Raw genomic sequence first — 47,458 nt, 5'->3', positions numbered from 1 at the left:
CCGTGGGGACCGTGTGACCGCCCATGCCGTTGCCCGCGTCGACGACGACCTTCAGCGGACGGATCGACGCCAGGTCCACCAGACCCTTCAGATGGGCGGCATAGCCGGGAAGACTGTCCTGCTCCGAGCCCCGACCGGCGCCACCTGATCGCCCACTTCCGGACCCGCTGCCGCGGCGTCGTCGTCCTGCCCCGCCGCGCCAGGGCCCGGGCGGCGGCGGTCCTCGAACTGGCCGCCCTCACCGGCGACGCGATGGCCGACCGCCGGAATTGACCAGGCCGCCCCGGGATTGACCTGCCCGGCCGCCGGATGATCGGCTCGGGCCATGACCGGCGAGCCCGTACCCGACGAAGCGGTGCACCTCCTGAAGGCCCTCCTCGGCGACGCCTACCCGGAGCTGTCCGCGCAGATCCCCCATCTGCGCGTCGCCGGCCACTGCCGCTGCCCGTGCCCGAGCATCGACTTCGCCCTGGACCGGTCGGCGGTGCCCGCGGCGCCCGCCGTGGACAGTCCGTTCGCCGAGGCCACCGTGCTCGACGAGACCGGCGAACCGGTGGGCGGCGTCATGCTGTTCGCGTCCGAGGGCTACCTGTCCTTGCTGGAGGTCTACTCCTGGTCCGACGACCCGGTCACCCGGCTCCCGTCCCCGGACCGGCTCGCCTGAGCGGACCTCGGGCGAACCGGCCCCGGGCCCGGGCCGGTGCTCAGCCGAACCAGCGGGCCAGGGCCGTGTCGAGCGGCGTGCCGTCGGTGTCGGTCCAGGCGAGGTAGCCGTCGGGGCGGATCAGGAGGGCCCCGGCCCCGTCGACGTCCTCCTCGGTCTTCGCCAGGACGTGCTCGACCCGGTCGGCCCGGTCGCCGACCGACCGCCGCCGGCCGTCGAGGGACAGCAGCAGGCCGCGGCCGGAGCGCATCAGCGAGCTCGCCCTGGCCGGACCGTCCTCGGTGGTCAGCTCCAGGTCGATCAGCCGGGGGCCGACGCCCGGGTAGTGGAGGTCCAGGCCGGACATCATGCCCGAGACGTACCGGTGGGCGTCGGGCAGCCGCAGCAGGTCGGTGACGATCTCGCGGACCGTGGCGATCTCCTCGTCCCGCCCCGGGTTCATGATCACGCCCTGCGCGCGGGTGTGGCGCAGCACCCGGGCCGCGACCGGGTACCGCTCCTCGTGGTAGCTGTCGAGCAGGCCGGCGGGCGCCCAGCCGTCGATCGTGCCGGCGAGCTTCCAGCCCAGGTTGACGGCGTCCTGGACGCCCAGGTTGACGCCCTGGCCGCCGATCGGCATGTGGATGTGCGCCGCGTCCCCGGCGAAGAGCACCCGGCCCTCGCGGTAGCGCTCGACCTGGCGCACGGCGTCGCCGAACCGGGAGGCCGCGCGCAGTTCGCCCAGCACCGTCTCCGGCCCGTACACGGCGTGCAGGGCCTCCCGGACCTCGTCGGCGGAGACCGGCGACGCGTGGTCCGGGCCGTCCCCGGAGAGCTTGCCGAACAGCATCCGGTACAGGTCCGGGCCGATCGGGTGCAGGATCGTGTGGAAGCCGTTGGCCGACCGCGCGTACTCGCTGAAGTGTCCGGGCTCGGTGCGGACCCTGTCCGAGCGCGAGACGAGCGTGAGGTCCGCGGCCACGGCGGACATCCGGCGCTCCCGGCCGGGGAACGCGACGCCCAGCAGTCGGCGGACCGTGCTGTGCCCGCCGTCGCACGCGACGAGGTAGCGGCCCCGGATCTCGCCCCGGATCTCGCCGCTGCCGCCGTCTTCCGCTCGCCACTCGGCGGTGACCCCGTCCGCGTCCTGCGCGACCGCCGTCACCTCGCGGCCGCGGAGCACGGGCACGCCCCGCTCGGCGAGGAGTCCTTCTAGGTGCGCCTCCAGCGCGGCCTGCGGGACGCCGACCGGGTGCGGGTACCGGGTGCGCCACGGCGTGCAGTCCAGCTCGACCGGCAGGCCGGCGAAGTGCCCGCCCGAGCTCTCCCCCGCCGGCAGCTCCGCGAGCAGCGGCTCCAACAGCCCCCGCAGGTCCAGCACTTCGGCGGTGCGCGGCTGGAGACTGCCGGCCCGGGACTGGGTGCTCCGGGTGAGCAGCTTCTCCGTGACGACGACCGGGATCCCGGCCAGCGTCAGCTCGTGCGCCAGCATCAGCCCGGTCGGGCCCGCCCCCACGACGATGACTTCGGTCTGCACAGCAACCTCCGAAAGAAGAAACCAGGTGCAATTCTGCACTCAGTCTACCACAGGGTAGACTGAGTGCATGAATCAGCACATGGGCCTGCGGGAACGCAAGAAGGAACGCACCCGGGAGACGATCGCGGCGACCGCGATCCGCCTCTTCCTCGACAAGGGCTTCGATCAGGTGTCGATCACCGAGATCGCCGAGGTGGCGGACGTCTCCCGGCGCACCCTCTTCGCCTACTTCCCGACGAAGGAGGACCTCGTCCTCCAGCGCTTCGCCGACCACGAGAGCGAAGCGGCCCGAATCGTCCGCGCCCGCCCGGACGGCCAACCCCCGCTGGAGGCGCTGCGGACGGCCCGCCTCGACGCCCTGGCCCGGCGCGACCCGAACACCGGCCTCTGCGACGACCCCGAGGTCATGGCCTTCCTCCGCCTGATCGCCGGCACCGAGAGCCTGGCATCACGGCTGATCCGCTACTCCGAACGCGGCGCCGAAGCCCTGTGCGCGGCCCTGCAGGAGGCCGACGTCGACCCGCTCACCGCCCGCCTCGTGGCCGCCCAGGTGATCGTGGTGCAGCGCGAGCTCGCGATCATGCACCAGGAACACCTGGCCGCCGGCACCTCCGCCGACGACCACTACCCGGCCGCCGTCCACGCCACCGAGCGCGCCTTCGACCTGCTGAGCAACGGATTGGGCTAGGGCGGGCCTTTCGGCTCGGGGTCGTTCAGCAGCGCCTCGACGAGGCCCGGTGGTCCGGCGACCTTGGTGCCCCAGAGGTCGTAGTCGGTGCACAGGAGCCACGACCGGTCCGCGGCCCAGACGTTGGACGGACTGAAGTCGGCCTCGGGGTTGTCGTACAGAGCCACGGCATCCCCGAGACCGACGGGATCCCCCGTCCGCCGGGCTCGGGGTGGTGCTACGACGCGTCGTCGGCCTTTGCCGGTTGCCAGCGGCGGGCGCGGCCTCGGGGGGCTATGGCTCCGGCGACGGCTACCAGGCCGATCGTGCCCAGTGCGGTCAGGGCCACCGCTGTGGCCTGGGCGGGGGCTTCGGATGTGGGGCGGCCGGGTGGCATCGCCAGGGCGGCCGTGGTCGGGGTGGCGGGGTGCGGGCTCGGGGACGTCTCGTGGTCGAGCGTGCTCGTCACGGCCGCGACCAAGTCCACCGTTCCGTAGCCGAGTTGCGGGTCGGGCACCGGGCCGCCCGGGCGGTACGCGGTGGCTTCGAGGCGGGCCGTCAGCTGGTCGGCGGTGAGGGTCGGGCGGTAGCCGAGGACCAGGGCCGCCGTGCCGGCGACGAAGGCCGTCGCGAAGCTCGGGCCCGCGCCCGTGTAGTAGCCGCCCGCCGCCGGGCCGGGGCCGGTCACGGCGTCGCCCGGGGCGGCCAGGTCCACCCGGCCGCCGACCGCCGCGTTCTCCGGCAGCGCCCCGGCCGGGCCGAGGTCGCGGACGGCCAGCACCTCGGGGTAGGCGGAGGGGTAGACGGGGGTCGGTTTGGTCTGCGCGGTGGGTGCGGTGTCGGGCCCGGCCGGGGCGACGATCAGCGCGCCCTTGGCCCGGGCCCGGCGCACGGCCCCGGCCAGTGCGTCGTTGGCCTCGGGGACGGTGACACCGACGGCGATGATGCGCGCGCCCCGGTCGGCCGCCGCCGTGATGCCCTGGGCGAGCCGGTCCGCGGTGGTCGTACCGGTGTCGTCGGTGACGCCCACGGCCAGGACCCGTGCGTGCGGCGCCAGGCCGGAGAAGCCGGTGCCGTCGCGGCGGTCGGCGGCGATCAGCCCGGCCAGGAAGCTGCCGTGGCCGACGCAGTCGTGCGCCGGGTCGGCGGCGCCGTCGAGCCTGGGCGCGAAGTCGGTACGGCCGGCGAGCAGTCCGGAGCCGTCGCCCAGCCCCGAGCCGAGCACCGCGACCGTCACTCCGTCGCCACGGCTCAGCTGCCACACCCGGTCGGGCCGCAGGAACGTCTGCGGCCAGGGCGTGAGCTGGGTGCCCTTCGCCGACGCGGGCAGGCAGCCCGCAGGCTTCCCGGACACGTCCCGCCGCACCTGGCTGACGCCCGGCAAGGCGTCCCCGGGCGAGGAGGACGGCGAGGGCGCGGTCGCGGGCGCAGGTGTGTCGGCCCATGCGGCTCCCGCCGGAAGCAGCAGCGCAGCGGCCAGTACCGTCGCCGACGCCCGCGCTGCGAAGAGCCGTCGGCCGGCGGTGGTCGAGGCGGCGGACGGTACGGACGCCGACAACGCCCGCCGCGCCCGAGGCCGGCCGGCCGACGGCTTGCGCCCGCCCGCCTGGCCCGGTTCCTCGTCGGGCGAAGGCCGTCGGCCGGCGGTGGCCGGGGAGGGGGTCGGCAGCGCGGGCTCATCCCCACACGCGTCCCCCACGGACGCCGACGCCCCGGCTGCCAGTCCCCTCCCCTCCCTGATCCGCCGGCCGACGGCTGTCATAGGGGCGGCCGGGACCACGGCCGCCGGGACCACCTCGTCCACCGGGACCACGTCGTCCACCGGGACCACGTCGTCCGCCTGGCGCCTCACGAGAAGCCGCCGATCCGGCCTGCCGCAGCCCCGCGCGGCACCGGTCGGCGGGCCCGTGGGGCCCGGTCGGCCGGACGGACCGCCGCCGCTCCTGCCACCGCCCCCGTCACCCGGCTCACGCGAAGCTGCCGATGCGCTCGGCCGGGATGTCCTGGGGCAGCAGGAGGCTGAGTTCGTCCAGGTCCCCGATGTCCAGGCGGGACAGGCGGCCCGCCTGGCGCGTGATCATCGCCTCCAGCACCTGCCGCGCGAAGCGGCCGTTGCCGAAGGAGTTGTCGCGCGGGACGGCGCGGAAGAGGGTGCTCAGGGCCGTCAGGGTGTCCGGGGTGCAGGTGTAGCCGGCGGCCTCGGCCTGGAGGCGGACGATGGTGATGAGTTCGTCGTCCGAGTAGTGGTCGAAGGTGATCTCACGCGAGAAGCGCGACGCCAGACCGGGGTTGGAGGCGAGGAAGCCGCGCATTTCCTCCTGGTAGCCGGCGACGATGACGACGACCTCGTCGCGGTGGTCCTCCATGAGCTTCATCAGGGTGTCCACGGCCTCCTGGCCGAAGTCGCCGCCCCCGCCGTGCCGGGGCGTCAGCGTGTACGCCTCGTCGATGAAGAGCACGCCGCCGCGGGCGCGTTCGAAGGCGTCGCGGGTCAGCTGGGCGGTGTGGCCGATGTAGCGGCCGACGAGGTCGGCGCGGGCGGTCTCGATGAGCTGGCCGCCGGGCAGGACGTCCAGTTCGGCGAGGAGTTCGCCGTAGAGGCGGGCGACGGTGGTCTTGCCGGTGCCGGGCGGGCCGGAGAAGACGAGGTGGTGGCTGATGGTGGCCGCCGGGAGGCCGGCCTCGATGCGGCGGCGGGTCTGGCGGGTGAGGTTGACGAGGTCCTCGACCTGTTCCTTGGCCGCCGCGAGGCCGACCATCGCGCGCAGCCGGTCCAGCAGGCCGGGCGCCGTGGGTTCCTCCTCCCCCGCCGCGGCCCGGGCGACCGCCGCCGCGGCCTCCTCGCCGACGTCGGCCGGGAGGAGCAGGGTGAGGTCGGCGTTGTCGAACTGCTCGAGTTCGGCGAGCCGCCCGGCCTGCCGGTCGACCATCTCCTCGAACACCTTGCGCGCCGCCCGTCCGTTGCCGAAGTCCGGGCCCTTGGGCATCCGTTCGAAGTGGACGGCGAGGGCCTCGCGCGTGCCCGGGGCGAGTTCGTAGCCGTGGCTCGCGGCCGCCCGCTCGACGATGGTGGTGAGCTCGTCGTCGTCGTAGTTCTCGAACTCGACGGTGCGGCTGAAGCGGGAGGCGAGGCCCGGGTTGGAGGCCAGGAACTCGCGGATCTCGTCCTCGTACCCGGCGACGATCACCACGAGGTCGTCGCGGTGGTCCTCCATGAGCTTCACGAGCGTGTCGATCGCCTCCCGGCCGAAGTCGGGGCCGCTGCCGCCCGATCCCGCGGAGAGCGTGTACGCCTCGTCGATGAACAGGACGCCGCCGAGCGCCTCCTTGACCACCTCGGTGGTCTTCAGCGCGGTGCCGCCGATGATGGAGGCGACCAGGTCGGCGCGCGCCACCTCGGTGAGGTGTCCGCTGCGCAGCACGCCGAGTTCGGCCAGGATCGCGCCGTAGAGGCGGGCGACGGTGGTCTTGCCGGTGCCGGGCGGGCCGGCGAAGACGAGGTGGCGGCTCATCGGGAGGGCGGGCAGGCCGGCCTGTTCGCGGCGGCGGGCGAGCTTGTTGAGGTTGACGAGCGTGGCGACCTGGTCCTTGACGCCCTCCAGGCCGACGAGGGTCTGCAGGACGGCCTGCGGACCCTGCTCCTTCACGGGGGCGGCCGCCTCGCCGGCCGGGCCGTCCGCAGCGGCCTCCACGGCGGCCGGGGTCGTCGCGGCGGCCGCGGCGGCCGTGCCGTGGGCGTCCGCGGAGCGGTTGTCGCGGCTGTCCAGGTGCTCGACGGCGAGCCGTTCGGTCGGCTCGGTCTGCCGCAGGCCCGCGCCCTCGTTCTCGGCGACCACGCAGTCGCTCAGCCGTACGGGCTCCGCGGACTCCGAACGGACGCCGTCCACGGTGTTGTTGGTCATCCGGCAGCCCGTCAGGGTCGCCCTGGCGCCGGGCAGGAGGTGCAGGCCGTGCCGCCGGTTGGCCCGCAGGCCGGCCCGGGTGGCGGTGAGTTCGCCGTCGTGCTCGACGCTCACGCCGTCGTACGCGTTGTCCTCGGCGTCGACGTCGCGCAGCGTCGCGACGCCCTCGGCGCCGACCGAGATCCCGCAGCCCTTGCTGCCGCGCACGGTGCTGCCGCCGACGTAGGTGTTCGCGCCGTCCTCGATCCGCACCCCGTCGCGTCCCGAGTCGACGACGGTGGCGTCCTCGATCCGGCCGCGCCCGTCGCGCAGCACCTCGACGCCGTGCCCGGCCGCGGCCGTGACGGCGAGGCGGCGCAGCAGCGGGTTGGCGCCGTCGCGGACGACGACCCCGGCGCCGGCCGCGTCCCGCACCTCCAGGCGGTCGAACTCGGCCGCGCTCTCGCCGGTCAGCTCGACGCCGTCCGTCTCGCCGTCGCGCACCACCGTCCGGACCAGGCTCGGCCCGGCGGACTCCCCGACGTGGATGCCGGCCTGGACGGCGGACGTCACCTCGCAGTCCTCGAAGGTGCCCCTGGCGCGTCCGGAGACGTGCAGGCCGTTGCCCTGCGTGCGGACCGCGCGGCAGCGCCGCAGCAGCGGGTCGGTGCCGTTGGTGAGCACGTAGCCGTGGGCGCGCACGGCGCTGACGGTGCAGTCCTCCAGCTCCACGCGGGCGGTGGAGCCGATGAAGACGCCGAGCGCGCTGTCGCGGATCTGCGTGCGCACCACGCGGGTGGTGCTCTGCTCCTCGAGTGCGATGGCGGGCTTGTCGGTTGCGGAGATCTCGCAGTCCTCGATCACGCCGCGGGACTCGCCGTTGGCGCACACGCCGTTGCCCCGGGCGTCGCGCAACACGCAGCGGCGCACGGTGGGGTTGGCGCGCTCGCCGATCACCAGGGCGGAGGTGCCGAGGTGTTCGATCACGCTGTCCTCGATGACGCTCGCGCCGGTCGAGGTCTCCACCAGGCCGGCGCCCGCCGGGTTCACCACGCGGCAGCCGCGCATCGCCAACTCGCCCTGCTGGCGGGTCAGTACGGCCGTCCACGCGCTGCCGGCCACTTCGCAGTCCTGGAGGGCGAGCTGGCCGCGCGGCACGTCCACGGCGGGCAGTTCCTCGTCCCGGCCCTGGAGCACAAGGCCGGTCAACTGCACCGCCTCGGCCAGCACTTGGAGCACCGAGCCGCGGCGCGGACTGATCCGCACGCTGCCCCGGACGTCCTCGGCCGTGATCGTCACCATCTTGGTGACCACCAGGTTCTCCTCGTACCGGCCGGGGCGCACCGAGATCACCGCGCCGCTGCGGGCCGCCTGGAGGGCCTCGCCGATCGTGCGGTAGAAGCCCGGCTGCGAGCCGGACTCCCGCTGCTCCGCACAGACCGTCAGCACCGCGCGTGACATGCGTGGGGTTCCCTTCGTTGGGGGTGGAGCGTGGAGCGTGGAGCGTGGAGCGTGGAGCGTGGAGCGTGGGGCGGTCAGGAGGTGCAGGTCGCGCGGATCGCGCTCGCCGCGTGGTGGGCGTGGGACACGCCGCTGCCCCAGTCCACGCCGCGGGTGTGGAGGGTGACGGACAGCGAGCCGCTGTAGGCGAAGCTGCCTACGTTCACCCAACTTCCCTGACTGGCCGTCTGGTTGACGTTGAAGGAGCCGCCCGATCCGCCGCTCTGCACCGTGTAGTACGTCGGGTGGCCGCCGACCTTCGTCACGTCTCCGCTCGCGGGGACGTAGACGGACAGGGCGCAGGTGCTGGCGTTGCCCAGGTTGAACGTCCACACCACCGAGGCGGAGGGGTCGTCCTTCGAGGCGTCGCCGTACATCGGGACCGAGGTGTAGCTGCCGTTGCAGCCGTCCCCGCTCCAGCCGCCGGAGTTGCCGATCCAGCCCTCGATGCCCTTACTGAACCGGCCGTTCTCCCGGTAGGAGCCCTTGCCGCTGCACCCCGGACCGAGGACCGTCACCACGGGCGGCGGGTCGGCGGGCTTCGCGGGCGGGACGGGCTGCTGCGGGGCCGGCTGCTGGGGCGCGGGCTGTTGCGGGGCCGGCTGCTGCTGGCCCGGGACGGCAGGCTTGGCGGCCCCCGGCGCGGGCTGCTGCGGGGCGTTGCCGCCGGCGCCGCCGGACCCGCCGGAGCCGCCGGAGCCGCCGCCCGATGAACCACCCGTCGTGGCCGCCGGGTTGCCGCCGCCCTGGTTCACCGTGCCGGGCTGCCGGGCCGCGGGCGCGCCACCGGCTCCGGGCGCGCCCGCCGCAGGGGCACCGGCCGACTGGCCCGGGACGAGCGGCTGACCGGCGTCCGTGCTCGGCGCGCCCGCGGCGGGGTCGCCGACGGGCACCGCGGCACCCGGTGCGGTGCCGCCGGGTGCGCCCTGGTCTCCGGGGGGCGCGCCGTTGCCACCGTTGTTGCCGTCGGTGCCCGGCACGTACCCGTTGCCGCCGTCGCCGCCGCCCTGCCCGTACCCGGGCGGGTTGTCCGCCTGCGCGGGACCGTGCTTCGGATCGCCCCCGCCCAACTGCGTGACCACGACGGACGCACCCACCAGCACCAGGCCCACCGCGACGGCGGCCGCGACCATCGGACGCGAAACCCGGCCCGGACGCGGGCCGTCGGCGGCGGTCGTGGCGCCCTCGCGGTCCGCCACGGCCGCCTCCGCGAGCGCCTCCGGCGTGGCGGCGGCCGTCCCGGCCTCGACCAGGGGGGCGGACTCCGGCAGTGCCGGCGGCGGGGCGGGCTCGCTCCCGGCCGGCACCTCCGGCGCCGACCCGACCGCGCCGCCCGAACCCGGCTCGGAGAGAGCCGGACCGATCTCGGCCGTCTCGTCCTCACCCTCTGCCTCGGCCGCCACGGCCCAGTTGACCACGGGGAGGTGGAACCCGGGCGAACCCTGGCCCCCCTCGCCGCGCTTCTCCTCGCCCACGCTCATCCCCTGCACTCGACGCCACTCCTACAAGCACCGACGGACGGCGCCCCCACTCGCGTTCAGTCCGTTACCGCCCGACCGTCCGCCAAGCACCGACGGACGTCGTCCCGCTCGCGTCCGGTCCGCTACGACCCGACCGACCACACCGCGGCCCGACCCGGCTCCGGCGGCGCCAGGACGAACGCCGCCGCCCGCTCCAGCACCTCGCGGCCCGGCCGGACGCACGGCCCGTCCCCCTGCGCCCGGACGTGCGCGAGCAGGCCCGGCTCGGGCGCCACGCCGTGCGTCTCCAGGTAGTAGGTCACCGTGTCGGTCCAGATCCACTGCCCGTCCGTCCGGAAGCCCAGCGGCACCACGCCGCGCCGCTCCGGGTCGACCACGTCGTCCATCAACGTCGGCGTGAGCAGCACGGCCGCCCCGTCCCGCAGGTAGCGCACCACGGCCCGTCGCTCCGGCCCCTCCGCCAGCCGGGGACGGCCGGGCGCGAACCCCGGGCCCGTCACCGGATCCACGGCGTCGAAGACCGCCGCGAGCCTGAACCCGTCCCGCTCCGCCTCGTTCACCTTCGGCACTCCTCCCGCACGTCCGGCGCGTTCCGCACCGGGGCCCACGTCTCTCCGACGGCCGGGCGACGGCGGAGGGTTCAACCGGGACCCGACTACGAGACCGAGGCCCACCCGGTCCAGTTGCCGTTGGTGTCACGGGCACGCGCCCAGATGTGGCCGTCGGAACCGACCGCCCCGATCTCGAAGTTGCCGAACCCCATGTCCGAAGCCAGAACGCTGACCGGACCCGCCAGCACACCGCCCATGGAGAGCCAGCCGCTCTTGTGGCCGGCCTTGTCGGTGGTCCAACGCGTCCACACCGCGTGGTCGGTGCCGATGACGAACACCTCCTGGCGGCCGTCGCGGAAGTAGTACGTCGCCGTGCCGTCCCCGTACGCGCCGCCGCAGAGGAACTTGCCTTCCCACACCTTGCTGCTGCACGTGCCCACACCATTGGCACCCGAACCCGTGCCACTGCCGCCCGTGCCCGCCGCACTCGCGGGCGCCGCGCCGATGGCGAGGGCGGCGAGCGCGGCCACGGAAGCCGCAACGGCCTTGATCTTCTTCATGATTGCTCCATTGCTCCAGGGAAGGGACACCGGGACCAGCCGGGGCCGGGCGAACACGTCGGCCCCTCACAAGTGCTGACGGAGACCCCGCCGGAACGGGTTCAACCCGCCCGGTACGCAATCCGGTTCGACACCGCGCGCCCCGATCGCGCGACCAGACGCGGCCAGGCCTCCGCGAGCGCGGCGTGCCCGGCCGGCGTCGGGTGCACGCCGCCCGCGGACCAGTGCTCGGGCGTGACCACCGCCGCGAGTCCGGCGAACATGCCGTCGGCGGCGAGCAGTCGGGCGCCGTACCGGCGGGCGAGGCGGCGCACCGCCTGGATCTTCGGGTCCAGGTCGGTGCGCCAGTCCTCGCGCTGCTCCTCCCCGATGCGCGCAGCGCCGCGCGTCACCGGGCCCGCAGCGCCTCACGTGTGGCTCACAGGACGGTGTCACCGGGCGCGGGCGTCAGTGCGACGATGCCCTTGCGATCACCGTCGGCCGGCCGCTCCCAAGTCCAGGCGGTAGTGCGCCGGGTGGGGCGGGCGGACGCGGTCGGCCGGGGCGATGGCGTCCCGGCGGGCGAGCCACGTGCGGAGACGGTCGGGGGCGGGACGGATGCTCCCCACCTCGTGGAGCAGCACACGGGCGGGGACCCCGGCGGCCGGGTCCGCGGCGTCGACGGCCACCACCTCGAAGCCCGTCCCCGGTGCGAACACCACCGCCGCCGGCTCGCCCGGCTCACCGAACGCCGAGCAGCGCCGCCCGCCGACGGACCACACCGCGAACTCCACCTCCACGTCCTCCCCGAGATCGGCCCCCACCGCGGCCAGCCCGCTCACCGGCGCCCGCTCGGTGAAGACCGCACCGGGCGTGAAGCGCGCCAGGTCGCATCCGTCGGCGGGGGCCGCCAGCAGCACGCCGCCGTAGTGGCTCGGGAGCCGGCGCAACCCGGCAGTGAGGCACCGCAGGTACGACCCCAGCGGGCCGGGCGCACCCGTCCGGGCCGCCGCGACGAGGTCCTCACGGGCGACGGGGACGGCGGACTCGGCGTGGTGCACCAGGACCGCGACGAGCTCCGGCCCGGGGTCGCCCCCGGCGGCCTGCGGGCGCAGACCCGGCAGCCTCGTCGACGCGTCCTCGGCCCGGCGCGCGAGGCGCGGGTACGCGGACCCGAGGAGGGCGACGAGGGCGGTGCGGTCCGCGGCCGGGGTCGGGGTCGGGGTCGGGGCTTCGGCGGGCTGGGGAGGGGGTGCGTCCGCCCGGTCCGACGACGGCTCACTTGGCGCCGACGTGGCAGCGGCCCCGCCGGCGCGCTGCGCGATCGCGCCGCCGTCCGTGTCCGGTACGGCGGCTCCCGGGATCGAACTCGGCCGATCGCCCGCCAGATCGGACGACAACTCGCCGAGCGTCGCCCCGCGGGCCGGCCCTTCCGCACCCACGGCGGTGGCATCGCCGTCCAGCCCCGCCGCCGTGCCCGGCCACGAACTCTCCGGCCCACCAACCGGCGGCGCGCTGACGGACCCGTCAGTGCCTCCGGAGACCCCGCCGACGCCCGGCACCACCGTCGCGCTCGGATCAGAACCCGACGCGGCGCCCGGCAACGCACCCTCCGGCCCAGCCAACGGCCGCCCGCCAGGCGCCGACTCGTCCATGCCCACGGAGGCCGCATCGCCGGCCGGTGCCGCTGCCGGACCGCCGGGACCCGATCCCGCCGGCTTGGCGGGCGCCTGCACGGGCGCTCCGGCGTCCGGGAACGCGGGGGCTCCGCTGGTGGCGGACGGCGACGCGCCATCCCTCAGGCCACCGACGGCCGAAACAGGAGTCGGCGCAGGTACGGGCTCTTGAAGCTCCTCACTCCCCGGGGCCTCGGCCACCGGTGGTGCCGGGGACGCCCCGGCAGCCCCCCGATCCGGCGCCGGCGGCGGGGCAGGTACCGAGAAGTCGGTCCCATCGACTTCTGCCACCACCGTGGCCAGCGGCATGACCGGCCCCCCATCACATTCCGACAGCCAAGCCGCTGCATCCGGGCCTCGGGTGACCACGAGAGCCGACGCCGGCGGCGGGGCAGGTACCGAGAAGTCGGTCCCGCCGACTTCTGCCACCACCATGGCCGCCGACACGACCGGCCCCCCATCACATTCCGACAGCCAAGCCGCTGCATCCGGGCCTCGGGTGACCGCAAGAGCCGGCGCCGGCGGCGGGGCAGGTACCGAGAAGTCGGTCCCATCGACTTCTCCCGCCACCATGGCCGCCGACACGACCGGCCCCCCATCACATTCCGACAGCCGAGCCGCTGCATCCGGGCCGACCGATGCCGTCGACGCAGGAGACGTGGATTCCCCTGCCCCGACCCCATCGAGCAGCCCTGGCGCGCCAGGCGCCCTGGCCGCGTCGCCGCTCCAGAACGTCGACGGATCCTCGGCGGGTGCGGAAGGCCCGTCCGGCGCCGGATTCGCGTACACCGTCGATGCCGACGCCACCGGCGGCACGGCAGCGACCGACGGAAGGCCGGGCTCGGGCGCACCCACGCCCGAAGACCCAGGCACCGAAGCAGAACCAGGCACCGCACCTCCATCCCGCGGCACAGCGGAATCCGACACCGGCACGCGGGCTGCGGAAGGCCCAGAAGCCTCAGCAGCGGCCACCGGCGCCACACCGGCAACCGACGGATGGCCGGGTAGCACACCGCCATCCCACGACACGGTGGAATCCGACACCGGCACGCGGGCTGCGGAAGGTCCAGGAGCCTCAGCAGGGGCCACTGGCGGCACGCCGGAAACCGATGGTGCGCCGGGCACCGCGCCGCCATCCCGCGACACGGTGGAATCCGGCTCCGGCACCGGCGCCGCCACGGACGCGAGCCCAATCGCGACCGGCGGCGCGCCGGCAGCGGAAGACCCCGGTGCCGCACCGCCGACGGCCAAAGGCCTGGCCGCCGCCGTCCCAACGGACACGGGAGCCGACACCCCCGCCTCTCCCCGCCCCCGCAGCGGCTCCGGCGCCGGGACGGATGCCCCCGGCTCCGGGGCGGGCCACAGGGGCTCCGGCCCCAGCCAGTCCATGCCGTGGAGCCGCGCGCAGAAGCGGCCCACCGTCTGCGACTCCGCGTCCATCGTGCCCGCCACCACCAGGCCGAGCCGGGGCGCGGACGGGAGGGTGGCGAGGGCGTCGCCGAGGCGGGCCCAGGTGTCCTCGGTGACCGGGCGGCCCGGGGTGCCGACGACGAGGACGGGGCGGGCCGGGTCGGGGCGGCGCATGCGGGGGCCGCGGTTGGTGGTGCCGGTGGGACGGAGCCACAGGCCGGCCGCGACGGCCTCCAGTTCCCAGCCGGGGAAGGCGGGGTAGCGGGCGGGTCCGGGGGCGGTGGGGGCGTCGGGGCGGCTGCGCCAGCCGACGGCGGTGACCTTGCGTTCGACCGGGCAGGCGGCCAGTTCGGTCAGGTACGGCTCCCAGCCGGCCGTCCCGTCGGGCGCCACGTGGACGTGGTGGTGCCCGGCGCCGTCGCGGACGGGCAGGCCGATCGCGGCCCGCACCTCGTACCGGAGCGAGGCGGCCACGACCGCGGCCAGCTCGACGAGTTCGATCGGCTCGGCCCACGGAGCGCTGAGCAGCAGCACGGAGTCCGGGCGCGCGGACGTCATCACATCGGCGGCCGAATGGACGAGTTGGGCGCCCGAAGGCAGCCTCCCCGACGGCTCGCCGATCACCAGCACGACGGCGCCGTCCCGCCCCGAGGCGTGGTCGAGGATCGCGGGCCGCCCCGCGGGTGTCCCGGACGTCGCCCAGAACGCGCCCCCGGCCAGCGGCGTGAGCGTCGCCGCCGCGGGCCACCGCTCGCCCAGGGGCTCCGCCTGGCCGCCGCCCGGCCGGCAGCGCCACCAGGAGCCGGCCACGGCCCGCAGGGTGCCGTCGGGCTCGACGGACACCACCGCGTCCGGCGCGACGACCGTCAACCCGGCGCGCCCGGCGAGGAGTTCGGCCGGCCGGCGACCGTCCGGCCCCGGCGCGGCGAGGCCGGAGGCCGCGAGGACGAGCGTGTCCGCGCCCAACCCGTAGGCCGCACGCGTCAGTTCGGGCAGCGACGCGCGCAGCACGGGCGCCGCGTCCTCGGCCGCCGCGAGGACCAGCAGGCTGTGCGCCTCGGCCCGCACCGGCGCCAGGGCCGCCGCCAACCCCGCCGCCTCCGCACCCGGCGGCGCGATCACGAAGTGCGGCCCCAGTCCACGCAGCGTCGACCGTTCGACGCCCTCCGTCGTCACCCGGCTCATCGATCGACCCCCATCAACCCGCCCACCTCGGACAGCCGACCGCTGTCCGCCCCCGCCGACCCTCCGCCGACCACTACGCGCCCGGCTCCCCACCCGAACCACCCGAACCGCCCGAACCGCCCGAACCGCCCGGGCCGTCGGAGCCGCCCGAGCCGCCCGGCCCCGCCAGGCGGCCGGTCTGCACCTGCACCGTCCGTCGCCGCGTGATGTACAGCCCGCGCCCCGCCGGGAACTCCCTCGGCTTGAGGTTGCCGAACAGGTAGCCCTCGGACGGCGGGCAGGAGAGCAGCAGCGTGGGCGAGTTGACCTCCTGGAGCTTGCGGACCAGCGGGTCGCCCATGGCCCGCGCGATGCCGTTGGCGCCGCGGGCGACGACGAGGTGGAGCCCGATCTCCGCGCCCTGGGCGAGGTCGTCGAGGAGGGCGGCGAACGGGTGGGCCCCGGTGCCGGCGCCGACGAGGTCGTAGTCGTCGACGAGGATGAACAGTTCGGGCCCCTCCCACCAGTCCCGCAGCTTGAGGCGGGCGGGGGTGATGTCGGCGGGCGGGATGCGGTTCTTCATGGCGCGCGACGCCCCGTCGACGATCTGGCGGAGCTTGTCGACGGCGACCGCGTAGCCGAGGCGGTACTCCTCGGGGACGGCGTCGTAGAGGCCGCGCCGGAAGTCGACGAGCATGATGCGGGCCTCGGCGGGCGTGTAGGCGCTGGTGATGCCGCGGATCACGAGTTCGAGCAGGTTGGTCTTGCCGGATTCGCTGTCGCCGACGACGAGCAGGTGCGGGTTCTCCTCGAAGTCGTGCCACAGCGGGGCGACTTCGGTGTCCTCCAGGCCGATGGCGACGCGCAGCCGCCCTTCCGGCGCGGGCAGCCGGCCGGCGTCGAGGCTGAGCGGCAGCATCCGGACCTCGGGGGCGCGGGGCCCGGTCCAGTGGGCGGCGACGGCGTCGACGAGGTCCGCGACGCCCTCGCCGAGGTCGTCGGCGCTGCCGGAGCCGTCGATGCGGGGCAGGGCGGTGAGGAAGTGGAGCTGGTCGTCGGTGAGGCCGCGGCCGGGGAGCTTGGGCACCTTGGCGGCGGCGCGCATGTTGATGACGGAGTCGACGGAGTCGCCGAGGCGCAGTTCGAAGCGGGTCTGCAGCTGGTCGCGCAGGCCGCCGGTGATCTCGCCCCAGCGGGTGGTGGCGATGACCAGGTGGACGCCGTAGTTGATGCCGCGCTGGGAGATGAGGGTGAGCGGCTGGACGAGGTCGTTGAACTCCTGGCGCAGGGTGTTCCAGCCGTCGATGACGAGGAAGACGTCGCCGTGCGGGTCGTCCGGGAGTCCGCCGGCCGCCTTGCGGCGGCGGAAGGCGGCGACGGAGTCGATGCCGAGTTCGGCGAAGTACTTCTCGCGCCGGGTGATGATGCCGTTGACCTCGGCGATGGTGCGCAGCACCCGTTCGCCGTCGTGGCGTCCGGTGACGCCGCCGACGTGCGGCAGGCCGCGCAGGGCGGAGAGGGTGCCGCCGCCGAAGTCGAGGCAGTAGAACTGGACCTCGCGCGGGGTGTGGGTGAGGGCGAGGCCGGTGACGAGGGTGCGCAGGAGGTTGCTCTTGCCGCTCTGCGGGGCGCCGGCGATGCCGACGTGGCCGCCGGCGCCGGACAGGTCGGCGGTGAGCAGGTCGCGCAGTTGCTGGAAGGGGCGGTCGACGACGCCGACGGGCAGCCGCAGGGCTCCGTGGGTGTGTTCGTCCTCGGTGGTGAGGCCGCGGTCGGGGTGCGGGACGAGCGGGGGCAGGAGTTCGTCGAGGGTGGGCGGGACCCCGAGGGGCGGCAGCCAGACCCGGTGGGCGGGCGGTCCGGCGTCGCGCAGGCGGTCGGCGGCGATCTCCAGCAGGGAACCGGCCGACGCCGTGGCCTCCTCCTCCACCTCCACCACGGGCGTCTGGCGCTGCATCACGTAGTCCGTGCCGTACCGGACGACCTGTCCGGCGACGACGGCCTGCTGGGCGGCGCGCCGCTTGGGCCGGTACGGTCCCGAGACGTAGGCGGCCTTGAAGCGGGTCAGGGTGGAGATGTCGCTGCGCAGGAAGCCGTTGCCGGGCTGGGAGGGCAGCTGGTAGGCGTCGGGGACGCCGAGGACGCCCCGGCTCTCCATGGCCGAGAACGTCCGCAGGCCGATCCGGTAGGACAGGTGGGATTCGAGCGCGCTCATCCGGCCCTCGTCCAACCGCTGGGAGGCGAGCAGGAGGTGGACGCCCAGCGAGCGGCCGAGCCGCCCGATCATCACGAACAGCTCCATGAAGTCCCGGTGGGCGGAGAGCAGTTCGCTGAACTCGTCGACGACGACGAACAGGGTGGGCAGTGGCCGCAGCGCCGCGCCGCCCTCGCGCGCCGTCTCGTACTCCAGCAGCGACGCGTACCCGGCGACGCGCAGCAGCTCCTGGCGGCGCACGAGTTCGCCGTGCAGGGCGTCGCGCATGCGGTCGACCAGCGAGGCCTCGTCGGCGAGGTTGGTGATGACGGCGGAGGTGTGCGGCAGGGTGTCGAGGCCGAGGAAGGTCGCGCCGCCCTTGAAGTCGACGAGGACGAAGTTGAGCACCTCGGAGGAGTGGGTGACGGCGAGCGCGAGGACGAGCGTGCGCAGCAGTTCGGACTTGCCGGAGCCGGTGGCGCCGATGAGCATGCCGTGCGGGCCCATGCCGCCCTGCGCGGACTCCTTGAGGTCGAGGTCGACGGGCCGGCCGTCCGGTCCGAGGCCGAGCGGCACGCGCAGGCGCTGCGGGATGCCGCGCTGGGCCCACAGGGCCTCGACGTCGTGGGCGTGCAGGTCGGGGATGCCGAGCAGGGCGGTCAGGTCGAAGTCGGTGGCCAGCGGCTCGGCGACGTCGACGCCGTCGGCGATGCGGTAGCGGGCGAGCTGGGCGGCGAGCCGGGTGGCGGCGGGCAGCGCGAGGGCGTCGGGGCGGCCGAGGTCGGTGACGACGTCCTTGCGGTTGCGGTCGGCGCCGACCATGGTGAGCCGGCCCTCCTCGACGCGCAGCCGCAGGGTGGTGCGGGCCGGGCGCCATTCCAGGGTGTCGGCGAGGTCGACGAGGACGGCGTTGCGGTAGCCGGTGAGCGCGGCGCGGCTGCCGGCGTGCGCGCCGGGGCCGTCGAGGACGAGGACGGTGAACGGTTCGTCGCGGCTCGGGTCGGCGTCGGGCTCGTACGCGGGCCGGCCGGTGAACTCCTCGCCGAGCAGCTGCTCGACCTCGCCGAGGCTGCCCGCGACGAGCCGGACCGGGCCGGCGCCGTCGGTGTCGGTCGGGTGCAGGGCGTGCGGCAGCCACTTGGCCCACTCCCAGTGCGCGCGCCGCTCGGCGTCGGCGACGACGGCGACGTGGAGCTCGTCCGGCCCGTGCACGACGGCGAGTTGGGCGATCATCGCGCGCACGAGCGCGCGGGCGGCCTCGGGATCGTCGGCGCGCAGCAGGAGTTGGGCGAAGCCGCGCAGGTGGATCGCCATCGGCTGGTCGGCGACGGTGCCGTAGGCGTGGATGAAGCGGCGCAGCGCGTGGGCGCACAGCGGTTCGAGGTCCTCGACCGGCTTGGTGGCGAGCGGGGCGAGCGGGGTCGCGAGGCGCTGGGCGCCGAGGCCGATCCGGACGTCGCTGAAGTCCGGGTGCGCGGCCCGCCGTTCCCACAGCCGGGTGGTGCCCACCAGCGACCACAGCTCGCCGGGCGCGGGGTGGCGCCAGGCCAGCGCCTTGCGCTGGGCGTCGATCGAGCGGCGCACCTGGCGGCGCATCTGGGCGAGGTAGCGCAGGTAGTCGCGGCGCTCGGCGCGCAGCTGGTGCTTGCGGTCGCTGGAGCCGCGGAACAGCTGGGTGACGAGCATGCCGACGGCGGACAGCGCCATCATGCCGACCGCGACGTAGCTCAGCGCGCCGCCGCCCTCGGGCCCGGCCGGGCGCAGGAACATGAACACCATCGACAGCGAGCCGAGCGCCATCGGCGCCATGCCGATCATGCTCGACATGCCGCTCTGCTTCTCGGGCAGGACCGGCGGCTCCTGGAGCTGGACGTCGCCGTCCGGCATCTCGGGCCCAGGACGCCTGGGCGTCCGCTTGACCAAGACCACGCTCACTCAGGGCTCCTCACGTTCCGCCACCGTCCTCTCACGCTGACGGGCGGCGGCGACCGCGGGGTTCAGCGGGGTCCGGCCGGACGCGGCCGGGTGCGTGAACGCCGACTCCCGCGCGGCCCGTTCGAGAAGACGGAGAACACTACGGACCCCGACCCCGAGGAGAGGCGTGAGCACCAGCGCCGTCGCAGGACTGTGCCGATTGAGGTTCCACGCGCCGGAGGCGGTCTTCGAACTCGCCGTCCCGGCCGACGTCCCCCTGGCCGACCTGCTCCCCGCGATCATCGGCCACGCCGGCCCCGGCCTCGCCGAGAGCGGCCTGGAGCACGGCGGCTGGGTGCTCCAGCGGCTCGGCGAGGAGCCGCTGGACGAGGAGCGGAGCGTCGAGGCGCTGGCGCTCCACGACGGCGACGCGCTCTACCTGCGCCCCCGCCACGAGGCCCTGCCCCCGGTGCACTTCGACGACCTGGTCGACGGCGTCGCCACCGGCATGCACGAGCGCGGCGACACCTGGCGCCCGGCCCTCACCCGCCGCCTCGCCCTCGCGCTCGCCCTGGCCGCCCTCGCGGCCGGCTGGATCGTGCTGGCCCTCCCGGGCCCGGCCGCCCCGCGGGAGGCCGCGGCGGCGGGCGTCGCCGTGCTCCTGCTGCTCGGCGCGGCCAGCGCCTCCCGCGCGATGGCGGACGCGGGCGCGGGCACCGCGCTCGGCGCCGCCGCCGTCCCGTACCTGGGGCTCGCCGCCCTGCTGCTGCCCGCCGGGCCGGGCGGCGACGACCTGCTCGGGGCCCGGGTGCTCGCGGCCTCCTCCGCGGCGGCGGGCGCGGCCGTGCTGTCGCTGGCGGCGGTGGGGGCCGCGGCGCCGCTGTTCATCGGCCTGGTGCTGGTCGCCGCGCTCGGCGTGCTGGCCGGGGCCCTGCTCCTGATCGGCCTCGCCGCGGACCAACTCGTCGCCCTCGTCTCGGTGTTCGCCGTCCTGGTCGGCTCCTTCGTGCCGTCCGTGGCGTTCCGGCTCTCCGGCCTGCGGCTGCCGATGCTGCCGCGCAACGCCGAGGAGCTCCAGGAGAACATCGATCCCGTCCCGGCCACGGCCGTCCTCCCCCGCGCGCTCGTCGCCGACGACTACCTGATGGCGCTCTACACCGCGATCGGCACCGTCTGCGCGGTCTGTCTCACCGTCCTGCCGTTCACGGGCGGCTGGGCCGGCCCGGCCGAGGCCGGGGCGCTCGCGCTGCTCCTCGTCCTCCACGCCCGCGCCATCGGCAGCATCCGCCAGCGCCTCGTCCTCCTGCTGCCCGGCGTGTACGGCGGCGCCGTGCTGCTCACCCGGTTCACCACGGGCGCCTCCCCCTCGGAACGCCTCGCCCTCCTCGGCGCCCTGGTGGCCCTGACCGCCGCCCTCCTGGTCGCCGCCTGGACCGTCCCCGGCCGCCGCCTCCTGCCCTACTGGGGCCGCGTCGCCGACCTCCTCCACACCCTGACCGCCCTCGCCCTCCTCCCGCTGGCCCTCCAGGCCTGCGGCCTCTACCACTCCCTGCGCGCCCTGGGCGGCTGAGCGCCGCGATGCCCCTCCCGTGCCCCGGCCGACCGACACGGCCGGGGCACGGGCATACCTATGTGCGCCTCTCCCGAGCCCGCTCGGCCCTTCGCGCCGCGGTGAGCAGCGCTTGCGCGGTACCGAGCCCGGCGGCCGCGAGCACCCCGGGGTAGGCCCACTCGATCAGCTCGCGGTGGTGCTCGGCGAGCACGAGCGCCGCCTCCTCCTGGACGTCGTGCACGTCGAACAGGCCGACCACTGCGCTGACCAGCTGCGCCGCGCTCGCGCCGGCACCGGCCGGATGCTCCCGCAGGAACGCGCGGTGCGTCGCCTCGGCCCGGCCGTTGGTGTTCGCCGTTTCGATGGTGGCCCCGGGGAGGTAGTTCGTGTAGGTGAGCAGGCTGTTGACGAACCGCTGGAGAGCCTGCGGGGACGTCCCGGCGTGTCCGTTCTCGACGTCGCGCACCTGGTCCTCGACCTCCGAGCGAGCCGCGTTCAGCCTCTCCTGGTGGTAGGGCTCGATCCCGACGACCCCACCGCGCGCGGTCTCCTGCTGCGCGGTGTGCCGGGCGACCAGCGCCAGGTTCCGCATGGCCTGGGGGATCCCCTCTCCTGTGACGGCCCGGCGGATCACGTCCTGGTGGACCACCCAGGCGGTGGTGTGCGCCCCCATGGTGCCGGAGAACGGAGAGGGACTGCGGCCCGCGAAGAGCAGCCGCTCGACCCTCCCGTCCGGTCCGACGACGGCCTGGGTCGCGAGCCGCGCCTGCGGTCCCGCCTCCTCCTCCGGCAGGCCGCCGCCCGCGGCGTCCTGCACGTTGCGGCCGGACGGGCGATCCCCGTCGTGCGACGGCGCAGTGGGATGGCCGGTGCCCGCCGACTCGCTCGAGAGGTCCAACTGCAGTTCCTCGAACTGCCTGGTCAGTTCTTCGAGCGCCGTCCCCTCGCGCCGCAGCGTGCCGATCGCCACCTCTGCCTTCTCCTTCTGCTTCTTGCCCGTCAGGACGACGGCATCCTGCTGGGCCCTCACCAGCTGGTCCCGGTTGGCCTGCACGTCGAGCCTGCTGTTCCGCAGGTAGTCGTCGACCACTTGCCGGACCTCCGGACGGAGGCGCATCTTCAGCTGCACGGCCGCTCGCTCCATCCTCTCCCCGTCGTGCCCCCAGGCCTCGTCGAAGGCTCGCGGGAAGGCCAGGTCCACCGACCGGAGGTGCTGCTCGACGAGCGCTGCCATCCGCTGCTCACGAGTCGCGGAGGAGGGCATGCCGGGGGCGAGCCTGGCGAGCGTGTCGGGGTCGAGCTCGGCCACCACCCGGGCCGCGGCGCGCGGGTCGAAGAGGCCGAGGATCGCGTCCTGCAGGTCCGTCTGCCCGATGCGGTCCGCGCCGTCCTCGAACGCGTTCAGCAGGCGGTTCGGCGCGGCCTCGGCCTTGCCCTTCCCCGCGGTGGCCCTGCTCACCGCCGCCACGTTGATCGTGGACAGCGGGATCAGCTCGCGGTAGTGCAGGAAGGCGGACGCGTACTGCTGGAGCAACGAGGTCCGGAACTCGGAGCCGGCGACCAGCCGCAACAGGTAGTCCAGTTCGACGAGTTCACGCCCTGCTTCGGCGATCCGCCACCGGTGGACGGGCGGCAGGCCCTCGATCATCGCGGCGCCGGGCAGCTTGCGCGCCTCGTCCGTCAGGCTGCGGAGCCCGGCCAGCGCGTGGTCGAAGGTGCGGCCCTCCAGGTGCCTGATCACCGCCGAGACCTGGACGGCGAACGCGGTGGAGTGGTCGCCCATGGTGTCGCTGTACGGGCCGTCCGGGCGGCCGCGGATGATCACCCGGGAGATGGTTTCGCCGGTCGTCTCGATCTGGGTCGCCAGGGCCTGGGCACGCTCCGGCGCCTCGGGACGGTGGAGCAGGTCGCTCGCGTCGTAGTGGCTGCGGCTGCTGGAGTAGAACACCGTGACCTGGCGGTGGGTGGGGTCGCCGAACTCCACGGGAGCCTGCCGGCCTTCCGGGGTGACGATCCGCAACCGGATGCCCAGCGCGTGCGCCACCAGCGGCGCGAACATCTCTCCTTCGGCGGTCGCCCAGTGGGTCCGCCAGTTGGCGACGGCGTGCGCCAGTCCCGCGTAGTCGTCCCGGGTGAGGTGAGCGGCCGGATCTCCCCTCAGGACGCGGTAAGCCTGAGTGATCTCGTTCGGCAGACCCTGCGGATCCCGAGCTGCGAGGTACTGTTCGACCACCCTGCGGAGGGCCTCGTGCTCTTCGAGCGTGTGGAGCCCGTGGTCGGTCAACAGCCCTGCCACGCCGCGCGGATCGCTGGTGGCCACCGCCCGCAGGAGACAGAAGCCGTCGGAATCGACGCTCACCGGGTTGCCGTTCTCCGGCTGCTCGCGATGCCCGCCCGAGGACGAACTCTCCTCCTGGCCGCCCGGACCGCCGAACCGTGCCGTGTCCTCCATCGGCCGCAAGTGGTGCTCGCCCGGGCCCGCCGTGTGCTCCGCCGGGTGGTACCCCGACGGGAGGTCCCCGGACGGCAGCTCGGTGCGGACGACCGTGCCGTCCTCGCCGAGGCGGTGGCCGACCCAGTGGCCCCCGGGCACCACGACGGGACGGCCGTGCGCGTCGATGCCGACGTCGGCGGCCACGAGCAGGTGTCCGGGCCCGTCCGGGTTCCCGTGGTCCGGCACGAACCAGACCGGGCCGGTGGCCGCGTGGATCTCCGGGGTGAGCCCGTGCTCGGCCAGGTGCGCCAGGACCTCGGCGACCTGGGTGTGGCCGCCCTGCGAGGCCAGGTCGCAGGCGACGAACCGCAGGGTCGTCCGGCCGTCCCAGCCGCCGCTCCGGTGCCACTCGACCAGCCGGTCGGCGAGCCGGCGGGGGCTCAGCGGCAACTGGGCGTCCTTGGTGTGCAGGGCGACCAGCCGGACGGCCGGATCGTGCGGGAAGTGGGCCAGGGCGTCGGCGGTGGCCGGGTCCGGTGCCTCGCCCGCCGGCCAGAACGGCGCGTCGGCGCTGCCGGGACGGTCGGCGATGGGGTGCTCGGCGTCGGGGCCCGAATGCTCGCGCTGCCCGAACGACTGCGGCGCCGGCTTGCCCCACGCGCCCTTCGCCTGCGGCTTCACGGGCTGCGACGACGACTCGGGCGCCCCCGCCTCCGGCTTCTGCGACTCCGCCCCGGCGGTCGTCGCCGCGTCGCTCGGGCGAGCGACGGGCGCGACGGTCTTGTACGCGATCTGGTGGCGCTGCTTCCTCCCCCGGTCGTCCGTGACGGTGACGTCGAACGTCCCGTCGACGTGCTCGTACCCGTACGGGATGGCGACGTTGATCTTCGCGCCCCCGAACGTGAGTTCCCGGCTCGGCGGCACCTTGCCGTCGTCCTTCGGATAGGCGGCCACCACCCGGATCCCGGGGTACGCCTGGTTGAGGTCGCGGACGACGTCCTTGCAGCTCTCGCAGGTCCCCTTGGTGGAGAAGACGGTGAACGTCCCGGACACCTGGTTCTTCTCCTTGAAACCCCAGCTCTCCAGCTGCCGGTACGCCGCGTTCAGCAGGGTGACCTCGGCGTCCTTCCGCTGGTAGCCGAAGGAGTGGTCGGCAGCGGGCTTCCGGAGTTCGGCGGCCACCTCGTCCTCGGCCCGCGCGTACTCCTTCAACTTCTCGAAGGCCTGCTTGTGGAGGTCCGCCGCCCGCTTGTGCAACTCCGCCATCGTCTCCCGCGGTTCGTTCCGGGTCCTGGCGGCCTTCACCCTCTCCTGGATGTCCACGACCTGCCGGTGGAGCTCGACCGCCTCGCCATGGCGGGTCTCCGCCAGCTCGATCTTGTTCCAGAACTCGCGCGGATCCCTCGGCCTGCCCCCTTCGTCCTCCGTGGTCCTCTCCCGTGCGGTGGCGGCCAGCGCGACCGCATCGTCGATCTTCTTGGCGACCGCGGCCAAGTGCTCTCCGGCCGCCTCCCTTTCGGCGGGCTTCGTGACCCAGGTGTCCAGAGCCGTGAACGCGGACTTGTACCCGGCGACCGCCTCCGTCAGTCCGGTGGACGCGGCCTTGTGCTGAGCGGCCGCCTCGCGGAGCACGGTGGCCACCTTTTCGGCCCGCCACTTCTCCGCGCTCTGGTAACCCTTCCCCTGCTTGATCGCCCTCTCGTCCTCGGGCCAGGACTGCGCCTTCAGCTCGTCGAGTCGGGTCCGGTCATTGAGCTCGGGGAACTGCTTCGCGCCGTTGTTGGTCCGCTTCGACGTCCACACGTAGGGGTTCCCGGCCTTGTCCTGCCCCTCCAGGCGCAAGTGCCCGACGGCGAAGGTCATGCCCGGGTGCGGGCCCGGGAGGATCTCGTTGACCAGGGGCCTGAGCACTTCCTCGTCGGTCAGGACGACGGGCTTCGGGTCCTCTCCCTCCGGCGACAGGAGGACACCGTGGGCTTCGTGAGCTCCGTGGGCCGTGGTGGCGGCGGGGTTGAGGGCGAGCTCGATCAGGTCGGCTTCCGAGACGGGGTGGCTCGGCCCCTCCGGTTCGGGGTGCGGCTCGCCGGTCGCCGTGCGCATGAACTCCCGGAAGCCTCCGTACAGTTCCTCCTCGGCACGGGTGCGGCTGACCGGGTTGGCCGGGGCGGGGTGGCCGGCCTGCGGGTCGGGGCCGTACAGGCGCTCCAGCAGGGGCAGCAGTTCCGGGTCGTTGCGCCTGACCCAGTCGGCGCCGTTGTTGCGGGCCGACCGGGTGCTCGGGTCGTTCCCGTGGTTGGTGCCGAGGTAGGCGTTGCTCAGCTGGGCGAAGTACTCGTACTCGTCGGCCGAGGAGTAGTTGCCGACCAGCTCGTCGGCGGCATTGCGTCGCCCGCCGTCGGGCCACGCCGCGACGGGCTCCTCGCCGAACAGGTCGGTCAGCCCGTCCGCCTGGCGCTTGCCGCGGTAGGCCTCCCTGACGAGCGCGTGCTCGTCGCCCGTCAGGCCGAACTTGTGGATGGCGTGGGCGAGTTCGTGGGTGGTCGTGGAGTAGCCCTCGGGGTGGGTCGAGGCCCGTCCGAGCGTCGTCGTCGCACCGAGGAGGTTCTCCTCCGTCACGACCACGATCTTCCTGGACTGCACGCCCCGGACGGTCCGCCAGGGCCGGCCGTCGACCTCGGGGAGGTCGTTCAGGTGCTCCAGGCCCGCCACCTCGGTGATCGGCACGTCCCTCGGAACGACGACCACCCGGACCTCCTGCGTGAGGAGCCGTTCCGCGACCTTCGGATCCCGCAGCATGCGCGCGACCTGCTCGTACGCCGCGTGCCGCGCCGCGACGGGCTGGTGGATGCGGGGGTCGACGTCCACGATCAGCCGGGCCGCCGCCTCGGCGAAGTCCTCCGGCTCCAGGCTCTCGCGAAGGCCCCTGACGTACTGTGCGTCGCGCGCGAGCTCACGCCGGGCCTCCGGCGCGAGGAGCTCCAGCTCGTGGACGGACCGCACGGGCGCCGGCGCGCCGCCCGGGACGGCGGGGCCCGGCTCCGGCGCCCCCTCCGGAGCCGGGTTGTCGATGTCCATCGCGGTATCGGTGTGCATCGCGGTACCGGTGTGCATCGCGGTACTTGTGTGCGTCACGTGATCGATGTCCATCGCGGTGTCACCGTCCCCGGGCCCGTCCACCCTGATCACCTTCTTGGGGTTTCCCTTGAAGGGCAGCACGGGCTCCCCGGTGCCGAAGTCCAGCTTCGCCTTCCGGATCGACGCGAGGATCTTCGGGAGCACGTCACCCGTCGGACCGGTCCGGTCCTCGCCGTGCTCGATCGTCAGGTACAGGTCGTCCAGGTTCACGCCCTTCTCCCGGGCGTAGGTGGTGACCCGTTCGAGGTTCGCGGGCTTCAGCATCCAGTCGAAGACCTCCTTCCGCACCTCCTCGACGGCAGCCCGCAGTTCCCCGGGAGCACCGGCGGGCTGCCCCGCGGCACCGCCGGGCCGGTTCTCCGCCCGGAGGTGCCCGAAGGCCCGGTAGAGCCCGCCGTACTCGCGCAGCACCGGCTCCGTCGGCATCCTCCAGGGCCCGGCGGCGTCCTCGGCGCGCGGTGCCGTGCGCCCCGGCTCGGGGTTGAACCGCAGGTCGGCGAGGCGGCGCCCGAGGCGGATGGCGGCCGTCGACAGGGCCAGCGCCTGGGCGGTCGGAAGTTTGTGCTCGTCCTGGATGCCCGCCTTGATGCCGGCGAACGGCCCTCGCGGGTCCAGCGGGGCCGACGTCGAGTGGCTCAGCACGTTCTTGGTCAGCCCGCCCGGCCCGAATTCGGGCCTGCCCAGGCCGTCCCTCGGGATCAGGTGCGGCGGCATCGCGCTGCCGTCCGGGCCCGGTTGTCCGGCCAGCAGCCAGTCCCGGCCGACCCGCGTCCTGACCATCTCCTTCTGCCACGCCTCGGTCGACTTGTAGCTCGCGGGGTCCACCGGGACCATCGCGTTCCGGTCCCCGGCCGGCTCCCGGTGCGACCGGTTGAGCCGGTCCTCGCTCCGGAACCGGTCGGCGAGGTTCTTCCCGTAGTCCTCCCGGTAGGGCCCGAGTCCGATGGTGTGCCGGGCCGACCTGGCGGAGGAGTTCGGATCGCCGTCGCCCAGGCGGAAGTCCTTGCTGTTCAGACGCGCGGACGGGGTCGCGAGGCCGACGTGCGACTGCCCCAGCGCCATCTTCGGCCCCGCGCCTTTGCCCTTGTACGCGGCCAGCTTCTCCAGGTGGTCCACGACGAGCCGGGACAGGTCGGTGACCGTGGCACCGCCCCGGAAGTCGGTACGGAAGGCCTCACCCCGGTTCGGGAGACGGTTGTTGGACGCGTCGGCACGTACCCTCTCGACGATCTCGTCCCGCCCCTGGCCCAGGGGCGTGGAGGTCTTCGTGGACCGCGTGCTGTTCGGCACGGCCACGGTCTCCGGCTTGCCCTCCAGCTCGTTCCGGTAGTACCGGTCGAGCTCCCAGGCGTTGATCCGGTTGAGCCCGCGCCCGAGTTCCTCGAACTCCGCCCGGCCCGGGCCCCATTTCAGGGCCTGGGTGCCGGTCCCGTCGGCCAGCAGGACCGCCGGCCCGTCGACCATCAGGTTGGGTTCCGGCGCGTAGGGCAGCAGCGGGGCGTACGAGGCCTGCCAGTCGCGCTCCAGCATGTCCGTCTCGACGGCGAGCCTCACCTGCTCCAGGATCTCCGCCCGGCCTCGGGCGTCCAGCCACTGCGCCGGGAGTTGCTTCCCGCTCCTGGTGAACCTCCCTTCCACATCGGCGACGAGCCGGTCCAGGTCGGCCTGTTCGGTGGGCATCCGGTACCCGCCGACGAAGGCCAGCGGGCGGCTGGGGTCGAGGGCGTCGTCGTCGAGGTCGAACCGGTGGTCCGTCTGCTCGCCCGTGCCCGTGGGCGAGTGGTCGGGGTGCGGCTGCGGCCGGTGCAGCGTGTCCTCGACGAAGTTGAAGACGTGCTTGCCCGACGGCACCTTGCGGGAGCCCATGTCGTAGTCCTGCACCGCGAGGTACGGATGCAGGTCGCTGTCCATCATGGCCTTGATCAGCTGGTGGGTCGGCGCGCTGTCGAGGAGCGCGTTGCGCATCTCGCCGTAGGGGAAGACCTCCTCCCCCTTGACCTTGAGCCACGAGAACGTCGACTTCACGACGGCCACCGGCACGCTCATGGTCGCCGCGATGTCCCTGGCCTCCCGGGCGGCGGCGGCGAGGGCCGCCTCCTCGCCCTTCGGGGCGTTCAGGCCGATGACGAAGGCCACCCGGCGGTCCATGCCGTGCGAGCCTTCCATGATCCGCTCGATCACGGTCCTGATCTCGCCGGCGCTCTTGTAGCTCGTCATGGCGCTGACCACGAAGCCCAGCGGTCGAAGAGGGGGGAGGGCATCGGGTTCACCGGGCTTGACGAACGCCAGGTAGTCCGCCTCGGACAGCTTCGGCATGGCCCCGACGTTCCTCGTGACGTTCTCGAAGGCGGGGTTGCCCGGTCGATCGTCCGTACCGAGACCACCGATCAGGTCGCTGACTCCGCTCGTCAGTCGCGGCGCCACGAAGGTCGTCGGCCCGTCGCCCTGGCCCGGAGCGGCGACCTGGTGCGGCTGCCCGCCCTGCTCGGCCGGGGAGGAGGGCGCCAGGTGCGGGCCGGTGCCGTCGTTCGGGTGCACCGGATCCTTGCCGTAGAGGCGCTTCAGCAGAGCGGACACCTCCGGCGGCTCGTTCCGCCGCACCCGGTCGGGCCCGCCGTCGGCGCCGAGGTAGCCCTCGGTGACGCGGGCGAAGTACTCGTGCTCGCCCCGGGATGCGTCGTCGCCCGTCCGCTGCCCCGCACCGGCCCCCTGCTCCCCGCCCTCCGTCCGGGTCCGGTAGGCCTCCCTGATGATCGCCCGGTCCCGGGTGGGCAGCACGTCGAGGACCGCGTGGGCGACGTCGTGGGTCGTCGTCGGGTGCCCGCCGGGCACGGCGCCCACCCGGTGGCCCGCCTCCAGCAGCTTCACGGCGACGTGACGGTTGCGCAGCATCCGGGCGACCTGCTCGACGGCCTCCCGGTGCGCGGGCCCGGACCCGCCGGTCCGGGGGCCGGAGTCGACCATCAGGTGTGCGGCGGCCTCCGCGAACTCCCGGGTGTCGCCGAGCTTCTTCAGGCTCTCGATCACGGCCGCGTCGCGCGCCAGCTCCCGGCGCCGCTCGTCCGGCAGGTTGCGCAGCGCCTCCACCCGTTCGGCGGCGGTGAGTTCGTGCAGCCGTGCGGGATCGGGCAGCAGCGGGTGCTCGGCGGCGGTCGGACCGTCGCCGTCGGAGGACGTGCGCAGGAGGTCGCCGAAGGTGCGCCGGTCGGGCGAGGACTCGTCGAACACCCGTGCGCGCTCGGCGGATTCGGCGCTGCGGAACACGGGCCCGGTGCCGTTCCCGCTCGTCCGCGCCTGGGCGTCCGCGAACCGGGGCGAGCGGGTGAGGTCGTCGACGACGTGCTGGACGTACTGCGGGTCGACGGCGCGCCGGTCGCCGTAGCCGAGGAACTCGACGGTCTGGGCGGCAGGTTCCCACTCCCCGTCGGCCTCCCGCCGGCGGAGGAGGTCGGCCATCCGCTCCGGCGGGATCTCCCGGCCGTCCAGCACGGGCCGGCCGTTCTCGCCGACGTGCACGACGACGGGGAACCGGGTGCCGTCCTCCGCCGCACGACCGAGGACGCTCCCGAGGTCCGCCGGGAAGCGCGGCGCACCGGCGCCCGTGTCGTGGAGGAGCCAGCCGCCCCCGTCGGGGAGGTGGCGACCGGCCGCCGCCGTTTCGTGCGGCGCGGTGACGTCCGGGGCCGCCTCGACGACCGGCAGGACGGGGACGTCGACGTTCCTCGGCGCCTCGGGCGCCACGGACCTCGGTGCCTCGGGCGCCACGGACCCCGACGTCGCGACCCGCGTCGGCGGGGCGACCTGCCCCGGCTCCCCGCCCGCCGTCGCGGCGTGCGCCGGCGCCCCGGGCTCGCTCGACGGCGGTGCGGACGGCGAACTGCCGCCTTCCGACGAGGTCTTGACCGCCCCCTGTTGCCTGCCGGTCCCATGTTCGGACGGCTGCTGGTGCTCCGCGCCGCCCTGGACCTTCACCGAGTCGGGCACCGGCGCGGTCGGAGCCTTCTCCGACGACGACCGGGACGACGACGACGAGGACGAGGACGACGACGCCTTGCCCCCGACCGTCGACGTGCTCCCCGCCTTCGGGGCCTCCGGGTGCGCGGCCCCGCCCACGTGCTCGGGCCCGCCCGTCAGCGGCTTCGGCCGCGGCACCGGGAACGGGGCGGACCGGCCGGTCAGGTTCGCCACCGCCGAGAGGATGGTGAGCGGGTGGTTCCACGGCAGGTACTGAACCCCCGGGCCCGTGTCGTTCGGGTCGGCCAGCTTCTTGCTCACCCACTTCCCGTAGTGCTCCGCGAGCGGGGCGACGCCCTTGTGGCCCATGTGGCCGACGAAGCCCATGGCCATGCCGGAGACGAAGCTCTCCCACGTGACGGAGAAGGAGTGGTCGGGCCCGAAGGTGAGGTTGTAGAAGCCCTCGGTGAGGCCGTTCTGCACGCCGGCGCCGAGGTAGCCGCCGACGGCGACGCCCATCCTGAACAGCCTGGTGTTGCCGCCCACCTTGTCGAGCAGGCCGGGCACCTGCTCGACCAGGTGGTCGACGCCCTCCGAGCTCAGCCCGCGCGACCCCAGCGCGTCCCGCATCGCGGTGCGCAGCGCCTCGTGCTCGGCCGCGCCGCGCCCGCCGCTCACCGCCATCGCGTGGGCGAAGTCCTTGCCGAGCTGGGCGGCCTCCTCCTTGCCGAGGACGCTGCCGAAGTGCTGCTCGAAGACCTGCGCGACGTCCTTCTCGAACCGGGCCACCGCGTCCTTGCCGAGCTCGCGCAGGCCACCCGCGAAGGCGTTGCCGATCTCGTGGGAGTAGCGGCCGATGGTCTGCGCCAGGTCGTTGCCGAAGGCCTCGGCGGACTCCCTGGCGAGCCACTTCTCGCCGTCCCGGGCGGCCGCTCCCGCCGCGGCGTGCGCGGCCTCGTTGCCGACGGTGTGGGCGGCCTCGTTGGCGAGGGCGTGCTCGGCGCTCCGCGCCGCGTCCCGCGCGGCCGCGTCCGCCGCGCTGCGCCCGGCCTCGTTGGCCAGGGTCTTCCCGGCGCCCTTCGCGAGGTCCTTGGCCGCCGTCTCCCCGATCGTCCGGGCCGCGTCCTTGGACAGGACGCCGGCCAGGCCGTCCTTGGCGAGCCCGTTGGAGACCCTGGCGAGGTCGCCGCCGAGGACGCGGCCGGCCTCCTTGCCCAGGCTCTTGCCGATCACGCCCCGGAAGAGCTTGGTCAGCCCGCCGCCGAGCAGGGCCAGCGGGCCGCCCACGATGCCGTTGAGGGCGCCGAACTCGACCGCCTGGAGCGTGGACTTGGAGTCCCACTCGGTCTTGTCGCCGCGCCCGATCTGGATGAGCTGGATGATCGTGTCCATCACCAGACCGCCCGTGATGCTCACGACGGTGTGCATCACGATCCGGTCGATCAGCCAGGCGAGGATCTTGCGGATCACGCCCTCGGCCACCGCCCGGGCGGCCACGATCGTGCCGAGGGACGCCCCGCCGGTGAACGGGCTCGCGGCGATCGCCCAGGCGATCTCCAGGGCCAGCTGGATGAGCTGGGCGATCGTCATCCACTTGGCGTACTCGACCTGGTTGGCGGTGTCGTGCGCGACCTGGCCGAGCTGGGTGCACTGCTTGCCGGCCAGGTCGAGGGCGTTGTCCTTGCCGCCCGCGCCGACCAGCGCGCCCGCCGCCGCGGCGAGTTCCGTACCGGCCTGGCCCGCGATGTTGTCCGTGCAGTACGCGGCGGCCTGCCGGACGTAGTCCTCCAGCTGCGGCATGTTCTTGCCCACCAGCAGGTAGTAGTCCCCGGCCTTGCGCAGGTCGTCCTCCTTGGCCTCCGGCCACGCCATGCCGGTCAGACCGTGGAAGAGGTTCGCGAGCCCGACCGGGATCTCGATCGACATGGCGGGGGACTCCTGAGGGGTACGAAGTGCGTCGGCCGGGTCGCCGGAGGCGCCGCGGGGCGTCCGGGAGGCCTTACTTGACGGTCGTGGACAGGTCGTCGTCCGTCTTGGTGAAGAGCTTGGCGGCGTGCCCGCCGTTCTCACTGAGCTTCTGGACGACCTGGCCGACCTGGTCCATCAGCTCGATGAGGTTCTTGGTCGGCCCGTCGACCGTCTCGTGGTAGCTCTTGCCGATCTCGTCGTGGCCGGCCGAGTTCTTGTTGTACTTGTCGATCTGCCCGATCCGGCGGTTCATCTGGTCGAGCAGGGTCGTCATCGACCCCAACTGGGCGAACGAGCCGCCCAGTTCGGCCGTGGCCTTGAACTCACCCACGGAACTCCTCCTGCCGCTCGCGCCGGGCGCCGGCGCCGGGGCCCGGACGCATCGCCTGGAGCGGGGCCAGCAGTTCGTCGAGTTCGGTGCCGCCGGTCATCGAGGTGCGCAGCATCTCGCCGAGCCCTTCGAAGGTGCCCAGGGACTCCGTCACCTTGGCGCCCATGTCCGCCCGGGCCCGGTTGAGCACGTCGGTCAGGGCCGCGCTCAACTGGGCCGGGGCCATGGAGCGGTAGGCGGTGGTGTGGAAGGTCAGCGACACCACCTCGCCCTGCGCGCCGAGGACGGCCGTGATCATCCGGTCCTTGGAGGTGACGGAGACCGTTTCGGCCTGGAGCTTGCGGGTGGCCTCCTCGATCCTGGCCTGCTGCACGCGCAGGGTCTCCATGGCCTCTTCGATCTGCTGCGCGAACGGGGAGACGGCCATCGGGCTCCTCTCGGACAAGGACGCGCACCGGGCCCACGGGGGAGGGAGCCCGGCGCGCGCCGGCTTTCGGGGTTGTCATTCCGGACAACGGGACGGGCGGCGGCCCGCGTTCAACCCGGGTGCCGTCAGCGGCCGATGACGCCGCTGACGGCGCCCGCGTCGGTGCCCCACACCTCTTCGTCCTCGGCCAGCCAGGTGGTGCGCTGCCGCTCCTTGTTCTCCTGGGCGCCGGCCCCCGCCCCCATGCCGCCGGGCGGCATCATGGGCGGCATGCCGCCGCCGGTGGTGGCGGTGTTGCGGCCCTGGAGCTGCGCCTCCTCCTGGGCCGGGTTCGGGCCCGTCGGGCCGGGCTTCTCGGTCAGGGCCTGCTCGGCGGCGGCCTTCTTGGCGGCCGCCAGGGTCGCGGCGTCCTCGGGCGAGTTGACGAGGCCGCCGTCGGTCAGCGCCTTGCCCCCGTAGAACCCGCCGGTGACGGACAGCGGCTCCCCGGACCCGGTCTCCGGCCTGGGGGCGCCCACCTCCAGGCCCGGCAGGCGGAGGCCGCCCGACGAACCCGGCGAACCCAGCGAGCCCGGCGAACCGTCGCCGAGGTCGAAGGAGCCGGGGTCGGTCCACCGGTTCCCGCCGCGCAGCGACCCGAGGTCGAACCCGCCGCTGCCGCCGGTGGTCGGGTCGAGGGTGGTCAGCTCGTTGAGGGCGTGCTCCTCGTCGGCGAAGAGCTGGTCGTTGGTGGTGACGGGCTTGCCGTTGGCGTCGAGGAGCCGGCCGTCCTTGTCGATCGAGCCCTTCTTGCCGGCGTAGACCGGATTGCCCCGGGCGTCCCGCAGCGGCTTGCCGTCCGGGCCGATCACCATGCCGTTCCCGTCCACCTTCGAGCCCGGCGGCACCGTGAAGTACCCGCCCTCGGGGACGACCGGCGCCGGCTTGCCCAGCGTGGTGCCCGGCGGAACGACCAGGGGGCGGCCGTCCGGCCCGAGCACCGGCTTGTGGTCGGGCCCGATCACCCGGCCCTGGCCGTCGATGGTCGAGCCGGGCGGGACGGTCAGCGGCTGGCCGTCCTTGCCGACCAGCTTGTTCCCGTCCTTGTCGAGCAACGGGACGCGCATGCCGCCGGTGCCGCCGGGGTCGAGGGTCAGCGGCCCGCCGTCCTTCGGCGGGGGCGGCCCACCGCCGTTGATGCCGTGCGAACCTCCGCCCTTGCCGCCCTTGCCGCCGAGGCCGAGGTCGCCCTTGCCGCCGCTGCCACCGAGGCCGAGGTCACCGTTGCCACCACCACCGCCACCACCACCGCCGCCGCCGAGGCCGAGGTCGCCGCCACCGTCCTTGCCCCCGTCCTTGCCCCCGTCCTTGCCCCCGCCGTCACCGCCCGGACCGGGGGGAGCCGGCGGCGCGATGGCCGTCCCGGTCGGGGTCTCGACCCTGAACCTGGTGTTCAGCTTCGTGCTGACGGCGGTGAACTGCAGCCCGAGGTTCCCCATCGCGGTGCTGGCGTCCGCGTCGAGGTACTTGACGACGTTGTCCCGCCAGACCTTCTTCGCCAGGGCCTCCACGGCGTTGCGGAACTCGTCCGACTTGACGTCCATCCCGTTCGAGATGACCGTCTTCTTGGTGGTGTCCGCGTGTGCGGGCAGGATCAGCTGGTTGAGCGCGTACCGCAGGCAGGGCACCGGGGACGCCTGGGTGTTGAAGGCCTGGTAGGCCCCCCGGTCCGTGAGCCAGGCCTGCCGAGCGTCCAGGAGGGCCTTGTACGCGGCCTTCAGGCCGTCGGCGGCGGTCCCCAGCGCGTCGGACGGGTTCCCCTGCAGCGTGATCTCCAGCTGGAGGACGCTCAAGGCCTGCTCGAAACTCGTCAGGTAGGACTTCAGCTCGCCGGCGGCGGAGCCCTGGAAGTCGCTCCCCTCGACGTCCAGGGTGTCGGCCACCTTGTGCACGTCGCCCTTGACCTCGACCAGCAGGGCCGTGAGGTGGTCGATCAGGTACCTGCCCGACTGCAGGCTGGGCACGCTGGTGGCGCTGTTGTCGCCGCCGGCGTACAGCCCCCACATCACGTCGGTCCACGCGCTCGTGAAGTGGGCCCACTTGTTGGCCCCGGAGTTCCAGCCGGGGTTGTCGCCGTTGCCGTTCCAGTTGCCGTTGAAGCCGACGTACCAGCTCGGCGTGTTGTCGTTCTTCGACTTCTTCTGCGGGTGGAGGACGGCCACGACGTCCATGTCGCTCGTGCTGATGGCCGTCGTCGAGCAGTAGGCGCCGCTCATCAGCCAGTCCCCGGACACCGCCGGGTTGGCCACGTCGTCCCGGGACGGGTAGTCGGTGATCCCGAAGGCCTTCAGGGCCGTCTCCCACGGGTAGTTCGGGCTGCTGTCGCCGCCCCCGCCGGTTCCGGTTGCGCCCAATCGACTCACGCTCCTGCGATGCTGCGTACGGAAGGGGCCGGGGTTCGGAGGGGATCCGTCCCGACCCGGGTATGTGCCGCCGCCGGCCCGGCGCCGGCGGCGGCGTCACTACGGTGCCGGCGGAGCCCCCGAGGGTCCCGGCGGCGGGGGCGTGGACGGGCTGCTGAGGATCTCGAACATCTCCGCCGCGGTCAGCGCGTGGTCCTCACCCTCCTTGAACTTCATCTTGGCGATCGCCAGCCCCAGGGTGATGTCGTCCAGGGACTTCACCAGCACGTCCAGTTCGGCCTTCACACCGCCCGCGAAGGTCTTGAACCTGCTCTGCATCTCGGTCGACGGGCCGAGCCCGAGCGCACCCAGCAGCTTGGTGTAGGTGTCCGGGTAGTGCTTGTCCCCCGGGGTGTCGGCGCCGCCGGCGAACGCCTCCACCTGCAGGACGAGGTTCTTGTGACCGTCCGTCGGTGCCGGCATCCCGGGCGGCGTGGCGTCTCCGGTGAGCCACTGCCGCCAGAGGTCCACCTTCGCCGTGAGGTCGGCGATCGTCTGGTCGTTGAGCCGGAGCTCCTTGGCCATGCCCGTGCTCCGCTCAGAAGCCCGCGGCGGCGGCCCGGTCGGCGTACTTCATGGCCGTGTTCATCTCGTCGAGGGCTCGGGCCCCGTCGCGCATGTCGTCGTGCATGGCGCTGGAGCTGCTCCTCGCGATGTTCAGGAACTCGCTGAACGCCTGCTTGTACTGGCCGGCGTTCGCCTCCATGCCCTGGAGCCGGCCGATCAGTTCCTCCAGGCCGCTCTGCATGGTGTGGGCCGCGCTGAGCAGGTCCTGGAAGGCCGCGTCGATCGACTCGTGCCTGAGCATGATGTCGGTGGGGCCGCTCATGGCGTCTCCTCCTCGTGTTCGTGGGTTGCGTACGGGTTGTGACGGAGCGTCAGCTCTTGCCGCCGAGTGCGTGGAAGACGCCGTCCGAGGCGCCCCAGTTGCCGCCCTGGACGTGGGCGTCCTCTTCGGCCTTGGTGAGGATCGAGCGGGCGCTGCCCAGGTCCTGGGTGAGCTTGTCGAAGGCCTGCATGACCCGCTTGTAGTTCACGACCCAGTCGTTGACCTTGTCCTGGAAGGTCTTGCTGGCCACGGAGACGTAGTTGGCGGCGATCTCCATGTTGATCCGCTCGACCGTCTGGCCGGAGCTGATCATCTGCGAGATCTGGCCTTCGAGGCTCTGCAGCGCGTTCTGGATCGCCTGCTGCTCCACATTGAGCAGGCCGCCGGGTGCGGGGGTGGTCATCGGAGCTCCTTTCGTTCGTCGGTCTACCTCGTCAACGGAGGCTGTTCGCGGGCGGGTTCAGCCGCAGGTGGGCGAACTCCCCCGGCCCGCCGGCACACTCGTCGCGGCGTCGCCGCCGAGGCCGGACGGATCCAGGCTCGGGCCCGTCGGCAGCAGTCCCAGGACGCCCGACGGCACGGCCACCGGGGTGGCGCCGGCGTAGCCGAGCTGTTTGACGGCGGCGGCGGACGGCAGCGGATAGCGCACGCCCGCCTCGGTCACCAGGTACTCGGTGCTGCCCGTGCCCCCGCCGGAGAGCGCCCGCACGAGCGCGCCGCGGCCCGGGCGGACGGCGACCAGGTCGGTGACCGCACAGCCCGGTGGCGACACCGGCGCCCGGCCCGCTCCGGCGTCCGCCGCTCCCAGGACCGTCACCGAGCCGACCGGCGCACCCGTGCCCACGTGCAGGTCCGCGCACACGCCCTCGTCCCGCAGCGGGGTGACGAGCGTCGGCGGGGACTCGGGCAGGCCCGGTGTCGGGGCGCCGGCGCCGGGCGCCGTGTGCGCGGCGAGGTCGGCGGCGCCGATCCGCGCGGGTGCCGGGGCCGTCCCGCCGTACGCGTCGTTCTGGGTGCGCGGATCACCCATCAGGAGGGCGAACTGCGTACCGGTCAGCGGGACCAACCCCTCCCGCTGGAGCAGGTAGCGCACGCCGCCGGGGGCTTCGAAGAGCCGGCCGACGCGGGTCGGGGCGCCGGCCAGCGCCGGCCCCGGGTCGCCGCGGCCGGGGACGGCGGGCGCGGCGAGGTCGGGGCCGGCGGGCAGCGCGTTGAGCAGCCCGGCCGGTACGGGGAACGGCGTCGTGCCCGAGTAACCCAGCGCCTGGATGGCCTTGTTCGCCGTGTCGACGCGCAGGCGCTGGCCCTGCCAGAGCAGGTGGACGGCGCCGTCCGGGGTCGTCACCAGCAGGCCCTGGCCGGGGGCCAGCGCCTTGCCCTCCCTCGCCGGGTCCAGCTGCACGCCCAGCTTCGGCACGGGCGCGGCCCCGGCGGCCCCCGGCTGGACGGTGGCACACACCAGCCAGGTGCCGCCCGCCAGGTCGCCGGCCGGCGGCAGCCCGTCCGGCGCGCCCGCGATGCCGACCGGCGCGCCGCGCGGGGTGTCCGCGAGCGAGGCGCGGCTCACCTCCTCGACCGCCATCTGCTCGCCGGCCACGAGCTTCGCGCTGGTGTCGTTGAGCACCGGGTGCAGCTGCCCGCCGACGTAGAGGTAGCGGGCGCCGGTCTCCTTGACCATCACCAGCGTGCCGGGCTTGGCCCAGGCCGTGTCGCCGCCGGGCACCATCACCCCGTAGACGGCCGCGCCGAGGCCGATCAGCACGCCCAGCGCGAGCCCGGTCACCGCGCCCCGGGTGGTGCGTCCGGTCGGGGTGTCGGCGGCGTCGGGCTCGGCGCGCAGCATGCCGGAGGCGAGTCTGCTCACCACGAACAGGTGGGCCTGCACCTGGTCGCGTCGGGACTGCATCCACGTCCTCCCCGTGTTTCCGGGGCGCCCGAGTGCGCGCCCCTCTCCGTGAACGGGACCGACGGGCGGGGGCGTTCAACGGGCCGGCTCCGACGTGGCTACCCGCGGGTAAGCTGCGGTCGGACCAACGGCATGACGGCGGGACGGAACGCATGAGGATACGGCTGCTCGGCCCGGTGGAGCTCACGCGCGGCACCGGCGCCCCCACGGCGGTCGGGGGTGCCCAGCGGCGGGCGGTGCTCGCCCTGCTGGCGCTGGAGCTGAACCGCACGGTCCCCGTGGAGCGCCTCGCCGGGCTGCTCTGGGACGACGAGCCGCCCGCGCACCCCAAGGCCGCCCTGCAGGGTCACGTCGCCGCGCTGCGCAAACTGCTCGCCGGGCCCGGCTCCCCGTTCGAGCTGACGACCCGTTCCCCCGGCTACCGCCTCACCGGCGATCCGGCCGCCGTCGACGCCCTGGCCGCCGAGGCGCTGGGCGCACGGGCCGCCGCGACGGACGACGACGCGACGGCCGCCGCGCTCCTCGAACGGGCCCTCCGCCTCTGGCAGGGCGCGGCCCTCGCCGACCTCCCCGCCACCGCGCCCGCCGCGGCCCTGGCCCGCCGGCTGGACGGGGCCCGCACCGAGCTCCTCACCGCCTGGGCGCAGCGCCAGCTCCGCCTCGGGCGCGGTTTCGCGGCCGTGCCGGCGCTGGAGCAGGCCGTCGCCGCGGACGGGCTGAGCGAGCCCGTCGCCGCCCTGCTGGTCCGCTGCCTGCACCGGAGCGGCCGGACCGCCGCCGCGCTGGAGGCCTACCACCGGTCCCGCGCGCGCCTCGCGGAGGAGCTCGGCGTCTGCCCGGGCCGCGAGCTCCAGCAGGCCCTCTCCGACGTGCTCGCCGACGAGGAGCCCGCCGAGCCGCCGGCGCCCGCGCCATCGGCGGCACCATCGTCGGCACCCGACCAACTCCCCGCCCCTCCGCGCGGGTTCGTCGGCCGCGAGACGGAGGACCGCTGGCTCGACGCCCAGTGCGGCCCGGACCGCACCGGGGACGGACTGGCCGTGGTGGTCGGCCCGGCCGGGGTCGGCAAGACGGCGACGGTGGTCCGCTGGGCCCACCGCGCCGCCCCCGGCTTCCCGGACGGCCGGCTCTTCGCCGACCTGCGCGGCTTCGACCCGGCCGGACCGGCCGACCCGGCGCACGCCCTCGGCCGCTTCCTGCGCGCCCTCGGCGTGCCCGAACCGGCGATCCCCGAGGACCGCCCCGCGCGCGCCGCGCTGTTCCGCGAACGGACCCGCGGGCGGCGGCTGCTGGTCGTGCTGGACAACGCCCGCAGCGCCGACGACGTCGCCGACCTGCTGCCCGCGGGGCCGGACGGCGTCGCCGTCGTCACCAGCCGCAACAGCCTGGAGGAGCTGGTCGTCGCCGACGGCGCCGCGCTGCTCCAGGTCGACGTGCTGCCCGACGGCGACGCCCACCGCCTACTCCGACTCCGCCTCACCACCGAGCGCGTGGCGGCCGAGCCGGACGCGGCCCGCCACCTGGTCGAGCTGTGCGACCGGCTCCCCCTCGCCCTGCGGATCGCCGCCGCCCGGCTCGCGGCCCGCCCCGGCTGGCAACTGGCTGATCTGGTGGCCGAGTTGACGGACGAACGCACCCGCCTGTCGACCCTCGCCACTCCGGACGGCACCCTCGGCGTCCACTCGGCACTCAGCCTGACGTATCGTCATTTGCCGTCGCACGCACGAAATCTCCTGCCCCTCCTGACTCCCCACCCCGGCACCGAGGTCGACGTCCACGCGGCCGCCGCGCTGCTCGCCGCCGACACCGACGCGACCCGGCTCGCACTCGGCTCCCTCGCCGCCCACCACCTGCTGACCGAGACCACCCCCGGCCGCTTCGCCCGCCACGACCTCGTCCGCCTGTACGGCGCCGAGCTGTTCGCGGACCTCCCCGCCGCCGGCCGGCAGGACGCTTTTCGCCGCCTCGTCGACTACGAACTGCTCGCCACCGGCACGGCCATCCGCCGCCTGAACCCGTACCACGAGCCGTTCCGGCCCCCGGGCACCGGGCACCTCGCCCTCCCCCGGCTCACCGACCCGCAGGCCACCCTCGCCTGGTGCCACGCCGAGGAACCGGTGCTGCGCGCACTCGTCACGGCCGCCGCCGACCGCGGCGAGCACGACCGCGCCTGGCGACTGGCCCGGGCGACCGCCACCCTCTACTACGGCGCCGGGCGCGTCCACGACCGCCTCGCCTGCCTGCGCGTCGGGCTGGACGCGGCGCGAGCGAGCGGCGACCGCGAGGGCCTGGCCGCGATGGAGGCCGCGACGGCCTGCGCCCTCGGCTCCACCGGGCGCGTCGCCGAGGCGCTGCCCCTCGCCGGGCGGGCCGTCGAGCGCACCACCCCGGAGGACGGCGACCTGCACATCCACGCCCTGTCCGTGCGCGCCTCGATGACCGCCCTCACCGGCGACCAGGCCGGCGCCGACCGCCTCTCCGACGCCGCCCTCGCCCTCGTCCGCCGCACCGGCCTGCGCGAGCACGCCGCCACCGTGCTCAGCAACGCCGCCGCCCTCAAGGTCGTCCTCGGCGCCCCGGCCGCCGCGCTCGACCTCGCCCGCGAGACCCGCGACCTGCTCGCCGCACAGCCGACCGCCAACGCCTACGTGTGGGCGATGGTCAACGAGGCCTTCGCCCTGCACGCGCTCGACGACCCGCACTCCGCCGAGCTCACCTGGCGCGAGGCGCTGCACCTGTGCCGCTCCTCCGGCAACGTGCGCCTGCACGCCCTGGCGCACCGGCACTTCGGCGAGTTCCTGGACTCCCTGGGCCGCTCCGCCGAGGCCGCCGAACACCGGCGCACCGCCGGCGAGCTGTACACCGCGCACGGGGACGTCCAGCTGGCCGCCGGCCTCGACCGGCTGCTGTCCCGCACCCCCGAAGCTCCCCGACCCCTGGAGGCGACATGACCGTTCACCACCTGGACTGCGGCACGATGTGCCCGCTCGGCGGCCGCGCGCTGATGGGCGGCGGCGGGCGGCTGCTCGGCCTGCTCTCGGCGCACTGCCTGCTGATCGAGGGCGCCGACGGGCTGGTCCTCGTCGACACCGGCTTCGGCGCCGACGACGTGGCCCGCCCGAAGGAGCGCCTCGGGCGCCGCTTCCTCGCCACCGTCCGCCCCCGGCTCTCCCCCGCCCGCACGGCCCTGCATCAGGTCCGCGCCCTCGGGTACGACCCGCGCGACGTCCGCGCCGTCGTGCTCACCCACCTCGACGTCGACCACGCGGGCGGCCTCGCCGACTTCCCGCACGCCGACGTCCACGTGCTCGCCGACGAACTCCGCGCCGCCCGCGCCGGCGCCACCTTCAACGAGCGCGACCGCTACCGCCCGGCCCAGTGGGCGCACGGCCCGCGCTGGGTCGAGCACCGGCCGGACGCCGCCACCGAGGACTGGTACGGCTTCCGCGCGGTCCCGGTCCTCCCGAAGGCCGGCACCGACGTCCTGCTCGTCCCCCTCGCCGGCCACACCCGCGGCCACAGCGGCGTCGCCGTCCGCACCGGCGACCGCTGGCTGCTCCACGCCGGGGACGCCTACTTCAACCACGCCGACATCGCCCCCGGCTCCCCGCGCCGCCCGGCCGGGCTCACCGCCTTCCAGCGTCTCCTGGCCGTCGACAACCCCGCCCGCCTCCAGAACCTCGACCGCCTGCGCGCCCTCCAGCGCACCCGCTCCGCCGACGTCCGGATCATCTGCGCCCACGACCCGGCGTACCTCACGGCTTAGGCGGCGTCAGCCGTCCGGCCCAGCTCCGCGCGCGGGCCGGACGGCCTGCTGCGATCTTCGGAAGGCACCCGGCCGCGCCCGACCGCCGGGCCCGTCGTCCCGAGACCGTGGAGGCCCGGATGTGGCAGGCTCCCCCCGCCCCCGTCAGCCGTGAGTGGCTCCCGGTGCTGGACATGCCGGGGCCGGGGCCGCAGAACCGGTGGACGGTCCTGCTGCGGTTGCTGCTGCTGATCCCCCAGTTCGTGGTGGTGTGGGTGCTGTCGGTGGTGGCGTTCTTCGTCACCGTCATCGGCTGGTTCGGCGCGCTGGTGCTCGGCCGCCTGCCCGGCTTCGCGGCGGACTACCTGACCGCGTTCGTCCCGTACGACACCCGGGTCACCGCCTACCTGATGCTCATGCACGACCGCTACCCGCCGTTCCGGTTCCGGACGCCCGAGCACCCGGTGCAGGTCGAGCTGCGGCCCGGGGAGCTGAACCGGCTGGCCGTGCTGTTCCGCGTCGTCCTCGTCATCCCGGCCGCGATCGTGCAGGGCCTGGTGTACGCGGGGTGGTGGATGGTGTCCTTCGTCCTCTGGCTCGTCGTGCTGATCCTCGGCCGGATGCCGCAGCCGCTGTTCGAGGCCACGGCCGCGATCGTGCGCTACCGGATGCGGGCCACCGTCTACTTCGTGATGCTCACCTCCGCCTACCCCAAGCGCCTGTTCGGCGAGGAGGCGGGCAGCGAGCCGGACGGCCCGGTGTCGGCGACCCGCCCGCTCGTGCTCGGCGGCGGCGGGCGCGGCCTGCTCGTCGTCTTCATCGTCCTCGGCGTGGTCTCCTGGGCGACGAGCTCGATCACCACCACGGTGACCTCGGACGACGACAACGACAGCACCAACCCGACCCAGCGCGTCATCGCGCCCCTCGTGCCGGGCGGCCCCGCCGACGGCGCGCTTCAGAGCCCGCTCGGCCAGTTGTAGCTGCTCGGCACGGTGACCGCGGCGTTCTCCGCGGCCGTGCCGTAGACCAGGGCGATCTCGTCGTGCGCGTGCAGCACGATCGCCGCCGGGTCGCCGGACACCGCCTTGCCGTCCACGTACGCGGTGAGCGTGTGGGTGGCGTCGGTGCGCAGCCCGCCGAGGTGGTCGGCGGAGGCGGAGACCTGCCACTCGGTCAGGAACTGGCCGAGGCTGAAGTCGGCGGTCACCGGCGACTCGATGTGCACGACGCCGGTGGTGTCGTGGGTGTGCAGCGGGCTGAGCTTCTGCGCGGCCTCGTCGATGCCGACCAGCGCCGGGACGGTCACCGGCTGCCCGTCGGCGTAGACGTCGAGGTGGGCGTGGATGTGCAGGGCGGTGCCCTCGGCGCCGAGCATCGGCAGCCCGGCCGCCTTCACCGCCGCCTCGACGTCGGCGGGCGCGTCCCAGGGCGGCGGGGTGGTGCGGCCCTCCGCGGTCGTGCGCGGGTGCGCCGGCACGCCGGAGGGGGAGGTCGAGCTCTGGTTCGTCGCGATCACGCCGGCGATCCCGCCGATCACGGCGAGCGAGAGCACCCCGACGACCCCGCCCACCAGCCATCGGTGTCGCCGCTCCCGGCGGGCCTCCTCGGCCCGGATCGCGGCGGCGCGGGCCCGTCGTTCGGCCGGCCCCGGTTTCTGCGCTGACATGGGTGCGGGCCTCCTCGGTCGAGGTAGCTGCCCTCCTCAGCGTGGCAGAGTCGGCGCGGCTCGGCGCGCCGAGTCAGTGGTGCCCGTGGCCGTCGCCGTGCCGGCCGTGACCGTCGTGGCCGCCACCGTGACCGTCGTGGCCGTCGTGGCCACCGCCGTGACCGTCGTGGCCACCGCCGTGCCGGCCGTGACCGTCGTGGCCGCCACCGTGGGCGCCGTGCTCGTCCTGCGCGTGCCCGCCGTCCGGCGAGCCGCCCATCATGCGGAGCATCGCCGTGCCGCCCGTTCGGAAGAAGCGGACCACCAGGACCGCCGCCAACAGCAGGAAGGCGATGTTCAGCCACGTCGTGTAGTTCCACTCGACGCCCGCCATCGGGATCTCCGCCGTCCGCTGGTCCGGCACCAGCCCGAGCCCGCCGAAGGCGAATTCGACCACGTACCCGGCGACCGCCATCGCCGCGTAGAAGGTGCCGAACAGGAACAGCGCCATCCGGCCGCCGTAGTACTTCCGGTAGATGTTGAGGATCGGCAGGATCAGCAGGTCCGCGAAGATGAACGCGACCACCCCGCCGAAGCTGATCCCGCCCTTCCACAGCACCACCGCGAGCGGCACGTTCCCGATCGAGCAGACGAACGACGCGACCGCCACCAGCGGGCCGACCAGCGGCCCCCACAGCTTGCTCGCGAGCGGGTGGTCGGCGAAGAAGAACGCCTGCCAGAAGCCGTCCGGCACCCACGCGGCGATCGCCCCGGCGATCAGCAGGCCGATCACGAGGTCCTTGAGGATGGCCGCCCACTCCATCACGAACACGTGCGACACGGACGTGACGCCCTCGCGCGAGAGCAGCCGCTTCGCGAACGACCCCTCGCCCCGGACGGACATGTCCATCGCCGCGTGCCCCTCCATCGAGCCGGCGCGACCGTGCTCCGCCTGCTCACGCGCCTCGCGCAGCAGGCGGTCCCGCAGGAACAGCCGGAACAGCAGCGCGAGCAGCAGGATCATCACCGGGCCGCCCACGAACTCGGCCGCCGTGAACTGCCAGCCCAGCAACAGGGCCAGGATCACGCCGAGTTCGACGACGAGGTTGGTCGAGGCGATCTCGAAGGCCATCGCCGCCGTGAAGTCCGCCCCTTTGCGGAACAGCGACCGGGCCAGCGCGACCGCCGCGTACGAGCACGAGGAGGACGCCGCCCCCAGCAGGGACGCGACGGCCAGCGTGCGCGGCCGGTCGTCCCCCAGCAGCCGGACGATCGTCGCCTTGCGCACGACGGCCTGGACGACGGCGGACAGCAGGAAGCCCAGCACCAGGGCCCAGGTGATCTCCCAGGTCATCGAACCGGTGATGGACAGGGCGTGCAGGATCGCGTGCATGTGGTGGTCGGCCTTCCCCCGGGCTCCCCGGTTTCCTACCGGAACGGTCCGGGATCATATACCCCAGCACGGTATACGAGCGACCGCCACTCCGCCGGACTTCCCGGCAACTCACCATGAGTGCGCACCCGAGCACTCCCACGGCGGCCGGACGGCCTACGATGGCCCGATGAGCAGTGGCACCGAGCTGGCAGATGCACACCACTCGCACCAACGCGCCGAGGAGCGGCTCGACGTCGCCGCCACCATCCTCGGGCTCCTGGCCGACCGCACCCGCCTCGCGCTCCTGGAGCGGCTCGGCGAGGGGGAGGCCGACGTCACCACGCTGACCGAGGCCACCGGCGCCGCGCGCCCCTCCGTCAGCCAGCACCTGGCCAAGCTCCGGCTCTCCGGCCTCGTCACCACCCGCCGCGACGGCCGCCGGGTCGTCTACTCGCTGCGCCACGGCCACCTGCGGCGCCTCGTCGACGAGGCGATGAACGTCGCCGACCACCAGATCCGGCACCTGCCGCCGCACGACTGACGCCCCCGCGGGCCCCATCCGGGCCCACGCCCCACCAATATGTGCACAGGTACGCACGCATTGACTATCATGGGCACGTCCCCCACCGCCCCCTGACCACCGGGACGGCCCGCATGCTCTCCGTGCTGCGCAACCGCGCCTACCGCCACCTGTTCACCGCGCAGGTCGTCGCGCTCGTCGGCACCGGCCTGGCCACCGTCGCGCTCTCCCTGCTCGCGTACGACCTCGCGGGCGCAGACGCCTCGGCGGTGCTCGGCACCGCGCTCGCGATCAAGATGGTCGCCTACGTCACGATCGCCCCGCTGGCCGGCGCGATCGCCGGGCGGATACCCCGGCGGGCCCTCATGGCGGGCATGGACCTCACCCGGGCCGGAGTGGCGCTCACCCTGCCGTTCGTCACCCAGGTGTGGGAGGTCTACCTGCTGATCTTCCTGCTCCAGGCGGCCTCCGCGGCCTTCACCCCCACCTTCCAGGCCACCATCCCCGACCTCCTGCCCGCCGAACACGACTACACGCAGGCGCTGTCGATGTCCCGGCTCGCCTACGACCTGGAGTCCCTGTTCAGCCCGGCGCTCGCCGCCCTCCTGCTCACCGTCGTCCCGTACAACTGGCTGTTCGCCGGCACCACCGCGGGCTTCCTCGCCTCCGCCGCCCTCGTCGTCTCCGCCGTCCTGCCGAAGCCCGCCCCGGTCGAGCGCACCGGCGGCGCCTACGCCAGGGCCGCGTTCGGCTCCCGCCTCTTCTGGGCCACCCCGCGGCTGCGCGCCCTGCTCGCGCTCGACCTCGCCGTCGCGGCGGCGGGCGCGATCGTGTTCGTCAACACCGTCGTCGTGGTCCGCGAGCACTTCCACCGCCCGGCCGGCGCCGTCTCGCTCGCCCTCGGCGCGTACGGCGCGGGCTCGATGCTGGCCGCCCTGCTGCTCCCCCGGCTCCTCGCCCGGACCGGCGACCGGCCGGTGATGCTCACCGCCGCGTTCGCGCTGCCCGCCGTGCTCGCCGCCGTCACGGCGATCACGGCCGCCGGGCCCGGCGCGTGGGCGTGGGCCGCGCTGCTCGCGGCCTGGGCCCTGATCGGCGCAGGCAGCTCGGCCGTCCTCACGCCCGGCGGCCGGCTCATCCGCCGCTCGTCCGCCGACGGGGACCTCCCCGCCGCGTTCGCCGCCCAGTTCTCGCTCTCGCACGGCTGCTGGCTGCTGACCTACCCGCTGGCCGGCTGGCTCGCGGCGGGCGCCGGGCTCCCGGTCACGGCCGTCGTGCTCGGGGCCGTCGCGCTGGCCGCCGCGGCCGGCGCCGCCGCCCTGTGGCCGGCCCGCGACCCCGACACCCTCGGCCACCTCCACACCGACCTCCCGCCCGGCCACCCCCACCTCACCGACGCCCGCCCCGCCACCAAGGGCGGCTGGCAGCACGTCCACCACTACGTGATCGACCAGCACCACCACAGCTGGCCCCGCCCGGCGGCGGGCCACTGAGAACCGGCCGGGAACAGGTCCCGAAAAAGTTTTCCCTCCTTGTGTCGATTCCCCACGTCGCCGTTCGACCTGAGGTAGAGAGGGTCGACGGACGACCCCCCGACACCGAGGAGAACGACGATGGCCAAGTACATGCTGATCATGCGCGGCACCGACGAGTCGATGACCAAGATGATGGAGACCCCCTTCGAGGAGATGCTCGAAACCGTCGGCCGCTTCAACGAGGAGCTGATCAAGGCGGGCGTGCTCGTCGCCGCCGAGGGCCTCGACGACCCGGGCCAGGGCGTCGTGGTCGACTACAGCGGCGAGACCCCCGTCGTCACCGACGGCCCCTACGGTGAGACGAAGGAACTGTTCGGCGGCTTCTACCTCATCGACGTCGCCTCGAAGGAGGAGGCGGTCGAGTGGGCGAAGCGGATGCCCGCCATCCCCGGGTCGAAGTGCGAGATCCGGCGCGTCCCGGCGATCGACGAGTTCCCGCAGGACAACGAGTGGATCGTCAAGGAGCGGGCGTGGCGCGAGCGGACCGGCCAGCTGTGACGGAGC

At 74.3% G+C, this 47,458-nt stretch carries 29 protein-coding genes; 9 read left to right on the top strand and 20 right to left on the bottom strand.

Annotation, left to right across the window (positions count from 1 at the left end):
• The first annotated feature begins 325 nt into the window (after positions 1–325).
• On the top strand, positions 326–664 hold the full coding sequence (locus tag ACFXDE_RS34315; protein WP_380498401.1) for a hypothetical protein: 339 nt from the start codon (positions 326–328) through the stop codon (positions 662–664).
• A gap of 40 nt (positions 665–704) precedes the next feature.
• Here the strand turns inward: ACFXDE_RS34315 and ACFXDE_RS34310 are convergent, their stop codons facing one another.
• The gene (locus tag ACFXDE_RS34310) at positions 705–2,180 is read right to left on the bottom strand and encodes an FAD-dependent monooxygenase (RefSeq protein ID WP_380498400.1); all 1,476 of its coding nucleotides are present in this window, start codon (positions 2,178–2,180) and stop codon (positions 705–707) included.
• A 67-nt stretch (positions 2,181–2,247) separates the two neighbouring features.
• On the opposite strand from ACFXDE_RS34310, the gene ACFXDE_RS34305 reads away from it, so the two are divergent.
• Complete coding sequence (locus tag ACFXDE_RS34305) at positions 2,248–2,868, top strand: TetR family transcriptional regulator (RefSeq protein WP_380498399.1); 621 nt, start codon at positions 2,248–2,250, stop codon at positions 2,866–2,868.
• On the opposite strand, the gene ACFXDE_RS34300 is transcribed toward ACFXDE_RS34305, so the two are convergent.
• The 9 genes from ACFXDE_RS34300 to eccCa form a co-directional block, all read right to left on the bottom strand.
• On the bottom strand, positions 2,865–3,035 hold the full coding sequence (locus tag ACFXDE_RS34300; protein ID WP_380498398.1) for a hypothetical protein: 171 nt from the start codon (positions 3,033–3,035) through the stop codon (positions 2,865–2,867). The two genes, ACFXDE_RS34305 and ACFXDE_RS34300, sit on opposite strands and share 4 nt — an antisense overlap.
• Before the next feature lie 50 nt (positions 3,036–3,085).
• Complete coding sequence (locus ACFXDE_RS34295) at positions 3,086–4,201, bottom strand: S8 family serine peptidase (RefSeq protein ID WP_380498397.1); 1,116 nt, start codon at positions 4,199–4,201, stop codon at positions 3,086–3,088.
• Positions 4,202–4,814: 613 nt separating this feature from the next.
• A complete protein-coding gene (locus ACFXDE_RS34290; RefSeq protein WP_380498396.1) occupies positions 4,815–8,189 on the bottom strand; it encodes a right-handed parallel beta-helix repeat-containing protein in 3,375 nt (1,124 codons plus the stop codon).
• A gap of 74 nt (positions 8,190–8,263) precedes the next feature.
• Complete coding sequence (locus ACFXDE_RS34285; RefSeq protein WP_380498395.1) at positions 8,264–9,709, bottom strand: hypothetical protein; 1,446 nt, start codon at positions 9,707–9,709, stop codon at positions 8,264–8,266.
• Between the two features lie 122 nt (positions 9,710–9,831).
• Positions 9,832–10,269: a hypothetical protein gene (locus tag ACFXDE_RS34280; protein ID WP_380498394.1), complete on the bottom strand. Its 438-nt coding sequence runs from the start codon at positions 10,267–10,269 to the stop codon at positions 9,832–9,834.
• Positions 10,270–10,364: 95 nt separating this feature from the next.
• On the bottom strand, positions 10,365–10,820 hold the full coding sequence (locus ACFXDE_RS34275) for a hypothetical protein (protein ID WP_380498393.1): 456 nt from the start codon (positions 10,818–10,820) through the stop codon (positions 10,365–10,367).
• Between the two features lie 101 nt (positions 10,821–10,921).
• Entirely contained in the window at positions 10,922–11,212 is a 291-nt protein-coding gene (locus ACFXDE_RS34270; protein ID WP_380498392.1) for a hypothetical protein, read from the bottom strand.
• Positions 11,213–11,290: 78 nt separating this feature from the next.
• A complete protein-coding gene (locus tag ACFXDE_RS34265; protein WP_380498391.1) occupies positions 11,291–15,070 on the bottom strand; it encodes a hypothetical protein in 3,780 nt (1,259 codons plus the stop codon).
• 73 nt (positions 15,071–15,143) lie between these two features.
• On the bottom strand, positions 15,144–19,130 hold the full coding sequence (gene eccCa / locus ACFXDE_RS34260) for a type VII secretion protein EccCa (protein ID WP_380498402.1): 3,987 nt from the start codon (positions 19,128–19,130) through the stop codon (positions 15,144–15,146).
• 214 nt (positions 19,131–19,344) lie between these two features.
• Between eccCa and eccD the strand changes: the two genes are divergently transcribed.
• The gene (gene eccD, locus ACFXDE_RS34255) at positions 19,345–20,727 is read left to right on the top strand and encodes a type VII secretion integral membrane protein EccD (RefSeq protein ID WP_380498390.1); all 1,383 of its coding nucleotides are present in this window, start codon (positions 19,345–19,347) and stop codon (positions 20,725–20,727) included.
• A 58-nt stretch (positions 20,728–20,785) separates the two neighbouring features.
• Here the strand turns inward: eccD and ACFXDE_RS34250 are convergent, their stop codons facing one another.
• The 8 genes from ACFXDE_RS34250 to eccB all read right to left on the bottom strand — a co-directional run bounded on the left by ACFXDE_RS34250 (position 20,786) and on the right by eccB (position 38,134).
• Positions 20,786–32,158 carry a hypothetical protein gene (locus tag ACFXDE_RS34250; protein ID WP_380498389.1) on the bottom strand — a complete coding sequence of 3,791 codons (11,373 nt, stop codon included), beginning with the start codon at positions 32,156–32,158 and terminating at the stop codon, positions 20,786–20,788.
• Between the two features lie 73 nt (positions 32,159–32,231).
• A complete protein-coding gene (locus ACFXDE_RS34245) occupies positions 32,232–32,531 on the bottom strand; it encodes a hypothetical protein (protein WP_380441773.1) in 300 nt (99 codons plus the stop codon).
• Entirely contained in the window at positions 32,524–32,958 is a 435-nt protein-coding gene (locus ACFXDE_RS34240) for a YbaB/EbfC family nucleoid-associated protein (protein WP_380498388.1), read from the bottom strand. Before ACFXDE_RS34240 ends, ACFXDE_RS34245 begins: the two co-directional genes overlap by 8 nt.
• A gap of 125 nt (positions 32,959–33,083) precedes the next feature.
• On the bottom strand, positions 33,084–35,351 hold the full coding sequence (locus ACFXDE_RS34235; RefSeq protein ID WP_380498387.1) for a hypothetical protein: 2,268 nt from the start codon (positions 35,349–35,351) through the stop codon (positions 33,084–33,086).
• Positions 35,352–35,459: 108 nt separating this feature from the next.
• Positions 35,460–35,924 (bottom strand): hypothetical protein, encoded by a 465-nt coding sequence (locus ACFXDE_RS34230; RefSeq protein ID WP_380441778.1) that lies wholly within the window; start codon positions 35,922–35,924, stop codon positions 35,460–35,462.
• A 13-nt stretch (positions 35,925–35,937) separates the two neighbouring features.
• Positions 35,938–36,228, bottom strand: a complete 291-nt coding sequence (locus tag ACFXDE_RS34225; RefSeq protein WP_380498386.1) for a hypothetical protein — start codon at positions 36,226–36,228, stop codon at positions 35,938–35,940.
• Between the two features lie 49 nt (positions 36,229–36,277).
• Positions 36,278–36,631, bottom strand: coding sequence for a hypothetical protein (locus tag ACFXDE_RS34220; RefSeq protein ID WP_380498385.1), 354 nt, complete (start codon positions 36,629–36,631; stop codon positions 36,278–36,280).
• Between the two features lie 57 nt (positions 36,632–36,688).
• On the bottom strand, positions 36,689–38,134 hold the full coding sequence (eccB, locus tag ACFXDE_RS34215; RefSeq protein ID WP_380498384.1) for a type VII secretion protein EccB: 1,446 nt from the start codon (positions 38,132–38,134) through the stop codon (positions 36,689–36,691).
• 152 nt (positions 38,135–38,286) lie between these two features.
• Between eccB and ACFXDE_RS34210 the strand changes: the two genes are divergently transcribed.
• The 3 genes from ACFXDE_RS34210 (at position 38,287) to ACFXDE_RS34200 (ending at position 42,859) form a co-directional block, all read left to right on the top strand.
• Positions 38,287–41,085: a BTAD domain-containing putative transcriptional regulator gene (locus ACFXDE_RS34210; RefSeq protein ID WP_380498383.1), complete on the top strand. Its 2,799-nt coding sequence runs from the start codon at positions 38,287–38,289 to the stop codon at positions 41,083–41,085.
• Positions 41,082–41,900, top strand: a complete 819-nt coding sequence (locus ACFXDE_RS34205; protein ID WP_380498382.1) for an MBL fold metallo-hydrolase — start codon at positions 41,082–41,084, stop codon at positions 41,898–41,900. Before ACFXDE_RS34210 ends, ACFXDE_RS34205 begins: the two co-directional genes overlap by 4 nt.
• Positions 41,901–42,019: 119 nt before the next feature.
• Positions 42,020–42,859 carry a DUF4389 domain-containing protein gene (locus ACFXDE_RS34200; protein ID WP_380498381.1) on the top strand — a complete coding sequence of 280 codons (840 nt, stop codon included), beginning with the start codon at positions 42,020–42,022 and terminating at the stop codon, positions 42,857–42,859.
• On the opposite strand, the gene ACFXDE_RS34195 is transcribed toward ACFXDE_RS34200, so the two are convergent.
• Entirely contained in the window at positions 42,835–43,545 is a 711-nt protein-coding gene (locus ACFXDE_RS34195) for a hypothetical protein (protein WP_380441792.1), read from the bottom strand. The genes ACFXDE_RS34200 and ACFXDE_RS34195 overlap by 25 nt on opposite strands.
• A 73-nt stretch (positions 43,546–43,618) precedes the next feature.
• Positions 43,619–44,917 carry a permease gene (locus ACFXDE_RS34190; protein WP_380498380.1) on the bottom strand — a complete coding sequence of 433 codons (1,299 nt, stop codon included), beginning with the start codon at positions 44,915–44,917 and terminating at the stop codon, positions 43,619–43,621.
• Between the two features lie 169 nt (positions 44,918–45,086).
• Between ACFXDE_RS34190 and ACFXDE_RS34185 the strand changes: the two genes are divergently transcribed.
• From ACFXDE_RS34185 to ACFXDE_RS34175, 3 genes are all read left to right on the top strand, one after another.
• Positions 45,087–45,440: an ArsR/SmtB family transcription factor gene (locus ACFXDE_RS34185; protein ID WP_380441796.1), complete on the top strand. Its 354-nt coding sequence runs from the start codon at positions 45,087–45,089 to the stop codon at positions 45,438–45,440.
• 113 nt (positions 45,441–45,553) lie between these two features.
• Positions 45,554–46,912 carry an MFS transporter gene (locus ACFXDE_RS34180; RefSeq protein WP_380498379.1) on the top strand — a complete coding sequence of 453 codons (1,359 nt, stop codon included), beginning with the start codon at positions 45,554–45,556 and terminating at the stop codon, positions 46,910–46,912.
• 120 nt (positions 46,913–47,032) lie between these two features.
• Complete coding sequence (locus ACFXDE_RS34175; protein WP_380441801.1) at positions 47,033–47,452, top strand: YciI family protein; 420 nt, start codon at positions 47,033–47,035, stop codon at positions 47,450–47,452.
• Positions 47,453–47,458: the final 6 nt, after the last annotated feature.

Source organism: Kitasatospora sp. NPDC059408 (genome assembly GCF_042751525.1).
Lineage (GTDB): Bacteria > Actinomycetota > Actinomycetes > Streptomycetales > Streptomycetaceae > Kitasatospora.
The sequence above is the reverse complement of the archived record's forward strand: the minus strand, read 5'-3'. Positions and strand labels throughout refer to the sequence as shown.

What these genes read in the sequence shown, in the direction of transcription:
- ACFXDE_RS34315 (WP_380498401.1), top strand. Translation starts at nt 326, where the DNA reads ATGACCGGCGAGCCCGTACCCGACGAAGCGGTGCACCTCCTGAAGGCC.
- ACFXDE_RS34305 (WP_380498399.1), top strand. Translation starts at nt 2,248, where the DNA reads ATGAATCAGCACATGGGCCTGCGGGAACGCAAGAAGGAACGCACCCGG.
- ACFXDE_RS34290 (WP_380498396.1), bottom strand. Translation starts at nt 8,189, where the DNA reads ATGTCACGCGCGGTGCTGACGGTCTGTGCGGAGCAGCGGGAGTCCGGC.
- ACFXDE_RS34285 (WP_380498395.1), bottom strand. Translation starts at nt 9,709, where the DNA reads ATGAGCGTGGGCGAGGAGAAGCGCGGCGAGGGGGGCCAGGGTTCGCCC.
- ACFXDE_RS34275 (WP_380498393.1), bottom strand. Translation starts at nt 10,820, where the DNA reads ATGAAGAAGATCAAGGCCGTTGCGGCTTCCGTGGCCGCGCTCGCCGCC.
- ACFXDE_RS34265 (WP_380498391.1), bottom strand. Translation starts at nt 15,070, where the DNA reads ATGAGCCGGGTGACGACGGAGGGCGTCGAACGGTCGACGCTGCGTGGA.
- eccCa (WP_380498402.1), bottom strand. Translation starts at nt 19,130, where the DNA reads ATGCCGGACGGCGACGTCCAGCTCCAGGAGCCGCCGGTCCTGCCCGAG.
- ACFXDE_RS34250 (WP_380498389.1), bottom strand. Translation starts at nt 32,158, where the DNA reads ATGTCGATCGAGATCCCGGTCGGGCTCGCGAACCTCTTCCACGGTCTG.
- ACFXDE_RS34240 (WP_380498388.1), bottom strand. Translation starts at nt 32,958, where the DNA reads ATGGCCGTCTCCCCGTTCGCGCAGCAGATCGAAGAGGCCATGGAGACC.
- ACFXDE_RS34230 (WP_380441778.1), bottom strand. Translation starts at nt 35,924, where the DNA reads ATGGCCAAGGAGCTCCGGCTCAACGACCAGACGATCGCCGACCTCACG.
- ACFXDE_RS34225 (WP_380498386.1), bottom strand. Translation starts at nt 36,228, where the DNA reads ATGAGCGGCCCCACCGACATCATGCTCAGGCACGAGTCGATCGACGCG.
- ACFXDE_RS34220 (WP_380498385.1), bottom strand. Translation starts at nt 36,631, where the DNA reads ATGACCACCCCCGCACCCGGCGGCCTGCTCAATGTGGAGCAGCAGGCG.
- eccB (WP_380498384.1), bottom strand. Translation starts at nt 38,134, where the DNA reads ATGCAGTCCCGACGCGACCAGGTGCAGGCCCACCTGTTCGTGGTGAGC.
- ACFXDE_RS34210 (WP_380498383.1), top strand. Translation starts at nt 38,287, where the DNA reads ATGAGGATACGGCTGCTCGGCCCGGTGGAGCTCACGCGCGGCACCGGC.
- ACFXDE_RS34205 (WP_380498382.1), top strand. Translation starts at nt 41,082, where the DNA reads ATGACCGTTCACCACCTGGACTGCGGCACGATGTGCCCGCTCGGCGGC.
- ACFXDE_RS34200 (WP_380498381.1), top strand. Translation starts at nt 42,020, where the DNA reads ATGTGGCAGGCTCCCCCCGCCCCCGTCAGCCGTGAGTGGCTCCCGGTG.
- ACFXDE_RS34195 (WP_380441792.1), bottom strand. Translation starts at nt 43,545, where the DNA reads ATGTCAGCGCAGAAACCGGGGCCGGCCGAACGACGGGCCCGCGCCGCC.
- ACFXDE_RS34190 (WP_380498380.1), bottom strand. Translation starts at nt 44,917, where the DNA reads ATGCACGCGATCCTGCACGCCCTGTCCATCACCGGTTCGATGACCTGG.
- ACFXDE_RS34185 (WP_380441796.1), top strand. Translation starts at nt 45,087, where the DNA reads ATGAGCAGTGGCACCGAGCTGGCAGATGCACACCACTCGCACCAACGC.
- ACFXDE_RS34180 (WP_380498379.1), top strand. Translation starts at nt 45,554, where the DNA reads ATGCTCTCCGTGCTGCGCAACCGCGCCTACCGCCACCTGTTCACCGCG.
- ACFXDE_RS34175 (WP_380441801.1), top strand. Translation starts at nt 47,033, where the DNA reads ATGGCCAAGTACATGCTGATCATGCGCGGCACCGACGAGTCGATGACC.